At 72.7% G+C, this 50,957-nt stretch carries 56 protein-coding genes, 2 pseudogenes and 1 riboswitch; of the genes and pseudogenes, 22 read left to right on the forward strand and 36 right to left on the reverse strand.

The features are described from left to right. From ACSNOG_RS09440 to ACSNOG_RS09455, 4 genes are all read right to left on the reverse strand, one after another. Positions 1-1,165: RNA polymerase sigma factor (locus ACSNOG_RS09440; protein ID WP_436752120.1), on the reverse strand; the 1,165-nt coding region annotated here is incomplete at its 3' end. Positions 1,166-1,306: 141 nt separating this feature from the next. After that, a complete protein-coding gene (locus ACSNOG_RS09445) occupies positions 1,307-1,843 on the reverse strand; it encodes a hypothetical protein (RefSeq protein ID WP_436752121.1) in 537 nt (178 codons plus the stop codon). A gap of 106 nt (positions 1,844-1,949) precedes the next feature. Continuing rightward, positions 1,950-2,348, reverse strand: coding sequence for a VOC family protein (locus tag ACSNOG_RS09450; RefSeq protein WP_436752122.1), 399 nt, complete (start codon positions 2,346-2,348; stop codon positions 1,950-1,952). 17 nt (positions 2,349-2,365) lie between these two features. Continuing rightward, positions 2,366-3,592, reverse strand: coding sequence for an acyl-CoA dehydrogenase family protein (locus ACSNOG_RS09455; RefSeq protein WP_436752123.1), 1,227 nt, complete (start codon positions 3,590-3,592; stop codon positions 2,366-2,368). A 179-nt stretch (positions 3,593-3,771) separates the two neighbouring features. Between ACSNOG_RS09455 and ACSNOG_RS09460 the strand changes: the two genes are divergently transcribed. Then, positions 3,772-4,425, forward strand: a complete 654-nt coding sequence (locus tag ACSNOG_RS09460; protein WP_179079763.1) for a TetR family transcriptional regulator — start codon at positions 3,772-3,774, stop codon at positions 4,423-4,425. 57 nt (positions 4,426-4,482) lie between these two features. Here the strand turns inward: ACSNOG_RS09460 and def are convergent, their stop codons facing one another. Next, positions 4,483-5,058 (reverse strand): peptide deformylase, encoded by a 576-nt coding sequence (gene def / locus ACSNOG_RS09465; RefSeq protein ID WP_436752124.1) that lies wholly within the window; start codon positions 5,056-5,058, stop codon positions 4,483-4,485. Between the two features lie 165 nt (positions 5,059-5,223). Here def and ACSNOG_RS09470 point away from each other — a divergent pair, with 165 nt between their 5' ends. The 5 genes from ACSNOG_RS09470 (at position 5,224) to ACSNOG_RS09490 (ending at position 9,716) form a co-directional block, all read left to right on the forward strand. Beyond that, complete coding sequence (locus ACSNOG_RS09470) at positions 5,224-6,462, forward strand: MurT ligase domain-containing protein (RefSeq protein ID WP_058041481.1); 1,239 nt, start codon at positions 5,224-5,226, stop codon at positions 6,460-6,462. Between the two features lie 28 nt (positions 6,463-6,490). After that, positions 6,491-7,219: a type 1 glutamine amidotransferase gene (locus tag ACSNOG_RS09475; protein WP_058041480.1), complete on the forward strand. Its 729-nt coding sequence runs from the start codon at positions 6,491-6,493 to the stop codon at positions 7,217-7,219. A gap of 120 nt (positions 7,220-7,339) precedes the next feature. Further along, complete coding sequence (locus ACSNOG_RS09480; RefSeq protein ID WP_436752125.1) at positions 7,340-8,365, forward strand: 6-phosphofructokinase; 1,026 nt, start codon at positions 7,340-7,342, stop codon at positions 8,363-8,365. Between the two features lie 103 nt (positions 8,366-8,468). After that, complete coding sequence (locus ACSNOG_RS09485) at positions 8,469-9,422, forward strand: cytochrome c oxidase assembly protein (RefSeq protein WP_436752126.1); 954 nt, start codon at positions 8,469-8,471, stop codon at positions 9,420-9,422. Positions 9,423-9,557: 135 nt separating this feature from the next. After that, positions 9,558-9,716, forward strand: a complete 159-nt coding sequence (locus ACSNOG_RS09490; protein WP_436752127.1) for a hypothetical protein — start codon at positions 9,558-9,560, stop codon at positions 9,714-9,716. Positions 9,717-9,746: 30 nt separating this feature from the next. Here ACSNOG_RS09490 and ACSNOG_RS09495 read toward each other — a convergent pair whose 3' ends face one another. From ACSNOG_RS09495 to ACSNOG_RS09535, 9 genes are all read right to left on the reverse strand, one after another. Next, entirely contained in the window at positions 9,747-10,166 is a 420-nt protein-coding gene (locus ACSNOG_RS09495; RefSeq protein ID WP_436752128.1) for an SSI family serine proteinase inhibitor, read from the reverse strand. A gap of 338 nt (positions 10,167-10,504) precedes the next feature. After that, positions 10,505-10,687, reverse strand: coding sequence for a hypothetical protein (locus ACSNOG_RS09500; protein ID WP_436752129.1), 183 nt, complete (start codon positions 10,685-10,687; stop codon positions 10,505-10,507). A gap of 186 nt (positions 10,688-10,873) precedes the next feature. Further along, entirely contained in the window at positions 10,874-12,475 is a 1,602-nt protein-coding gene (locus ACSNOG_RS09505; RefSeq protein ID WP_436752130.1) for an alpha/beta hydrolase, read from the reverse strand. Between the two features lie 185 nt (positions 12,476-12,660). Further along, positions 12,661-13,494, reverse strand: a complete 834-nt coding sequence (locus ACSNOG_RS09510; RefSeq protein WP_436752131.1) for an urease accessory protein UreD — start codon at positions 13,492-13,494, stop codon at positions 12,661-12,663. Next, positions 13,452-14,144, reverse strand: a complete 693-nt coding sequence (gene ureG, locus ACSNOG_RS09515; protein WP_436752132.1) for an urease accessory protein UreG — start codon at positions 14,142-14,144, stop codon at positions 13,452-13,454. The genes ACSNOG_RS09510 and ureG overlap by 43 nt, the downstream gene beginning before the upstream one ends. Positions 14,145-14,910: 766 nt before the next feature. Next, complete coding sequence (locus tag ACSNOG_RS09520; protein WP_436752133.1) at positions 14,911-15,642, reverse strand: urease accessory protein UreF; 732 nt, start codon at positions 15,640-15,642, stop codon at positions 14,911-14,913. A gap of 8 nt (positions 15,643-15,650) precedes the next feature. Then, positions 15,651-17,372 (reverse strand): urease subunit alpha, encoded by a 1,722-nt coding sequence (locus ACSNOG_RS09525; protein ID WP_436752134.1) that lies wholly within the window; start codon positions 17,370-17,372, stop codon positions 15,651-15,653. After that, the gene (locus ACSNOG_RS09530; protein ID WP_436752135.1) at positions 17,365-17,676 is read right to left on the reverse strand and encodes an urease subunit beta; all 312 of its coding nucleotides are present in this window, start codon (positions 17,674-17,676) and stop codon (positions 17,365-17,367) included. The genes ACSNOG_RS09525 and ACSNOG_RS09530 overlap by 8 nt, the downstream gene beginning before the upstream one ends. 16 nt (positions 17,677-17,692) lie before the next feature. Next, positions 17,693-17,995 carry an urease subunit gamma gene (locus ACSNOG_RS09535; protein WP_436752136.1) on the reverse strand — a complete coding sequence of 101 codons (303 nt, stop codon included), beginning with the start codon at positions 17,993-17,995 and terminating at the stop codon, positions 17,693-17,695. Between the two features lie 730 nt (positions 17,996-18,725). Further along, positions 18,726-18,909: riboswitch (cyclic di-AMP (ydaO/yuaA leader) on the forward strand. 4 nt (positions 18,910-18,913) lie between these two features. Here ACSNOG_RS09535 and ACSNOG_RS09540 point away from each other — a divergent pair. Continuing rightward, the gene (locus ACSNOG_RS09540; protein WP_436752137.1) at positions 18,914-19,384 is read left to right on the forward strand and encodes a C40 family peptidase; all 471 of its coding nucleotides are present in this window, start codon (positions 18,914-18,916) and stop codon (positions 19,382-19,384) included. A gap of 144 nt (positions 19,385-19,528) precedes the next feature. On the opposite strand, the gene ACSNOG_RS09545 is transcribed toward ACSNOG_RS09540, so the two are convergent. After that, a complete protein-coding gene (locus ACSNOG_RS09545) occupies positions 19,529-19,966 on the reverse strand; it encodes an ATP-binding protein (protein ID WP_336013110.1) in 438 nt (145 codons plus the stop codon). A gap of 283 nt (positions 19,967-20,249) precedes the next feature. Here ACSNOG_RS09545 and ACSNOG_RS09550 point away from each other — a divergent pair, with 283 nt between their 5' ends. Then, complete coding sequence (locus ACSNOG_RS09550) at positions 20,250-21,128, forward strand: helix-turn-helix domain-containing protein (protein ID WP_436752138.1); 879 nt, start codon at positions 20,250-20,252, stop codon at positions 21,126-21,128. A 9-nt stretch (positions 21,129-21,137) separates the two neighbouring features. After that, complete coding sequence (locus ACSNOG_RS09555) at positions 21,138-21,398, forward strand: DUF397 domain-containing protein (protein WP_436752139.1); 261 nt, start codon at positions 21,138-21,140, stop codon at positions 21,396-21,398. 21 nt (positions 21,399-21,419) lie between these two features. Here the strand turns inward: ACSNOG_RS09555 and ACSNOG_RS09560 are convergent, their stop codons facing one another. Beyond that, on the reverse strand, positions 21,420-22,625 hold the full coding sequence (locus tag ACSNOG_RS09560) for an 8-amino-7-oxononanoate synthase (RefSeq protein WP_436752140.1): 1,206 nt from the start codon (positions 22,623-22,625) through the stop codon (positions 21,420-21,422). 181 nt (positions 22,626-22,806) lie between these two features. On the opposite strand from ACSNOG_RS09560, the gene bioB reads away from it, so the two are divergent. From bioB to ACSNOG_RS09595, 7 genes are all read left to right on the forward strand, one after another. Further along, the gene (gene bioB / locus ACSNOG_RS09565) at positions 22,807-24,027 is read left to right on the forward strand and encodes a biotin synthase BioB (RefSeq protein ID WP_436752141.1); all 1,221 of its coding nucleotides are present in this window, start codon (positions 22,807-22,809) and stop codon (positions 24,025-24,027) included. After that, on the forward strand, positions 24,020-25,327 hold the full coding sequence (locus ACSNOG_RS09570; RefSeq protein WP_436752142.1) for an adenosylmethionine--8-amino-7-oxononanoate transaminase: 1,308 nt from the start codon (positions 24,020-24,022) through the stop codon (positions 25,325-25,327). Before bioB ends, ACSNOG_RS09570 begins: the two co-directional genes overlap by 8 nt. 277 nt (positions 25,328-25,604) lie before the next feature. Next, positions 25,605-26,321 (forward strand): dethiobiotin synthase, encoded by a 717-nt coding sequence (gene bioD, locus ACSNOG_RS09575; protein ID WP_436752143.1) that lies wholly within the window; start codon positions 25,605-25,607, stop codon positions 26,319-26,321. A 141-nt stretch (positions 26,322-26,462) separates the two neighbouring features. Further along, positions 26,463-27,164, forward strand: a complete 702-nt coding sequence (locus tag ACSNOG_RS09580; protein WP_436752144.1) for a class I SAM-dependent methyltransferase — start codon at positions 26,463-26,465, stop codon at positions 27,162-27,164. A gap of 273 nt (positions 27,165-27,437) precedes the next feature. Further along, the gene (locus ACSNOG_RS09585; RefSeq protein WP_436752145.1) at positions 27,438-28,790 is read left to right on the forward strand and encodes a hemolysin family protein; all 1,353 of its coding nucleotides are present in this window, start codon (positions 27,438-27,440) and stop codon (positions 28,788-28,790) included. Continuing rightward, the gene (locus ACSNOG_RS09590; RefSeq protein ID WP_436752146.1) at positions 28,787-29,803 is read left to right on the forward strand and encodes a hemolysin family protein; all 1,017 of its coding nucleotides are present in this window, start codon (positions 28,787-28,789) and stop codon (positions 29,801-29,803) included. Before ACSNOG_RS09585 ends, ACSNOG_RS09590 begins: the two co-directional genes overlap by 4 nt. An 82-nt stretch (positions 29,804-29,885) precedes the next feature. Next, positions 29,886-30,725, forward strand: coding sequence for an SGNH/GDSL hydrolase family protein (locus ACSNOG_RS09595; protein ID WP_436752147.1), 840 nt, complete (start codon positions 29,886-29,888; stop codon positions 30,723-30,725). 41 nt (positions 30,726-30,766) lie between these two features. On the opposite strand, the gene ACSNOG_RS09600 is transcribed toward ACSNOG_RS09595, so the two are convergent. Together ACSNOG_RS09600 and ACSNOG_RS09605 are read right to left on the reverse strand one after the other, a co-directional pair. After that, the gene (locus tag ACSNOG_RS09600; protein WP_436752148.1) at positions 30,767-31,594 is read right to left on the reverse strand and encodes a hypothetical protein; all 828 of its coding nucleotides are present in this window, start codon (positions 31,592-31,594) and stop codon (positions 30,767-30,769) included. Positions 31,595-31,721: 127 nt separating this feature from the next. Continuing rightward, positions 31,722-32,552 carry an alpha/beta fold hydrolase gene (locus tag ACSNOG_RS09605; protein ID WP_436752149.1) on the reverse strand — a complete coding sequence of 277 codons (831 nt, stop codon included), beginning with the start codon at positions 32,550-32,552 and terminating at the stop codon, positions 31,722-31,724. Positions 32,553-32,672: 120 nt separating this feature from the next. Here ACSNOG_RS09605 and ACSNOG_RS09610 point away from each other — a divergent pair, with 120 nt between their 5' ends. Continuing rightward, the gene (locus ACSNOG_RS09610) at positions 32,673-33,605 is read left to right on the forward strand and encodes an RNA polymerase sigma-70 factor (protein WP_436752150.1); all 933 of its coding nucleotides are present in this window, start codon (positions 32,673-32,675) and stop codon (positions 33,603-33,605) included. An 8-nt stretch (positions 33,606-33,613) separates the two neighbouring features. Here ACSNOG_RS09610 and ACSNOG_RS09615 read toward each other — a convergent pair whose 3' ends face one another. Next, positions 33,614-34,360, reverse strand: a complete 747-nt coding sequence (locus ACSNOG_RS09615; protein ID WP_436752151.1) for an SDR family oxidoreductase — start codon at positions 34,358-34,360, stop codon at positions 33,614-33,616. A gap of 205 nt (positions 34,361-34,565) precedes the next feature. On the opposite strand from ACSNOG_RS09615, the gene ACSNOG_RS09620 reads away from it, so the two are divergent. Then, the gene (locus tag ACSNOG_RS09620; RefSeq protein WP_436752152.1) at positions 34,566-35,309 is read left to right on the forward strand and encodes a GntR family transcriptional regulator; all 744 of its coding nucleotides are present in this window, start codon (positions 34,566-34,568) and stop codon (positions 35,307-35,309) included. 91 nt (positions 35,310-35,400) lie between these two features. Here ACSNOG_RS09620 and ACSNOG_RS09625 read toward each other — a convergent pair whose 3' ends face one another. The 6 genes and pseudogenes from ACSNOG_RS09625 to ACSNOG_RS09650 all read right to left on the reverse strand — a co-directional run bounded on the left by ACSNOG_RS09625 (position 35,401) and on the right by ACSNOG_RS09650 (position 40,508). Beyond that, on the reverse strand, positions 35,401-36,582 hold the full coding sequence (locus tag ACSNOG_RS09625; protein ID WP_436752153.1) for an ROK family protein: 1,182 nt from the start codon (positions 36,580-36,582) through the stop codon (positions 35,401-35,403). 84 nt (positions 36,583-36,666) lie between these two features. Further along, positions 36,667-37,211: pseudogene (locus ACSNOG_RS09630) on the reverse strand (response regulator transcription factor). A gap of 232 nt (positions 37,212-37,443) precedes the next feature. Further along, complete coding sequence (gene mug, locus ACSNOG_RS09635) at positions 37,444-37,989, reverse strand: G/U mismatch-specific DNA glycosylase (RefSeq protein WP_436752169.1); 546 nt, start codon at positions 37,987-37,989, stop codon at positions 37,444-37,446. Beyond that, positions 37,986-39,419 carry an adenylosuccinate lyase gene (purB, locus tag ACSNOG_RS09640; RefSeq protein WP_436752154.1) on the reverse strand — a complete coding sequence of 478 codons (1,434 nt, stop codon included), beginning with the start codon at positions 39,417-39,419 and terminating at the stop codon, positions 37,986-37,988. Before purB ends, mug begins: the two co-directional genes overlap by 4 nt. Positions 39,420-39,544: 125 nt before the next feature. Further along, positions 39,545-39,763: a hypothetical protein gene (locus ACSNOG_RS09645; protein ID WP_436752170.1), complete on the reverse strand. Its 219-nt coding sequence runs from the start codon at positions 39,761-39,763 to the stop codon at positions 39,545-39,547. A gap of 76 nt (positions 39,764-39,839) precedes the next feature. Further along, entirely contained in the window at positions 39,840-40,508 is a 669-nt protein-coding gene (locus ACSNOG_RS09650; protein WP_436752155.1) for an HNH endonuclease family protein, read from the reverse strand. A 184-nt stretch (positions 40,509-40,692) separates the two neighbouring features. On the opposite strand from ACSNOG_RS09650, the pseudogene ACSNOG_RS09655 reads away from it, so the two are divergent. From ACSNOG_RS09655 to ACSNOG_RS09665, 3 genes and pseudogenes are all read left to right on the forward strand, one after another. After that, positions 40,693-41,403 (forward strand): annotated as a pseudogene (locus ACSNOG_RS09655) (alkaline phosphatase D family protein); the annotation flags it as partial. 292 nt (positions 41,404-41,695) lie between these two features. Beyond that, positions 41,696-42,451 (forward strand): hypothetical protein, encoded by a 756-nt coding sequence (locus ACSNOG_RS09660; RefSeq protein WP_436752156.1) that lies wholly within the window; start codon positions 41,696-41,698, stop codon positions 42,449-42,451. A 45-nt stretch (positions 42,452-42,496) separates the two neighbouring features. Further along, positions 42,497-43,318, forward strand: coding sequence for a hypothetical protein (locus ACSNOG_RS09665; protein WP_436752157.1), 822 nt, complete (start codon positions 42,497-42,499; stop codon positions 43,316-43,318). Positions 43,319-43,982: 664 nt separating this feature from the next. Here the strand turns inward: ACSNOG_RS09665 and ACSNOG_RS09670 are convergent. The 5 genes from ACSNOG_RS09670 to ACSNOG_RS09690 all read right to left on the reverse strand — a co-directional run bounded on the left by ACSNOG_RS09670 (position 43,983) and on the right by ACSNOG_RS09690 (position 47,344). Further along, positions 43,983-44,774, reverse strand: coding sequence for a hypothetical protein (locus ACSNOG_RS09670; RefSeq protein WP_436752158.1), 792 nt, complete (start codon positions 44,772-44,774; stop codon positions 43,983-43,985). Between the two features lie 304 nt (positions 44,775-45,078). Then, the gene (locus tag ACSNOG_RS09675) at positions 45,079-46,284 is read right to left on the reverse strand and encodes a protein-L-isoaspartate(D-aspartate) O-methyltransferase (protein ID WP_436752159.1); all 1,206 of its coding nucleotides are present in this window, start codon (positions 46,282-46,284) and stop codon (positions 45,079-45,081) included. Then, on the reverse strand, positions 46,284-46,439 hold the full coding sequence (locus tag ACSNOG_RS09680; protein WP_436752160.1) for a hypothetical protein: 156 nt from the start codon (positions 46,437-46,439) through the stop codon (positions 46,284-46,286). Before ACSNOG_RS09680 ends, ACSNOG_RS09675 begins: the two co-directional genes overlap by 1 nt. 265 nt (positions 46,440-46,704) lie before the next feature. After that, a complete protein-coding gene (locus tag ACSNOG_RS09685) occupies positions 46,705-46,983 on the reverse strand; it encodes a hypothetical protein (RefSeq protein ID WP_436752161.1) in 279 nt (92 codons plus the stop codon). A 187-nt stretch (positions 46,984-47,170) separates the two neighbouring features. Then, complete coding sequence (locus ACSNOG_RS09690) at positions 47,171-47,344, reverse strand: hypothetical protein (protein WP_436752162.1); 174 nt, start codon at positions 47,342-47,344, stop codon at positions 47,171-47,173. A 270-nt stretch (positions 47,345-47,614) separates the two neighbouring features. Between ACSNOG_RS09690 and ACSNOG_RS09695 the strand changes: the two genes are divergently transcribed. Continuing rightward, complete coding sequence (locus tag ACSNOG_RS09695; protein ID WP_436752163.1) at positions 47,615-48,964, forward strand: tetratricopeptide repeat protein; 1,350 nt, start codon at positions 47,615-47,617, stop codon at positions 48,962-48,964. A 155-nt stretch (positions 48,965-49,119) separates the two neighbouring features. Here the strand turns inward: ACSNOG_RS09695 and ACSNOG_RS09700 are convergent, their stop codons facing one another. From ACSNOG_RS09700 to ACSNOG_RS09725, 6 genes are all read right to left on the reverse strand, one after another. Beyond that, positions 49,120-49,368, reverse strand: a complete 249-nt coding sequence (locus ACSNOG_RS09700; protein ID WP_436752164.1) for a hypothetical protein — start codon at positions 49,366-49,368, stop codon at positions 49,120-49,122. After that, the gene (locus ACSNOG_RS09705) at positions 49,365-49,640 is read right to left on the reverse strand and encodes a hypothetical protein (RefSeq protein ID WP_436752165.1); all 276 of its coding nucleotides are present in this window, start codon (positions 49,638-49,640) and stop codon (positions 49,365-49,367) included. Before ACSNOG_RS09705 ends, ACSNOG_RS09700 begins: the two co-directional genes overlap by 4 nt. Before the next feature lie 145 nt (positions 49,641-49,785). Next, positions 49,786-50,280, reverse strand: coding sequence for a hypothetical protein (locus tag ACSNOG_RS09710; protein ID WP_436752166.1), 495 nt, complete (start codon positions 50,278-50,280; stop codon positions 49,786-49,788). A 2-nt stretch (positions 50,281-50,282) separates the two neighbouring features. Beyond that, positions 50,283-50,522, reverse strand: a complete 240-nt coding sequence (locus ACSNOG_RS09715) for a hypothetical protein (RefSeq protein ID WP_436752167.1) — start codon at positions 50,520-50,522, stop codon at positions 50,283-50,285. 54 nt (positions 50,523-50,576) lie between these two features. Beyond that, positions 50,577-50,708 (reverse strand): hypothetical protein, encoded by a 132-nt coding sequence (locus ACSNOG_RS09720; RefSeq protein WP_436752168.1) that lies wholly within the window; start codon positions 50,706-50,708, stop codon positions 50,577-50,579. Further along, positions 50,690-50,938, reverse strand: a complete 249-nt coding sequence (locus tag ACSNOG_RS09725; RefSeq protein ID WP_436752171.1) for an HNH endonuclease — start codon at positions 50,936-50,938, stop codon at positions 50,690-50,692. The genes ACSNOG_RS09720 and ACSNOG_RS09725 overlap by 19 nt, the downstream gene beginning before the upstream one ends. Positions 50,939-50,957: the final 19 nt, after the last annotated feature.

The following is a 50,957-nucleotide window of genomic DNA, read 5'->3' on the forward strand; positions in this document are numbered from 1 at the left end:
CGGAGGCGCGCACGGGGGTGCGGCCGTTGCTGTCGGACCGGGCGACGGCGGTGGGGGCGGTGCGGCGGTCCGGGCCGGTGGGCGTGGGGTCGCCGGCGGTGGCCGGGACGACCTGGACCGGGCTGCCGGGGGCCTGCGGCCGGGCGCTGCCCGGCCCGGTGCCGAAGAGGTCCGGGCCGCCCAGGGCGCCGCCCACGACGACGGCCACGGTGCCGGCGACGACGGCCCGCCGCGCCAGCTGCCCGAGACCGGAAGGGGCGTTGGGCGCCGGTTCCGCGGGCGGCGCGGAACCGGCCGTCCCCGGGGCCCCGCCGGGGCCGCTGCCGGGGGCAGTGGCGGCACAGGCCGTCATGGGCCCTCCGGCGGGGAACGCTCCGGTCACCCGGGCGAGCAGGGCGGTGCCGACGGGGACGAGTCCGAGGCCGGCCAGCAGCCCTTCCGCGGGCACGAGCGCGGACCAGTGCCCGCCGCACTCCGCGCAGCCGCGTGCGTGCCGGGCGATGCGCTTGCGCCACAGCGGGCTCGGGACGCCGTCCCAGCTGCCGAGGACGCGGGTGAGCTCGTGGCAACGCGGGTCCGTGGCGAGCGCCCGGACGACGACACGGGCCGTCTCCAGCTGGGCCTTGGTCCGCTGGACCCGGACGGCGGTGTACTGCGGTGAGCGGCCCAGGGCCGCGGCGACCTCGGTGCGGCTCAGCTCGCCCGCGGCCTCCTGCCACCACAGGGCCATGACGACCTGGTCGTCGCCGTCGAGCCAGCGCGTGGCCTGCGCCGCCTGTCTTCGCTGTCCCTGCAGTCCGAGGCGGATGATCGACCACTCGACGAAGTCGGGCTCGGGGGCGGCGGCTTCGCCGACCTCCTGCAGATCGCCGGACGGCGCGTCCTTGCGGTCCTTGAGCTCCTTGCGCCAATGGCTGCGGATCTGGTTCATGGTGATCGCGACGAGCCACGAGCGGAACCCTTCGGGGTCCTGCAGCGCGGGCAGGCCCGCGACCATGCGGATCATGGTCTCCTGCACGACGTCGTCGACGTCCGCGTGCCCGTTCAGGGCGCGGCCGACGATGTTGTAGACCAACGGCAGGCAGGCGGCGACCAGCTGGTCCTGCGCGGCGTCGTCCCCGCCGCGCGCCGCCTCGACCACGCCGGCCGTGCTGTCCAAGTTCACGTTCCGCGCACCCTCTTTCCGCTGTTTCCGCTCCGCCGCGTCAACGGCCTTACGCATGGGAGACCAGCGGGCGCGCGGCGGATAACAGAAAAACCTGAAGCTGGGCGGAATCTTTTTTGCGGAAGTGGGTATGACGGGTGCTCACACCCGGGCGAGAGCCCGGCTCCCGGCCCCGTTCCGGCCCGTACGGCGCCGGTAGTAGGCGATGGTCACGGCCGTCAGGAGCGGCGGCCAGGCCAGCAGGGGCAGGTAGCAGCCGGCGAGGAGCGCGTCCTGGGCCGGGCTCCCCTGCCAGATGGCCTGCTGCGGGTTCACGTAGGGGGCGCAGAAGAACCAGACGGCGAGGCCCGTCAGCGCCGTCGCGCCCAGCAGCGCCGGGACCACCGCCGCGAGCGGGCGCACCGTGCGGCCGCCCAGCAGGGGTATCCACCGCGGCACGACGTCGCCCCAGGACCGTACGAGTCCGAGCGTGAGCAGGGCGAGGGCCTCGGAGACCACGGTGAGCGAGAGGACGTACACGGCTCCCCAGACGGACATGTCACCGTCGGGCGGGGCCACCGGCAGCCCCGCGACGAGTGCGATGCGCCACAGTCCCGACGGCAGGGTGACGAGGGGTACGGCGTGGGCCGCGAGGACGGCCCACCGGGGCACGGTGGGCAGGGCGTTCATCTTCAGCATGGGATCCATGCTGGTGGCAGGGCCGGGCTCCCGCGTCCGCCCACAGGAGGGACCTCCTCCGCCGCGCGGCGGAGAACGGGCCGCCGGTCAGGCCCGGTCGGGCCCGTCAGGGGGCGTCCCCGGCCTCGACGGCGACGAGTTCGACCTCGAAGCCGTCCTCGTTCTCCAGGTAGGCGGCGTAATGTCCGGCCCCGCCGGCGAAGGGGTGCCGGTCGGGGAACATCAGCCGCCAGCCGTGGGCGGGAGCCGCCTCCACGAGCCCGTCGACGGCCGCCCGGCTCCCGACGCGGAAGGCGACGTGGTTCATGCCCGGCCTGCACCGCTCGTGGGTGCCGCCCGTGAGCGCGGGCGACTGCTCGACGACGAGGTAGAAGGCGCCGCGCCGCCAGCTGCGGCCGTGCTCCCAGTGCTGGTGGGGCGTGCAGCCCAGGGCGCCGAGCAGCCAGCCGAAGCTCTTCTCGGCCCGCTGCAGGTCGGGCACCCACAGCTCCAGATGGTGCAGCACGCCCACGCCCCCCGGTTTCAGCGGATCGGTACGTCCGAGATCGTACGGGCGATCACCAGCCGCTGGATCTCGCTCGTGCCCTCGAAGACCGTGTAGATGGCGGCGTCGCGGTGCATGCGCTCCACCGGGTACTCGCGCGTGTAGCCGTTCCCGCCGAGGATCTGCATGGCCTGGGCCGTGACGGCCTTCGCCGTCTCGCCCGCGAAGAGCTTGGACATCGAGCCCTCCGCCGCGGTGAAGGGCTTGCCCGCGGTGGCCATCCAGGACGCGCGCCACACCAGCAGCCGGGCCGCGTCGATGCGGGTGCGCATGTCGGCGAGCTGGAAGGCGACGCCCTGGTTGTCGATGACGGGCCGGCCGAACTGCACGCGCGTCTGGGCGTAGTCGAGCGCCACCTCGTACGCGGCGCGGGCGATGCCGACGGCCTGGGCGCCGACCGTGGGGCGGGAGGCCTCGAAGGTGGCCATGGCGGCGTTGTGCGTACGGGCGCCGCCGGTGCGCACGCGTTCGCGGGCGCGGGCCAGGCGCTCGTCCAGCTTGTCCTTGCCGCCGAGGAGGCAGTGGCCGGGCAGGCGGACGCCGTCGAGGACGACTTCGGCGGTGTGCGAGGCGCGGATGCCGTGCTTCTTGAACTTCTGCCCCTGGGAGAGCCCCGGGGTCCCCGGCGGGACGATGAAGGAGGCGTGGCCGCGGGCGCCGAGCTCGGGGTCGACCACGGCGACGACGACGTGGACGTTGGCGATGCCGCCGTTGGTCGCCCAGGTCTTCGTCCCGTTGAGGACCCATTCATCCTTGGCCTCGTCGTAGACGGCGCGGGTACGCATGGCGGAGACGTCCGAGCCCGCGTCCGGCTCGGAGGAGCAGAAGGCGGCGATCTTCACGTCGGTGGCGTCACCGTACATCTGCGGGAGCCAGGTGCCGATCTGCTCCTCGGTGCCGTTGGTGAGGACGCCGATGGCGGCGAGCCCGGTGCCGGTGATGGCGAGACCGAGGCCCGCGTCGCCCCAGAAGAGCTCCTCCATGGCCATGGGGATGCCGAGGCCGGTGGGGTCGAAGAACTGCTGGGCGTAGAAGTCGAGCGAGTACAGCCCTATGCGGGCGGCCTCCTGGACGACCGGCCAGGGGAACTCCTCGCGCTCGTCCCACTCGGCGGCGGCCGGGCGCATCACCTCGGCGGCGAAGCCGTGGATCCAGTCGCGCACCCCCCGCTGGTCCTCGTTGAGCTCCATCGTGAATTCGGCCATGACCTCTCCCACCCCTGTCCCGCATCCGTCCCGCCCCTGCAGCAACCCTTACTCGCGGTAACATGAGTATGTTACCGGCGGGTAGTAGTGTCAACCGTCTCGCCTCCCGGATTCGCCGGGTAGGGCGGGTGTTACGTTGCGCAGGCGTCAGGAATCACAGGGGCGGGGAGGCAGGTCATATGGAAACCAGTCAGCGGGAGGACCAGCAGCACGCGGCGGAGCGCCGCCGCAAGGAGCTGCTCGAAGCGGCGGACCGGGTGGTGCTGCGGGAGGGCCCGGGGGCGTCGATGAACGCCATCGCAGCCGAGGCGGGCATCACCAAGCCCATCCTCTACCGGCACTTCGGCGACAAGGGCGGGCTCTACCGCGCCCTGGCCGCCCGCCACACCGACGCGCTGCTCGTGGGCCTGCGGGCCGCGCTGGACGCCCCGGCCGAGCGCCGCGACCGCGTCGAGCGGACCCTCGACAGCTATCTCGCGGCCATAGAGGCCCGGCCGCAGGTCTACCGCTTCCTGATGCACCCCGCCGACGAGGGCCACCCCTCCGACCAGGGCGAGCAGGGCTTCGACGTCGGCCGGCACTCGGCGCCGCTGCTGCGGCGGATGGGCGAGGAGCTCGCCCAGGTCATATCCGAGCGCGTCGACCTCGGCCCGGACAGCGACGAGCTGTCGCGCGCCTGGGGCCACGGCATCGTCGGCATGATGCACGCCGCGGGCGACTGGTGGCTGCGCGAGCGCCCCTTCCCGCGGGAGCACCTGGTGCGCCACCTCGCGGATCTGCTGTGGGGCCGGCTCGCCTCCTCGGGCGACCTGCCGGGCGGCCCGGGCTTCTGACGCGCGCCGCGGCCGCCCGCCCGTACGTATGCGCGCCGCGGCGCCCGCCCGTACGCCCTACGCCGTACGGGCCGGCTCCGGCTGCGCCTGTGTGCTGCCCGCCCACGGCGCACGGCGGACGGCCCGCAGCGCGCGGCGGCGGCGCAGCCCCGTCACGTGGTCGAGGTAGAGCCCGCCGTCGAGGTGGTCGCACTCGTGCTGCAGGCAGCGGGCGAAGAAGCCGGTGCCGGTCACGCGCGCCGGGGCGCCGTCCAGGGTGAAGCCCTCCACCACGGCGCGGTCGAAGCGCGGCGTGCCCGCCTCGATACCGGGAACGGACAGGCAGCCCTCCGGCCCGCGGACGGTGACGCCGTCGGCCTCGACGAGCCGGGGATTGACCAGGTGGCCCAGGTGGCGGCGGTCCTCGTCGTCCGGGCAGTCGTAGACGAAGACGCGCAGCGGGACGCCGATCTGGTTGGCCGCGAGGCCCACGCCGGCCGCGGCGTACATCGTCGCGAACATGTCCTCGACGAGCTGCGCGAGGGCGTCGTCAAAATCCGTGACGTCCTCGCAGGGGGTGCCGAGCCCGGTGTCGCCGAGCAGCCGCATGGGCCGCACACGTCCGGAAGAGCCGGGGATGGAGCCGTTTCGCATGGGTCAACCCTACGTTCCGTGGGCGGCCGGTTCGGGCCTGCGGCCGGATCTCGATAGGCTGATCCCCGACCGGGCCTCCTGGCTGGCGATTCGGCACGGAGGGGGCGTTCCACCACCGGCGGACCAGGGACGGGCACGGCGCCGGAACAAGGAGGATCTAGGACGATGGCAGGCAACTCGGGGCCACTGTCGCCGCGGGCCAAGCTGGCCGTGACGGCAGGCAAGGCGGCTGCGGCGGTGTCGCGGGCCGCGGGCCGTGGCAGCGGATCGGTGATCGGCGGCAAGGTCGCGCTCAAGCTCGACCCCGACCTGCTGGCCCGGCTGGCGACCCACCTGGACGTGGTCCTGGTGTCGGCCACCAACGGCAAGACGACCACGACCCGGCTGATCGCGGAGGCGCTGCGCGCCAGCGGACCGGTCGTGTCCAACGCGCTGGGCGCGAACATGCCGGCGGGCATCACCTCGGCCCTGGCGGGCGGCTCGGACGCGCGCTACGGCGTGATCGAGGTGGACGAGAAGTACCTGGCGGGTGTCGCCCGGGACGTCTCCCCCAAGGCCATAGCGCTGCTGAACCTCTCGCGCGACCAGCTCGACCGGGCCGCGGAGACGCGCATGCTCGCCGAGAAGTGGCGTGAGGGCCTGGCGGGCAGCAAGGCGGTGATCATCGCCAACGCCGACGACCCGCTGATCGTGTGGGCGGCCTCGTCGTCGCCGAACGTGGTGTGGGTGGCGGCCGGCCAGGAGTGGAAGGACGACGCCTGGTCCTGCCCGTCGTGCGGCGGCGTCATGCAGCGCCCCGGCGACGACTGGTTCTGCGGCGAGTGCGGCTTCCGCCGGCCGACCCCCAGCTGGGCGCTGTCGGGCGACTACGTCCTCGACCCGCACGGTTCGGCCTGGCCGATCCACCTGCAGCTGCCGGGCCGGGCCAACAAGGCGAACGCCACCACCTCCGCGGCCGTCGCGGCCACCTTCGGCGTCCCGCCGCAGGTCGCCCTGGAGCGGATGTACCAGGTGCAGGCGGTCGCGGGCCGGTTCGACGTGGTGCAGTTCCTCGGCCGCGACATCCGGCTGCTGCTGGCCAAGAACCCGGCCGGCTGGCTGGAGACGTTCTCGCTGATCGACGGGCCGCCGGCGCCGGTGATCCTCGCGGTCAACGCCCGCGGCGCGGACGGCACCGACACCTCGTGGCTGTGGGACGTGGACTACCCGCGCCTCGCCGGCCACCCGATCTTCGTCATCGGCGACCGCAAGCTGGACCTGGCCGTCCGGCTGGAGGTCGCGGGCCTGGACTTCCGGGTCTGCGAGACCGTCGACGAGGCGGTGCAGCAGTGCCCGCCCGGCAAGATCGAGCTGATCGCCAACTACACGGCGTTCCAGGACGTCCGCCGCCGCGTCGGCAACTGACCCCGCCGAGACTGACAGGATTGTGAGCATGAGCCAGAACAGCCTGCGTGTGGTGTGGGTCTACCCCGACCTGCTCAGCACCTACGGCGACCAGGGCAACGTCCTGGTCCTGGAGCGGCGGGCGCGGCAGCGCCGGCTGGATGTCCAGCGCGTGGACATCCGGTCCGACCAGCCCATCCCGACCTCCGGGGACATCTACCTGATCGGCGGCGGCGAGGACCGCCCGCAGCGGCTCGCGGCCGAGCGGCTGCGCCGCGACGGCGGCCTGAACCGGGCCGTCGCCAACGGCGCGATCGTCTTCTCGGTCTGCGCCGGGTACCAGATCCTGGGCCACGAGTTCATCAACGACCTGGGCCAGCGCGAGCAGGGCCTCGGCCTGCTCGACGTCATCAGCACCCGTGGCGAGGGCGAGCGCTGCGTCGGCGACGTCCTCGCGGACATCGACGAGCCGCTGGGCCTGCCGCCGCTGACGGGCTTCGAGAACCACCAGGGCATCACCCACCTCGGCCCGACGGCCCGCCCGTTCGCCCGCGTGCGCTACGGCAACGGCAACGGCACGGGCGACGGCTTCGAGGGTGCGTACAACGACACCGTCTTCGGTACGTACATGCACGGCCCGGTGATGGCCCGTAACCCGCACATCTCGGACATGCTGATCAAGCTGGCGCTGGACGTCAACGCCCTGCCGCCGGTGGACGACCGCTGGTACGAGGCGCTGCGCGCCGAGCGGATCGCCGCGGCGACCCAGTCGGCGTAGCCCTGGCGACCGCATGACGGACGGTCGCGTCCCCCGCCGCCTACCGCTAGTAAGGTGGCGGGGACGCAACCGGACGACGGGGTCCGGTCTCCCGCCCTGTTGCGAAGGTTTCCCCCTGTCATGCGCATTGGTGTACTCACCTCCGGTGGCGACTGCCCCGGTCTGAACGCCGTCATCAGGTCCGTCGTGCACCGCGCGGTCGTCGACCACGGCGACGAGGTCATCGGCTTCCACGACGGCTGGAAGGGCCTCCTCGAAGGCGACCACCGCAAGCTCGACCTGGACGCGGTGGCCGGCATCCTGGCCACCGGCGGCACGATCCTCGGCTCCTCGCGGGTGCAGCCCGCTCAGCTGCGCGACGGCGTCGAGCGCGCCAAGGGCCACGTGGCCGACCTCGGCCTCGACGCCGTCATCCCCATCGGCGGCGAGGGGACCCTCAAGGCCGCCCGCCTGCTGTCCGACGCGGGCCTGCCGATCGTCGGCGTGCCCAAGACCATCGACAACGACATCGCCTCGACCGACGTCACGTTCGGCTTCGACACGGCCGTGGGCGTGGCCACCGAGGCGCTGGACCGGCTGAAGACCACCGCCGAGTCGCACCAGCGGGTGCTGATCGTGGAGGTCATGGGCCGCCACACCGGCTGGATCGCCCTGCACTCGGGCATGGCCGCCGGAGCGCACGCCATCGTCGTGCCCGAGCGGCCCTTCGACATCGACGAGCTGACCGAGGTCGTCGGCCGGCGCTTCGAGGCCGGCAAGCGCTTCGCGATCGTCGTCGTCGCCGAGGGCGCCAAGCCCCGCGCGGGCTCCATGGCCTTCGAGACCGGCGCCACGGACGTCTACGGGCACGAGCGGTTCGCCGGGGTGGCCCGGCAGCTCTCCGACGAGCTGGAGCGGCGCCTGGGCAAGGAGGCCCGGCCGGTGATACTCGGCCACGTGCAGCGCGGCGGCACCCCCACCGCGTACGACCGCGTCCTCGCGACCCGCTTCGGCTGGCACGCGGTGGAGGCGGTGCACCACGGGGCGTTCGGCATGATGACGGCCCTGCGCGGCACGGACATCACGCTGGTGCCGCTGGCGGACGCCGTCGAGCGGCTCAAGACCGTGCCGCAGGAGCGCTACACCGAGGTCGAGTGCGTGCTCTGAGCCGTCCTCCCCCGCCCTCCGGGGGGGCGCCCCCGGCCGCGGGCGCGGCCCGGGGCGCCTCTACTCTGGTTCCGGCGCATCGGTGCGAAATGGGAGAGAGCGGATGGATCACAGCGGGCACGGCATGATGCACATGGACATGCCGCCGTTCACGCTGGAGCGGGGTCTGCAGTTCAGTGGCGATCCGTTCTTCATGACCGGCTGTCTGCTGGCGCTGGCCCTCTACGGCTGGGCGGTGGTGCGGCTGCGGCGGCGCGGTGACGCCTGGCCGGTCGGCCGGACCGTCGCGTTCGTCCTCGGTGTGCTGACCGTGTGGCTGGTGATGTGCACCAAGCTCAACGACTACGGCATGGTCATGTTTAGCGTGCACATGGTGCAGCACATGGTCATCAGCATGCTGTCGCCGATCCTGGTCCTGCTCGGCGCCCCGGTGACGCTGACGCTGCGGGCGCTGCCGGCGGCCGGGCGCGGCCGCAAGGGCCCCCGCGAGTGGCTGGTCGCCCTCCTGCACAGCCGCTACATGCGGATCATCACGCACCCGGTCTTCACCATCCCGCTGTTCATCGCGAGCCTGTACGCGCTGTACTTCACCCCGCTCTTCGACTTCCTGATGGAGTCGAAGACCGGGCACATCGCGATGATGGTGCACTTCCTCGCCGTGGGCCTGGTGTTCTTCTGGCCGATCATGGGCGTGGATCCGGGCCCGCACCGGCCGGGCTACGTGATGCGGATGCTGGAGCTGTTCGCCGGCATGCCCTTCCACGCGTTCTTCGGCATCGCGCTGATGATGGCCTCGGAGCCGATGATCGGCACCTACATGCACCCGCCGGCCTCGCTGGGCATCGACGCGCTGGAGGACCAGCAGGCGGGCGGCGGCATCGCCTGGGCGTTCAGCGAGATCCCGTCGGTCGTGGTGCTCCTCGCGCTGGCCTACCAGTGGTACCGCTCCGAGCAGCGGCAGGCCCGCCGCTCGGACCGGGCCGCGGACCGCAACGGCGACAAGGAGCTGGAGGCCTACAACGCCTACCTCGCCTCGCTGCGCTCGCGCGAGACCTGAGACGGGCGCGTGCGTGCGCGGGGAGGCGTGCGCGCGAGCTCTGGCGGCAGGGGCCGCGGCCGGGAGACCATGGACTCCAGGCCGCGGCCCCTTTTGCGCACCGGCGCACTCCGGGCCGCCGTGAGGAGGTGCGGGATGCCCGGATCGGCGAAGGCGATGGCGGGGCTGACGGTGGGGGGCCTCGTCGTGGTGACCGCGTACACGGTGACCATCGGCAGCAACGGCTGGCTGTGGTTCGCGTGGGTGATGCTGTCGCTGCTGACGATAGGAACGCTCGTGGCCCGGGGGACGTGAGCGGGGGCGCCGGCCGGGGCGCGGGCGGTTTCAGAAGCGGAAGACCGGGCCGGTGGCCACGTCGAGCGCGCAGGCGTTGGGGAAGGTCTTGTGCCAGACGACGGGGCGTCCGTTCCAGTTGCCCTCGGCGGTCGCGGTCACCGGGTCGTACTCGCGCGTGCACTGGTGCCCGGCCCCGGCCACCCGGCCGGGGTCGCCCTTCGCGCGGTGCAGCGTCGTGCACGCCTCCGAAGCGTGGGGGTGGTGGCCGCCGCCCTCCGGGCAGCTGAGCTGGACCCCGCGGATCCAGGTGTTCTGCGCGCCGGAAACGGTGAGGAAGAACCGCCCGTCGGTGCCGTCCACGCCGCCGGAGGAGCCCTGCCACTCGTCCGCCGCGGCGGGCGGGGAAGCCAGGGCGAAGAGCGCGGCGGCGGTCGCCGCGGCGGCCACGGTGGTACGGGGTACGGACATCGGTGCCTCCTGGGGCGCGGGGGTGCCCGGGCCAAGGCCATCGCGCGCGGACCGCGCCGGGCAAGCTGCCACACCGTGCCGTCGCCCGGGTGGCGGCGGCAGGTCACCCGGCCGGTCCTCGGGCGCCGCCGGTCCGGGGCGGCAGGGCGCTGACGGCCGTCGGCGCAGGACGATCGGCCGTGGGCAGGGCCACCGTACCGCCCGTAACGCCCTTGCCAGAGCCCGGTGATGCCGGGAGCGCGGGGCAACGCACGACGGACGGGGGCGCGTTGGAGTGCGGGACGGTGCGGGGGCGCATACGGCTTCCGCTTACCGCCTCGGCGAGGGCGGCCCTTCCGTCACCGCTGCCCGGTCAGGCACGGACCGCCCCGCACCGCCGCCAGCCACTCAGCCCGCAGCCGCTCGTAGGCCCTGCGCTCCTCGCCGTCGAGCCTCCGTCCGCGGCGCTCCGCCAGGAACGCACGGATAGCGTCGTTGATCTCCTCGGGCGACCGGGGGGTGAGGTCCGGGTTGGCGGGCATGTGCACAGGCTACGAGGAGCGGGCGGCCAAAACACCGAGAACCGGCGAGGTTCGCAGAATGCTCATCAAATGGTCATCCAGCCTGATACGTCCCCGATACGTCCCTGATGCCCTTCCCCGTTCCCGCGGACGCGGCGGCGCCCCGGTCGGACCGGGGCGCCTGGTGGTGCGGTGGAACGCTTACGGCTACTTCACCGCGGCGGGCTTCGGCGGGACCGGGGTGGCGTGCGGGGCGCACGTCACGTCCTTGGCGTCGACCTTGCCCTCGAGGAGGTAGGCGTCGAGCTTCGCGTTGACGCAGGGGTTGGCCTCACCGGTGACGCCGTGCGAGCCGGCGCCCTTCTCGGTGATCAGGCGGGAGCCCTTGAACCGCTTGTGCAGCTCCACGGCGCCCGCGTACGGGGTGGCCGCGTCGCGCTCGCTCTGGATGATGAGGGTCTGCGGCAGGCCCTTGTGCGTGGTGACCTCGATGGGCGTGCCCTGGGGGCCCTTCCACGTGGCGCACGGCAGGTTCATCCAGGCGTTGGCCCAGGTCATGAAGGGGGCCTGGCGGTGGATGCGGGTGTTGTCGCGGTCCCACTTCTTCCAGCTGGTGGGCCACTTGGCGTCGGCGCACTCGACCGCCGTGTAGACGGCGTTGCTGTTCTCGGCGGTGATGTTGCCGGCCGTGTTGGACAGGTCGGGACCGGCGGCCTCGACCAGCGCCTTCTCGTCACCGGCGACGTACTTGCTCCAGGTCTCGGCGACCGGGACCCACGAGGAGTCGTAGTACGCCGCGCCCTGGAAGTAGCTGATCAGCTCGGCCGGGCCGACGACCCCGCCGACGGGCTTCTTCTTGGCGGTCGCCCGCAGCTTCTCCCAGTTCTTCTGGACCTGGTCCCGGGTGGCGCCGAGGTGGAAGGTGGAGTCGTACTTGGCGACCCACTCCTCCCAGTCCTTGAAGCGGGCCTCGAAGGCGACGTCCTGCTCCAGGTTGGCCTGGTACCAGATGTTGTCCTGGGCCGGGTTGACGACGCTGTCGACGACGAGGCGGCGGACGTGGGTCGGGAACAGGGTGCCGTAGACGGCGCCGAGGTAGGTGCCGTAGGAGACGCCCAGGTAGTTGAGCTTCTTCTCACCGAGGGCGGCGCGGACCACGTCGATGTCGCGCGCGGTGTTCGCCGTGGTGAGGTACGGCAGCAGCTTGCCGCTGCGCTCGGCGCAGCCGTCGGCGTACTGCTTGGCGAGCTTGCGCTGGGCGCGCTTGTCGGCCTCGCTGTCGGGCACCGGGTCGGGCTTGGGCGCGGCCACGAACTTCTGCGGGTCGACGCAGGAGATCGGGGCGGAGTGGCCCACGCCGCGCGGGTCGAAGCCCACGAAGTCGTACGCCTTGGCCGTCTTCGCCCAGAGCGGGGCCTTGGTGGTGATGCGGCGCGGGAACCTCATGCCGGAGCCGCCGGGGCCGCCGGGGTTGTAGAGGAGGGCGCCCTGGCGCTCGTCCGCGGTGCCGGTCGAACGGGCCCGGTCCACTGCGATCTTGATGGTGGGGCCGTCCGGCTTGGCGTAGTCGACGGGGACCGTGACGTAGCCGCACTGGATGGGCTTCTCGAGGCCCCAGGAGGCAGGACAGTCCTGCCACTTGATGCCCGCCTTGGCCGCGCGCTCGGCGGCCGCCTTCACACCGCGGGCCTCTGCGGCCCCGCCCGGCACGCGCTCGCTCGCGCCGGCGGCCGGGGCGGTCAGGAACCCGGCCACCAGCGCGCCGGTCACCAGGGTGCCGGCCGCGCCGAGTATTGACGTGTGTCTCACGTAGGAATCCCCCTGCTGGATACGCCGCTTGAGGCGGCGGAGATGCTGCAGGGGGATCCTTTCGTCTCCCATCCCACAAAGGACAGGTCGTACGAGTGTTCTTTACTAATCCGTAAGAATGATGAAACACACGGTGACACATGTGGTGGCATTCATCCCCGGTGCACCACATGGGCCGTATCGCGCTATCTGCCGATATCCATCCCCAAGAGCCCGGTTTCGAGCACCGTTCGCAGCTGCAGGCCGTCCGGCGCCACGGCACTGACCAGTGCGGCCGGGCCGGCCAGCGGGGCGACGACGGCCGCCGGACCGAGCGTCCGCGGCGCGACCGGGGCCTGCGCGAAGGCCGGGTCCACGACGAGGAGTTGGCCTGCCGCGCGATGGCCCCCCAGGACCGCCCCGCCGTCCCAGCCGGGCACCCCCGGACCGTACGACAGCTCCTGATCGTAGAGCAGCCGCCCGCCGCGCCGCACGGTCAGCCGGGCGGTCAGCCGGCCCGGCCGCTCCCCCGCGCGCCCCAGGACCTGCTCCTCCCGGAAGACCAGCCGGGCGGTCGGGGCGAGTTCCACGCGCGTGGTCATCCGCAGGTCGCCGCCGCGCGCGGAGATCAGCGGTTCCGGGAGCCAGCGCAGCTCGGCGCCCTCGCCGACGCGGATGCGGACGTCGTACGTGGCCGGTGCGCCCGTGCGGCCGGGCAGGGCGATGGTGGCGGCCGTGGTCGAGAAGTGCACCACGGCACCCTCCTCCACGTCGGCGGACAGCGCGAGGGCGTCGCCGCCCAGCGGTGCGCTCATCGCGCCGACCAGGCACACCCGCGCCTCGGGCCCCGCGCAGCGCAGCCGCCGCAGGGCGAACGGGCCGCCGCCGTCGAGCACGGGCAGGGCGGTGCCGCCCCTGCCGTCCGCGACGGCCACGATCCGGGCGGAGGCCAGCAGCCCCGGCCCCTGCGGTGGCGCGGGGGCGGCGGCGAGAGCCGTCACGAGGACGCGGTCCAGGCGGCGAGCTGTGCGCGCACCCACGTCGTGACCGGCTCCACGCCGCCCTCCGTGACGAGGGAGGTGAACACGGCCGGGAGTTCGCCCCGCTGCGCCTTGGCGTCGCGGGCCATCCCCTCCAGATCGACGCCGACGTACGGGGCGAGGTCGGTCTTGTTGACGACGAGCAGGTCGGCGGTGGTGATGCCGGGGCCGCCCTTGCGCGGGATGTCGTCGCCGCCCGCGACGTCGATGACGAAGATCTGCGCGTCCACCAGACCCTTGGAGAACGTGGCGGTCAGGTTGTCGCCCCCGGACTCCACCAGGACGAGGTCGAGCGGGCCGACCGCGTCCTCCAGGTCCTCCACGGCCTCCAGGTTGGCGGAGATGTCGTCGCGGATGGCGGTGTGCGGGCAGGCTCCCGTCTCGACGGCGGTGATCCGCTCCGCGGGCAGAACGGCGTTGCGCAGCAGGAACTCGGCGTCCTCGCGGGTGTAGATGTCATTGGTGACGACGGCGATGGACAACTCCGCGCGCAGCGCCCGGCAGAGCGCGGCGACGGTAGCCGTCTTCCCCGACCCGACGGGCCCGCCGAGCCCGATCCTCAGGGCCCGGCGCGTCCCGTCGGGGCGGACGGGGGAAGCGGCGCTGTAGCTGTGGCGGTGGGGGTAGGTCTCGGGGTGGTCGAGGTGCATGGTCCCTCCGGGGGTTCGGTGTTGGGTACGGCTCCGGTGGCTGCGGCTACCGCCGGACTTCCGGCCGTGGGGCGTGCCGCCGTCGTTGCCGTGGGAAGGTGTGTCCGCCGCGGTGGGGGCCCGGTGGGCCGCGGAGTGTGTCGGCCACGGTCGGCCCCGGCGACCGGACGTTCCGCCGGTGCCTCGCCGCGGGGGTCTCGCCGTGGCGGCGGGACGGATGCTCGCCGCGGGGGCGTGGCCCCGCATCGGGGCCACTTGCCCGGCACGGCAGTGCGACACCACCACGGCCAAGACCCGGCCGACAGCCAGGACATCGCACGTGCCGACTCCCACGACCCCGCATTCCGCCGGACCCTCGCCGCGGGGGTGTCTCGCCATTGCGGCGGGATGGATGCTCGCCGCGGCGGAGAAGGCCCGGCAGACCGTCGGGGCGCGCTCGGCCCGGCCCCGCGCGGGGGGATCTCGTCGCTGCGGCAGGCGCGATTCTTCCGCCGCGACGGAGAAGGCCCGGCAGACCGCCGGGGCGTCGCTCGGCCCGGCCCCGCGCGGGGGGTCTCGCCGTTGCGGCAGGCGCGATTCTTCCGCCGCGACGGAGAAGGCCCGGCAGACCGTCCGGGCGTCGCTCGGCCCGCCCCCCCCCGCGCGGGGGATCTCGTCGTCGCGGCAGGCGTGATTCTTCCGCCGCGACGGCGGGACGGCACGACGGTGGTGACCGGCGGTGCCGGAACCACCGGATCGGCGGTCGAGGGCCACTGGGCGGCGGTCATCAGCTGGCGAAGAGGCGTACGGGCCAGGTCGCATGGTGTTCCGCCGTGATGTCGAGGAGGGGGGCCGCGGCGGCCGGGAGGGCGTCCTCGCCCTCGACGGCCGCTCGCGCCGCCGCCTCGCAGGCGTGCAGGGCGACGGCGTCGAGCTCCGGGGCGAGCCGGGCCAGCACGGACGTGGCGTCGAAGGGGTCGAGGCTCAGCAGGCGTACGGCCGCGGTGGCCGGGCCGCTGACCGACTCGTGGACGGCGGCGTAGGCGGCGTCCAGCGGGCGGAGTCCGGCGGACCGGGCCGCGAGGCCCAGGACGACCGGCTGGTGGGCGCCGCGCGGCCGGGCCGCGGCGAGGGCGTCGAGCGCGTCGGAAGGCCAGGCGGCCCGGGCGGCGCGCATCATCTGCCGACCGAGGCGCCGCGCGGTGGCGCGCAGGGCCGGTACGGGGGTGCGGGCGTCCGCGGCGTCGTCGAGGGCGAGCGGGTCGAGGCCTGCGGCGGCCGCGGCGGCGAGGGCGGCCGCGGTGAGCCCGGCGGTGTGCAGCCGGCCCCGGCAGAACTCCTCCAGCGTCCGGCCGTCGGTGATCCGCCCGGCTTCGACGGCGGCCTCGGCCCCGCCGGAGTGGGCGTGCCCGCCCGCGGGGAAGCGGCCGTCGGCGAGGACGAGGAGGGCGGCGAGGCCGCCGGTCCTCGTCCCGCCCGGCGGTGCGGGGACCGTGAGCGCCTCGGTCGTCGTTCTCATCGGACCCTTCAGAAGAGGAAGTAGCGCTGGGCCATCGGCAGCTCCGCCGCCGGCCTGGGTTCGATCACTTCGCCGTCGACGGTGACGGTGAACGTGTCGGGGTCGACCTCCACCCTCGGCCGTGCGTCGTTGTTGCGCATGTCCGCCTTGGTGACGCCGCGCGTGGACCGTATGGGGACGAACCGCTTGCCCAGCCCCAGCCGTTCCGGGAGTCCGTCGTCCATGGCCCACTGGGTGACGAAGTTCAGGGAGTTGGCGGCGGGCGCACGCCCGTGGGCGCCGAACATGGGGCGCGGCAGGACCGGCTGCGGGGTGGGGATGGAGGCGTTCGCGTCGCCCATTTGCGCGTAGGCGATCTGGCCGCCCTTGATGACGAGTTGCGGCCGTACGCCGAAGAAGGCGGGGTCCCACAGGACGAGGTCGGCGAGCTTGCCCGGCTCCACGGAGCCGATCTCGTGGTCGAGGCCCTGCGCGACGGCCGGGTTGATGGTGTATTTGGCGACGTAGCGGCGGGCGCGCACGTTGTCGGCGGGTCCGTCGCCGGGCAGGGCGCCCCGGCGGGCCTTCATCACGTGTGCGGTCTGCCAGGTGCGCAGCACGATCTCCCCGATGCGGCCCATCGCCTGGGAGTCGGAGGAGATGATCGAGATGGCTCCGAGGTCGTGCAGGACGTCTTCGGCGGCGATGGTGCCGGGCCGGATGCGGGATTCGGCGAAGGCGAGGTCTTCGGGGACGGCCGGGTTGAGGTGGTGACAGACCATCAGCATGTCGAGGTGTTCGTCGACGGTGTTGACGGTGTGCGGCCGGGTGGGGTTGGTGGAGCTGGGCAGGACGTTGGTCTCGGAGACGACGGTGATGATGTCGGGGGCGTGCCCGCCGCCGGCGCCTTCGGTGTGGTAGGCGTGGATGGAGCGGCCGGCGATGGCGGCGAGGGTGTCGCCGACGAAGCCGGCCTCGTTGAGGGTGTCGGTGTGGATGGCGAGCTGGGCGCCGCTCTCCTCGCACACGGACAGGCAGGCGTCGATGACGGCGGGGGTCGCCCCCCAGTCCTCGTGGATCTTGAAGCCGACGGCGCCGGCCCGCAGCTGGGCGCGCATCGAGTCGTACGAGACGGTGTTGCCCTTGCCCAGCAGGCCGAGGTTGACGGGGTAGCCCTCCATCGCCTCGAACATCCGGGCGAGGTGCCAGGCGCCGGGGGTGATGGTGGTGGCCTTGCTGCCCTCGGCCGGTCCGGTGCCGCCGCCGAGCAGGGTGGTGACGCCGGAGGCGAGGGCCTCGTCCGCGGCCTGCGGGCAGATGAAGTGGACGTGGGCGTCGACGGCGCCGGCGGTGAGGATCTTGCCGTTGCCGGCGATGACTTCGGTCTCGGGTCCGATGACGAGGTCGGGGTGGACACCGTCCATGGTGTCGGGGTTGCCGGCCTTGCCGACGCCGGTGATGCGGCCGTCGCGGATGCCGATGTCGGCCTTGACGACGCCCCAGTGGTCGAGGACGAGCGCGCCCGTGATGACGGTGTCGGGCGCTCCGTCGGCCCGGGTCGCGCGGGACTGGCCCATCGACTCGCGGATGACCTTGCCGCCGCCGAAGACGGCTTCGTCGCCCGCGTGGCCGGGTCCGCCGCTGCGGTCCTCCTCGATCTCGACGACCAGGCCGGTGTCGGCGAGGCGCACGCGGTCGCCGGTGGTCGGCCCGTAGAGGCCGGCGTAGGCGACGCGGCTGAGTTCAGTCATCGAGCGGTCCCCCGCACTCGCCGCGCAGTCCCTCGACGATGCGCTTGCCGGCGATGGGGACGAGGTCGACGCGGAGGGGGATGCCCGGCTCGAAGCGGACGGCGGTGCCGGCGGCGATGTCGAGGCGCTTGCCGCGGGCCGCCGCGCGGTCGAATTCCAGGCCCGGGTTGGCCTCGGCGAAGTGGTAGTGCGAGCCGACCTGCACCGGGCGGTCGGCGGCGTTGAGCACGGTGAGCCGGGTGCGGTGCAGTCCCTGGTTGAGGGCCACGGGCTCGGCGGCGTACAGGATTTCTCCGGGGATCATCGCGGGGTCCTCCCCGTCAGCAGATCGGTTCGTGGACGGTGACGAGCTTGGTGCCGTCGGGGAAGGTGGCCTCGACCTGGACGTCGGGGATCATCTCGGGGATGCCCTCCATGACCTCGTCGCGGGTGAGCACCTTGCGCCCGGAGGACATGAGCTCGGCGACGGTGCGGCCGTCCCGGGCGCCTTCGAGGACGTGGACCGTGATCAGGGCCACCGCCTCGGGGTGGTTGAGGAGCAGGCCCCGGGCCTTGCGCTGGGCGGCCACGTCGGCGGCCACGTGCAGGAGCAGTCGTTCCTGCTCGCGCGGGGAGAGTTGCATGCGTCCCACCTCACTGTCGTCCCAGGTGTCCCGGATGGACGCACCGGGACGCTACCCGAGTTCAACACGGTGTTGACCTGGGGTTCTTCGGCCGGAGGCCAGTGATTGCAGATTAGGGCGCAACCTTTTCCAACGCGTTAACTGACTCTTTGCGATGCCATGGCCAGGGGCCCGGGCGCCGCCTGTCGTCTGCATCTACTGGATCTTCTGGGCCGGATCATGGCCGTCCGTCCGCACGACACGTACCGCCGGCTACGGGCGGCGCAGACCATGGTCGTCGCGGCGGTGCGGCGGCACCCCGGCTCGCACACACGCACGAAACGGGTGAACGGAAGGTGCGAGCGGGTCATGCCGACGCGGAGGAGACGGGTCCCCGGCGCAGAGCGCCGGGGGCGAAGGGATCTCCGCGCCATGTGCGCCGGAGGGCCGGGGGTCCGCACCCGAATAAACCCCGGTCCCCTCCATGGAGGATCACGGCGTAGACGGGCCGCGGTGATCGATTTGGCGCGGGCGGCCGGATTGCGCCCGGGCCGGTACGAACCGCCGCAGGCCAGCGCCTCAGCCGGCTTGCGCGCACCCCATCAAATCGCCCCGCGTCCAGCGGAATTGCCCAGGAGTGATCAGGCTCACATACCCCTGGATCCGCTCGGAAACGGCACGACGGCTGCGCCAAGATCCCTGCGACGACAAGACCCCGCCACCCCGGCGGGGCGGTCCGGGCGGACGCCGAACCCTGCCGCCGCCCGGATGCAGGTCGACTTGAGTGCAACGGCAGGGATGGAGGACCCAAGAGTGGTGGGACGACCAAGAGTAGTGCGGTCGGCCCTTGGGGTGAAGCCGTTGACAGCGGCCGGGCAACCTTCGCCTGCCCGAACCCGACAGGTCATCCTTCACAGGCGGCTGACGAAGGGTTAGCGCATGGGCGCGCACAAACGTCCGTCAAAGCTGTCCAGGGCCGGTGCCGCATCGGCCCTCACTCTCGCCGCCGTCGGGGCCACCGTGCTGGCCCCGGGCGGCGCGGCAGAGGCGGAGGCGACCACCGTCTCCACCCAGGCACTGCGGATCGCGGCCTCGAAGCAGGGTTCCCCCTATCAGTGGGGGGCGACCGGACCCCACCGGTTCGACTGCTCGGGCCTGACGCTCTACTCCTTCAAGCGGGCCGGGAAGTCCCTGCCCCGCACCGCCGCCCAGCAGTACAACAGCACCCGTCACATCCCCCGCTCCGCACGCGAAAGCGGCGACCTCGTCTTCTTCGTCTCGGGGCGCGGGATCTACCACGTGGGGATATACGCCGGGGGCGGCCGCATCTGGCACGCCCCCAAGACCGGCGCGGTCGTCCGCCTGGAGCGGATCTGGACCAACAGCGTCCTGTACGGCAGGGTCGGCTGACCCGGCGTCACCGGCCCGGCCGGCGATCCCGGACGGCACGGTGACGCGACTCCTCGCACCCCCCGCACCTCCCCGCACGAGGGCCCGGAGCGGCCCGAGGCCCCCCGCACCCCGTGCGGGGGGCCTGGCCGGCCGGAGGGGAGTTCAGCGCTCCGCGCTGACCGGCGCGGTCCAGGGGAGGGAGATCCACACCGTCTTGCCGCCGTCGGAGGTCGGCGTGCAGAACAGCCGCCCCCCGTGCTCGGCGGTCAGACAGCGGATGATCACCATGCCGCGGCCGTTGTCCTGCTGGACCGCGGCGGGCAGCCGCCGGGGGAAGCGCGGGTGGCTGTCGGTGACGCCGATGCGCAGCTGCTGGTCGCGGTCGAGACGGACGTCCACGGTGAAGGTGGGCGACTGTCCCCGGGTGTGCTGCACGGCGTTGGTCGCGAGCTCGGAGACGATCAGGCGCACGGTCTCGGAGGTGTCGGTCCCGCCCGGGAGGCCCCAGTCCGCCAGCACCTCCGCGACGTAGCGGCGCGCCGTGGAGACCGAGGCGGGGGCGCTCGGCAGCGTGACGGTGGCTTCTTGGTGGTCTGCCATGGCGGTGGCCCTTTCAGCCGAGGTCCCGCCGAGACCGGACTTGCGGTGCACCGCCGCGGAAGGACGGGAAGGGCGCCGTGAGTCATGGGGGTCGTGAGCGGCCTCGGACGGCTCTGCGCGACAGACTGCCACTGATAACGCCTGTGATGGGAGCGATCCCCCAAGATATGCATATATCTGTCGCCCGAAGCAGTGAACTCTACGACGAGCGACCGGATTCACGCGGCACACTGGGCTATTGACACTGACGTATGACAGTGACAGCAGACCCAGGGGAGGGCCCATGCGGTACGGACCGGCGGTACGCCGCCGCAAGCTGGGGGCGGAGCTGCGCCGCCAGCGCGAGCTGGCCGGGCTGACGAGCCTGGAGGCCGCGCGCGCGGTGGGCTGGCACCAGTCGAAGGTCAGCCGGATCGAGACGGGCAGCAGTGGCGTGAAACCGGCGGACGTGGCCCGCCTGCTGGACGCCTACGGGGTCACCGACACCGAACTGCGCGCACTGCTGGGGGCGCTGTGCGGCGCGGGGTCCACCGAACCGGGCGAGGGCGCGGGGGCCCGGCGCGGCTGGTGGTACGCCTACCGCGACCGGCTGCCACCGGCCTATCTCGACTTCATCAGCCTGGAGTCGGAGGCCTCGCGGTTAAGCACCCTGGAGACCACCGTGGTCCCCGGCCTGCTGCAGACGCCCGCCTACGCCCGCGCCGTGACCCGCGCGGCCCTCGGCGATCCGGCGCCGGAGCAGGTCGAGGAGCTGGTGCGGGTGCGCCTGGCGCGCCAGGCGGTGCTCCGGGGCGAGCAGCCGCTGGAGGTGTGCGCCGTGCTGGACGAGGCGGTACTGCGCCATGAGGTCGGCGGGCCGGAGGTCATGGCCGGGCAGTTGCGGCACCTGGTGGAGACGGGATCGCTGCGGCACGTGCGGCTGCACGTCCTGCCGTTCTCCAGTGGCGGCCATATCGGCATCACCGGGCCTTTTGTTATTTTCTCATTTCCGCGCATTGCTGATCTGGATGTGGTTGTTCTCGACCACTTGACGAGTAGCCTCTACCTGGAGCGGAAAGAAGACCTCCGGGCGTACGGCGCGGCCTTCACGACGCTGCGCGAGAACGCCCTCTCGCACGAGAAATCGCTGGAATTCATCGCCGGGATCAACGACGGCGCGTAAGGAGGCACCATGTCCGCAATGCCTCGGTACGTACCCCACCGTTCCACCCCTCCAGCTCTTTCCCTTCCCCTGCTCCGCGACGCCCCGTGGCGCCGCAGCAGTTACAGCACCGGATACAACAACTGCGTCGAGACGGCCGGACCGCTCCCCGGCCGCCTCCTCGCCGTGCGCGACTCCAAGCGGGCCGGCGGTCCCGCGCTCGTCTTCCGCTCCGCCGCGTGGTCCCGCTTCGTCGAGGGGCTGCGCGACGGCGGGACCGACCGGCCCTGACCCAGGTCCCTCCCGGCACGCTCAGGCGGCCGGCGCGGTCCTGATGATCGCGTCGGCCGCTGCCGTCACCTGCTCGTCCGACAGGTCGGCCCGCGCCGTCAGCCGCAGCCGGGAGACGCCGTCCGGCACGGACGGCGGCCGGAAGCAGCCCACCGCGATCCCCGCCTCCCGGCAGTCCGCGGCCCACCGCACCGCCGCCTCCGGCGAGGGGGCCCGTACGGACACCACCGCCGCGTCGGGCCGTACCGCCGCGAAGCCCGCCGCCACCAGCCTGCGGTGCAGCTCGGCCGCGATGTCCCGGACGCGCCGCGCGCGCTGCGGCTCGCGCCGCAGCACCGCGAGGGCCGCCAGCGCGGCACCGGCGGCGGCCGGGGCGAGGCCGGTGTCGAAGATGAACGTGCGGGCGTTGCTCACCAGGTGCCTGATCACCCGCTGCGGGCCGAGCACCGCGCCGCCCTGGCTGCCCAGCGCCTTCGACAGCGTCACCGTGGCGACGACGTCCGGGTCCCCCGCCAGTCCCGCCGCGTGCACCGCGCCCCGGCCGCCCTCGCCGAGGACGCCGAGCCCGTGTGCGTCGTCCACGAGCAGGGCCGCGCCGTGCGCGCGGCACGCCCCGGCGAGCGCGGGCAGCGGGGCGGCGTCGCCGTCGACGGAGAAGACGGAGTCGGTGACGGCGAGCGCGCGGCCGTCGTGGGCGGCCAGGGCCTTGCGGACGGCGTCCGGATCGGCGTGCGGCACGACCGCCTTCTCGGCGCGGGCCAGCCGGCAGCCGTCGATCAGGGAGGCGTGGTTGCCCTCGTCGCAGACGAGCAGGGCCGGGCCGCCGTCGCCGGCGGGCCCGGCGAGCGCGGTGACGGCGGCGAGGTTGGCCGCGTAGCCCGAGGAGAAGACGAGGGCGGCCTCGAAGCCGCAGAAGGCGGCGAGCTCCTCCTCCAGCCGGGCGTGCAGGGCGGTGCTGCCGGTGACCAGGCGGGAGCCCGTCGCGCCGGCGCCCCACCGGACGGCGGCCGCGGCCGCGGCCTCGGTGACCTCCGCGTGGCGGGTCAGGCCCAGGTAGTCGTTGCCCGCGAGATCGGTCAGCGGCGAGTCGGCCGGGCGGGGCCGCAGGGTCCGTACGAGCCCGGCCGCCAGGCGCCGCTCGTGGTGCGCGTCGATCCAGGCGAAGGGGTCCCGGAGGCGGGCCCGGGGCGTGTCCCCCGGGGCGTCCCGGGGCGAGTCCTGAGGCATGCGGCCGTCCTTCGGCGTTCCAAGGGGCTGGGGCCGGTTCTGTGGAGCCCGGATAGAACCTCCGTAGAAGGTAGCGGGCGTCACACCTGGTCAGGGTGTGGCAATACACACACATCAATCGGCGGGTGTTGTGCGATCCCTACCTTGGCCAGGGGTGTGGCCGTGAGCGAGGATCACCGCCATGGACCTGCTGAACACGCTGGTGGACAAGGGGCTGCGGCGCGAGCTGCCGACCCGCGAAGAGGCGCTCGCCGTGCTGGCGACCTCCGACGACGACCTGCTCGACGTGGTGGCTGCGGCCGGCAAGGTGCGCCGCAGGTGGTTCGGGCGCCGGGTGAAGCTGAACTACCTCGTCAACCTCAAGTCCGGGCTCTGCCCGGAGGACTGCTCGTACTGCTCGCAGCGCCTCGGTTCCAAGGCCGGGATCCTGAAGTACACCTGGCTCAAGCCGGAGGAGGCCTCCAAGGCCGCGGCCGCCGGTGTCGCCGGCGGCGCCAAGCGGGTGTGCCTGGTCGCCAGCGGTCGCGGGCCCACGGACCGGGACGTCGACCGCGTCTCCAAGACCATCGAGGCGATCAAGGAGCAGAACGAGGACGTCGAGGTGTGCGCCTGCCTCGGACTGCTCTCCGCGGGCCAGGCCGAGCGGCTGCGCGCCGCCGGCGCCGACGCCTACAACCACAACCTCAACACCTCCGAAGCCACCTACGGCGACATCACCACGACCCACACCTACGCCGACCGCGTCGACACCGTGCAGCAGGCGCAGGCCGCGGGCATGTCCGCGTGCTCCGGGCTGATCGCGGGCATGGGCGAGAGCGACGAGGACCTCGTCGACGTCGTCTTCTCGCTGCGCGCCCTGGACCCGGACTCGGTGCCGGTCAACTTCCTCATCCCCTTCGAGGGCACTCCGCTGGCCAAGGAGTGGAACCTCACGCCGCAGCGGGCGCTGCGCATCCTCGCGATGGTGCGGTTCGTCTGCCCCGACGTCGAGGTGCGGCTGGCCGGCGGGCGCGAGGTGCACCTGCGCTCGATGCAGCCGCTCGCGCTGCACCTGGCCAACTCGATCTTCCTCGGCGACTACCTCACCAGCGAGGGCCAGGAGGGCAAGGCCGACCTGGACATGATCGCGGACGCCGGCTTCGAGGTGGAGGGCGCGGACACGACGACGCTGCCGGCCCACCGCGCGGACGTCGCCGCCGCCGAAGCCTCCGGCTGCGGCGGGGGCTCGTGCGGGCCCTGCGGGGACGGCGGTGCGGCCCCGGCCGCGGAGCCCGAGGCCGGTGCCGTGTCCGAGGCCGCGGCGGACTCCGAGGCCGGCGCCGGCGCCGGACGGGAGGCCCGTACGGACCTCGTCGCCGTGCGGCGCCGCGGCGCGGGGACGGACCTGCCCCCCAATGCCTGAGCCGCTCACCCCCGGCGAGCTCCTCGCCCTCGACCGGCAGCACGTGTGGCACCCCTACGGTCCGATGCCGGGCCGCCAGGAGCCGCTGCTCGTGGAGTCCGCGTCGGGGGTGCGGCTGCGGCTCGCCGAACCGGTCGACGGCGTGGGCGAGTTGATCGACGGGATGTCGTCGTGGTGGTCCGCCGTCCACGGCTACAACCACCCCGTCCTCAACGAGGCCGCGCGCGAGCAGCTCGGGCGGATGAGCCACGTGATGTTCGGCGGGCTCACCCACGAGCCCGCCGTGCGGCTGGCCGCCCGGCTGGTGGAGATCACCCCCGAGGGGCTGGAACACGTCTTCCTCTGCGACTCCGGTTCGGTGTCCGTCGAGGTCGCCGTCAAGATGTGCCTGCAGTACTGGCGCTCGGCCGGACGGCCCGAGAAGCGCCGGCTGATGACCTGGCGCGGCGGCTACCACGGGGACACCTGGCAGCCGATGGCCGTGTGCGACCCGGACGGCGGGATGCACGAACTGTGGTCCGGGGCGCTCCCCGAGCACGTCTTCGCGGACGCGCCGCCGGCCCTGTCCGCCGGTGCCGGGGCCGTGGAGGCGTACGCGGCGCACCTGCGCGAGACGCTCGCCGCCCACGCCCACGAGCTCGCGGCGGTCATCGTCGAACCGGTGGTGCAGGGAGCGGGCGGGATGCGCTTCCACGACCCCGCCCTCCTGCGGGTGCTGCGGGAAGCGTGCGACGAGCACGACGTGCTCCTCGTCTTCGACGAGATCGCCACCGGGTTCGGCCGCACGGGCCGGCTGTTCGCCGCGGAGCACGCCGGGGTCACCCCCGACGTGATGTGCCTGGGCAAGGCGCTCACCGGCGGATACCTGACCATGGCGGCGACGCTGTGCACGGCGCGGGTCGCCGACGGCATCTCGCAGGGCGAGGTGCCGGTGCTCGCGCACGGGCCGACGTTCATGGGCAATCCGCTCGCCGCGGCCGTGGCGAACGCCTCGATCGACCTGCTGCTGGAACAGGACTGGCAGACGGAGGTCAAGCGCATCGAAACCGGCCTGCGGGACGGCCTCGCCGAGGCGGCCGCGCTGCCGGGCGTGCGGGACGTCCGCGTCTTCGGCGCGATCGGCGTCGTCCAGCTCGACCACGAGGTCGACGTCGCGGCGGCGACGCGCGCGGTGGTCCGCGAGGGCGTGTGGCTGCGCCCGTTCCGGGACCTGCTGTACGTGATGCCGCCGTACATCACGGGCGACGAGGACCTGGCCCGGGTGTGCACGGCGGTCCGCGCGGCGGTCCGGGTCGCGTGACGCGGGACCGCGCGGTCGCCTGACGGCGGGGCCCTGCCCCACGGGGTGGCCCGGCACCGCCGGAATGCGCCGCGGGGGCTGATCGCCGCCGCGGCGGAAGGAAGCCCGGAGGGGCGCTGGTCGCACATACGCGCAAGGGCGTCCGGGCCGCGGGCCGGCACCTGGTCACCGGCCGCATCTTCTTCCGCCGCCGCGGCGCGCAGCCACCCCCCGGGGAGCCCGGCGGTGCCGTGCTCGATCAAGTTGTCAGTGACCACGAAACGGAGAACCGAACACCATGACCGTACTGGTCGTCACAGGGACCGGGACCGAGATCGGGAAGACCGTGGTCACCGCCGCCGTCGCGGCGGCGGCGCGAGCCGCGAGCCGCTCGGTGGCCGTGCTCAAGCCGGCGCAGACGGGTGTCGCACCCGGTGAGCCGGGGGACGTCGCCGAGGTGCGGCGGCTCGTGGGGGGCGGGGTGACCGGGGAGGAGCTCGGGCGGTTCCCGGAGCCGCTCGCGCCGGGCACGGCCGCGGCCCGGGCCGGGCTGCCGCCCGTGCGCCCGCCGCAGATCGCGGAGGCGGCCTCGCGGCTCGCCGGAACCCACGACCTGGTCCTGGTGGAGGGCGCCGGCGGTCTCCTGGTCCACCTGGACGAGGAGGGCACGACCCTCGCGGACGCGGCCCGCCTGCTGGACGCCCCGGTGCTGGTCGTCGTGCAGGCCGGTCTGGGCACGCTCAACACGACCCAGCTCACCGCGGAGGCCCTGCGCGCCCGCGGCCTGCGCTGCCGGGGCGTGGTGATCGGCAGCTGGCCGGCCGCCCCGGACCTGGCGATGCGCTGCAACCTCGCCGACCTGCCGAAGGCGGCCGGCGCCCCGCTGCTGGGCGCCGTCCCGGAGCGCGCGGGCGCCCTCGCGCCGGAGGCGTTCCGCGCGGCGGCCCCCGGCTGGCTGGCGCCGGAGCTGTCCGGCACGTGGGACGCGGAGGGCTTCGCAGCGGCACACCGCTGACCCCGCTCTCCCCGGCCGCCCCACCCACCTCTCCCGCCCCAACTACCGCGGCCGCAGCGGACATTGCGGCGCGCCGACGGTGCGGGCCGGTCCGACGGGGGAACAATCGCGGTAGCCGTCGTCCCCGGAAAGGGGTGTGCCATGCCGCCGCTTCGGAGCACCAGGTTGCCGCACGACGCCGTGCACCATCCGCTCTTCGCCCGGTTCTACGCCAGGGTGAGCCCGGTCCTCGACGAGCGGGCGGGCATCGGGGAGCACCGGCGCGAGCTGCTGGCCGGCCTGTCGGGGCGGGTGATCGAGATCGGTGCGGGCAACGGCCTGAACTTCCCGTACTACCCGCCGACGGTCTCGGAGGTCGTGGCGATCGAGCCCGAGCGCGGGCTGCGCAGGATCGCGGTGGAGGCGGCGGTCCGTTCGGGTGTGCCGGTGGACGTGGTGCCGGGTGCGGCCGAGGCGCTGCCGGTGAAGAGCGAGGCGTTCGACGCGGCGGTGACCTCGCTGGTGCTGTGTTCCGTACGGGATGTGCGGCGCGCGCTGGCGGAGCTGCGGCGGGTGCTGCGGCCGGGCGGTGAGCTGCGGTTCTTCGAGCACGGGCGGGCGCAGGGCCGGGCGCTTGCGGTGACGCAGCGGGCGCTGGACCGCACGGTCTGGCCGGTGCTGTTCGGCGGGTGCCACACGGCGCGGGATCCGCTGGGGGCGATCGAGGCGGCGGGGTTCGAGCTGGGGGCGTTCACCCGGCTGCAGGTGCCGCAGAGCCGGGTGCCGACCCCGGCGTCCCCGTGCGTGCTGGGGGTGGCCAGACGGCCGGCGGTCCCGCCGGAGGCGTCCGGCGGTCGCGGGTGACCGCGCGGCGCCCTCGGGGATGACGCTGCCGGCCGGACCCGGACGGCGCTCGTGCGGGTGATCGGGGAACTGCGGTACGGCGTACACTCCCCCGATCACCCGGAGCTCCGTCCGGATCTTTGCTTTGCCCGTCCTTTACCATGGATGGGCAAAGACCCCGTTGCCACGTGAAAGGTGTGAGCGTCCGCCCATGGGCGAGCCTCCCAGTAGTCCCCGCAGTCGACATCGCGCGATCCCCGTCCCTTCGTCCGACCATGGGACGGAGGTGAACCGATGACCGAGGTAGTCCTGCTGGTGGTCGCCCTGCTGCTGACGCTGGCCTGCGCCGTCTTCGTCGCGGCGGAGTTCTCGCTGACCACCGTCGAGCGCGCCGACCTCGAGCGCGCCGCGGAGAAGGGCGAGCGCGGCGCGGCCGGCGCCATCGAGGCCGTGCGCAGCCTCACCTTCCAGCTCTCCGGCGCCCAGCTCGGCATCACCGTGACCGGCCTGATCATCGGCATGATCTCCAAGCCGTCCATCGCGGCGCTGCTCACGGGCCCGATGGAGGCCGTGGGCCTCGGCTCCGCGGCCGCCTCCTCGACCGCCCTGATCCTGGCCACGGTGCTGTCCACCGTCGTGCTGATGGTGGTCGGCGAGCTGGTCCCGAAGAACTGGGCGATCTCGCGCCCGCTGCCGGTGGCGAAGCGGGTCGCGGGGCCGCAGCGCGCGTTCTCCGCCGCCTTCCGCCCGCTGATCCGGCACCTGAACAACACCGCCAACCGCACCCTGCACCGCATGGGCCTGGAGCCCGCCGAGGAGCTGGCCTCCGCGCGCGGCCCGCAGGAGCTCGCCGCGCTGGCCCGGCACTCCGCCAAGGAGGGCGCCCTGGAGGCGGACACCGCCGAGCTGTTCGTGCGGACCCTGAACCTCGCCGAACTGACGGCGGAGAACGTGATGACGCCGCGCGTCCAGGTCACCGCCCTCGACGCCCAGGCCAACGCCGAGGACGTCGCGAACGCGACGCGCGCGACGGGCCTGTCCCGCTTCCCCGTCTACCGCGGCAGCCTGGACACCGTCATCGGCGTCGCGCACATCAAGGACGTCCTGGCCATACCCGCCGACCGCCGCCACCGCCACCCGGTCACCTCGATCCTGCGCGAGCCGCTGCTCGTGCCGGAGTCGCTGACCGTGGACCGGCTCCTGGACCGGCTGTCGGGCAAGCGCACCATGGCCGTCGTCATCGACGAGTACGGCGGCACCGCCGGCGTCGTCACCCTGGAGGACATCGTGGAGGAGGTCGTCGGCGAGGTCCGCGACGAGCACGACCCCCACGAGGTGCCCGACATCGCGCCCGCGGGCACGGACGCGGCCGGCCGGCCGCTGTACGACGCGGACGGCGCGGCCCGCACCGACCAGCTGATGATCATCGGGCTGCGGGCTCCGGACGGCCCCTACGAGACGCTGGCCGGTCTCGTGGCCACCGAGCTCGGCCGCATCCCCCTGCGGGGCGACACCGTGGAGGTCGCGGGCTGGCGCGTCGACGTCGTCGACGCGGCCGGTCACCGCGCCGCCCGCGTGCGCCTGACCGGCCCCCCGGCGGACGCCGCCGGCAGCGGCGCCGGGCTGACCGAGGAGGCCGGCCGATGACCTTCGTGCAGTTGCTCATCGGCCTGGCGACGCTCGTCGTCAACGCCTTCTTCGTGGGTGCGGAGTTCGCCCTGATCTCGGTGCGCCGCAGCCAGATCGAGCCGTACGCCGACCGCGGCGACCGGCGTGCCCGCAGCGTCATGTGGGGCCTGCGGCACATCTCGGCGCTGATGGCCGCGGCCCAGCTCGGCATCACGCTGTGCACGCTGGTCCTGGGTGTGGTCGCCGAGCCCGCGATCGCCCACCTGCTGGAGCCGGTGTTCAACGCGCTCGGCGTGCCGCACGGCCTGATCCACCCCGTGTCGTTCGTCATCGCGCTGGCCGTGGCGACGTACCTGCACATGCTCTTCGGCGAGATGGTGCCCAAGAACATCGCGCTGGCCGAGCCGGTGCGCACCGCCCTGCTGCTCGGCCCGCCGCTGGTCACGCTGGCGCGGGCGCTGCGCCCGTTCGTCTTCGCCATCAACGCCTTCGCCAACGGCCTGCTGAAGCTGCTGCGGGTGGAGCCGAAGGACGAGGTCACGGCGACGTACTCGGACGACCAGCTCGCGCGGATCGTCGCCGATTCCAGCGCGGCCGGCCTGCTCGACTCCCGGGCCACCGAACGGCTGCGGGACGCCCTGGTGCTGGGGAAGCGCCCGGTGAAGGACGTGGTCACTCCCGTCGAGCGGGTGGTCTCGGCGCCGCTCGGCGTCACCCCCGAGGGGCTGGAGCGGCTGTCGGCCGAGTCCGGCTTCTCCCGGTTCCCCGTGGTGGACGCCGCGGGCCGGATCCTGGGCTACCTGCACGTGAAGGACGCCCTGGACGCCCGGCCGCGGGACTTCCCGTTCCCGCTGCAGCGGATGCGCCGCATCGCCACGGTGCGCGCGGTCACGCCGCTGGACGACGTCATCACGACGATGCGCGGCACCGGCACCCACCTCGCGGCCGTGATCGGCGAGGACGGCCGGCTGGCCGGCCTGGTGACGCTGGAGGACCTGTTGCGCGAGCTGGTGGGCCGCCCCGCGCAGTGACGCCGCTGACGGCCCTCGCCCCCGCCGCATCCGCGACCGGGGCGAGGGCCGTCTGCCGTACAGGAGTAGGATCGCCCGCGCCATGCAGATGAATGTCACGTACACCAGCTTTGTCGCGGTCGGGGACTCCTTCACCGAGGGCATGTCCGACGGACTCCCGGACGGCTCCTACCGCGGCTGGGCCGATCTGCTCGCCGCCCGGCTGGCCTCCCGCACCCCCGGCTTCCGCTACGCGAACCTCGCGGTGCGCGGCAAGCTCATCGGCCAGATCGCCGACGAGCAGTCCGCGCCGGCCGCGGCGCTCGGCGCGGACCTGGTCACGCTGGTCGGCGGCCTCAACGACGTGCTGCGGCCCAAGTGCGACGTGGACGTGGTGTGCGCGCGGCTGGCGGAGGCCGCGGACCGGCTCGCGCCGAGCTGCAAGCAGCTGGTGCTGATGCGCAGCCCCGGCCGGCGCGGCCCGGTCCTGGAGCGGTTCCGCCCCCGCATGGAGCAGCTGTTCTCCTTCATCGACGAGCTGGCGGAGCGGCACGGCGCGGTCGTCGTGGACCTCTTCGGCGCCGACGTGCTGGGCGACGCGCGGCTGTGGGCCGACGACCGCCTGCACCTGAACGCCGAGGGCCACCGGCGGGTGGCCGAGGCCGTGTGGCAGGCGCTCGGCCACGAGGCCGACTCCGACTGGCGCGCGGCGCTGCCGCCGTCGGTGCGCGCGGGCTGGGCGGCCCGGCGCGCCGCCGACGCGCGCTTCACCCGCGAGCACCTGGTGCCGTGGATCGGGCGGCGGCTGACGGGCCGCTCGTCCGGGGACGGGCGGGCGGGTGCGCACTTCAGCGCCGAGCTGGGCAGGGCGTTCTGGGTGACGCCGCCGGCGGGCGGTGCGGAGCCCGGCCCGGTGACGGGCTGGGTGCGGGCGGAGGGCTAGTCCGCGGGCCCCGGTTGCGGGGCCCGGGCCCGCCCGTCGTCTCAGTTGCCGATCAGCCGGTGCAGCGAGGCCTTGAACGCGTCGACGAAGGCGTCGCGCACCGGCGGGCCGACGAGGTCGAGCGAGAGGTACGGGTTGAGGTCCTCCAGCTCGACCAGCAGGAGCTCGCCCTCCGGGGTGCGGCAGGCGTCCACGCGCTGGATGCCGTGCTCGATGCCGTTCCAGTCGATGAAGCGCCGGGCGAAGGCCAGGTCCTCGGCGGTGGGCTCGTACGGTTCGAGGACCCAGCGCCGGGCGGGGTCGGGGGCGTGGAGGGCGTACTGGAAGGCGTCGTCGACGAAGTAGAACGAGATCTCGTAGCGGAAGTGGATGCGGGGCTGGACGAGGACGCCGTCGTAGTCGACGCCGGCGAGCTCCTCGCGCGGGACGAAGCGCAGGCCTATGGAGTCGGCGCCGAGCTTCGGCTTGACCACGTACTCGGCGACGTCGGGCAGGCGGCCGGCGTCCTCGGGGCGGTCGGCGGTGGGGATGACGGGGTAGCCCGCCGCGCTGAGGTCGGGCAGGTACTGCTTGCCGGCCATGTCGGCCCTGCCCGTGAGCTGGTTGTAGACGAGCACGCCGTCCTTCTCCGCCCGGCGGGCGAAGTCGTCGTAGGCCTCCTGGTAGTGCAGCACCGGCCCGCTGTTGCGGATGACGACGGCGTCGTGGCCGTCCATGAGCGCGGCGGCGTCGAGCGGGTGGCACAGCGCGACGTCGAAGTCCTCGCGCAGCCGGGAGGAGAGGTAGATGTCCTCGTCGCAGTACCGGCGTCCCTTCGCCGGGTAGGCGAGGTCGGTGACGTAGAGGAGGCGGGACCGGACGGACGACATGGGACTCTCCTGGTGCATTGACGGCCCACGGGCGGTCCGTCCGATGATATCCGTGCAGGTCAGACGGATATCTCCCACCCGGGCCCGGCCGTCCCGGGGGCCGGGTGGCCCCCGGGACGGGGCGACTTCACCGGGTGGCGTCCAGGATGACTCTGGCGACCAGCGCCGGGTCGTCGTTCATGGGGACGTGCCCGCAGCCGGGCAGCCGTATCAGGCGGGCTTCGGGGATGACCTTCTTGGCCCGGATCCCCTGGCGCCGCAGCAGCAGCCGGTCGTGCGCGCCCCAGGCGACGGTGACAGGGACGTCCACGATGTCGTGCGTGAACAGGATGCTGCGGCCGGCCTCCAGCGTGGGTTCGAAGGCGGTGCACTCGCGCAGGGCGCGCGTCTCGGCCATGACCGCGTCCGGCGAACGGCGGCCCGGGCGGGCGTAGATGGTGCCGGTCAGTGCCGCGCGGCCGGCGGCCGTGCGGGCCAGGCGGGCGACGGCCCGCGGGGGCAGCGACTCGGCGCCGCGCCGCATCGCGCGCAGCACGCCGAAGGCGTAGCGGCGCTCGCCCTCGGTCCAGAAGCCCGCGGGCGAGAGCACCGTCGTGGACCGCACGAGCTTCTCGTGGGCGAGCTGCAGGGCCAGCAGGCCGCCGAGCGAGTTGCCCACCACGTGCGGCCGGTCGAGGTCCAGCGCCTCGAAGAGCGCCGCGAGGACGGGGACCACGCCGCGCAGGTCGTAGGTCACGCCGTCCGGCAGGGCCGGGGAGTTGCCGAAGCCCGGCAGGTCGACGGCGATGACGTCGCGCTCGGCGGCGAGGATGCCGGCGACCGGGTCCCACGCCTGCAGGTGGTGGCCGATGCCGTGCAGGAGCACCAGTGGCTCTCCGCTGCCGAGCCGTTCGTAGGACACCTGTGCATTCCGTCGTCCGGCGGGGGTGTCGATGGGGAAGACGACCGTGTCGGCCATGGGTGGCTCCTCGTCATCCTGGGGTGACCGGTGAGGTATTGAGACAGGATGTCAGTAAGGGTTACCGCAGGGTAGACCCTGTGCGAGTCCCGTACGGCCGCGCTCCGAGAGCGAGTTCACATGGACAAGCCCCACCGCGTCCGCTGGGATGGACCGGTGACCGCACCCGACTCCGCGTCCGACGCCGCCCTCGGCTCCTTCGAGGAGCACCGTTCCGTGCTGACCGGCGTGGCCTACCGGATGCTCGGCCGCGTCGCCGACGCCGAGGACGTCGTCCAGGAGGCCTGGCTGCGCTGGTCGGGAGCCGCCCGCGAGGACGTGCGCGACGCCCGCGGGTACCTCGTGCGGATCACCACGCGGCTGGCGATCGACCGGCTGCGCCAGGTGCAGGCGCGGCGCGAGGCGTACGTGGGGCCCTGGCTGCCCGAGCCGATCGCCACCGACTACGGCCCCGCCGTCCCCGACACCGCCGAGCGGGCGGTCCTGGCGGACTCCGTCTCGCTGGCCGTGCTCGTGGTCCTGGAGTCGCTCTCCCCGCTGGAGCGCGCGGTCTTCGTGCTGCGGGAGGCGTTCGGCTTCCCCTTCGGCGAGATCGCCGTGACGCTCGACCGCTCGGAGGCGTCGGTGCGCCAGCTGGCGACCCGCGCGCGCCGTCACGTCGACGAGCGCAGGCCGCGCTTCACCGTGGACCCCGCCGAGCAGCGCGAGCTCACCGAGAAGTTCCTCGCGGCGGCCACCGGCGGCAGCCTCGGGAGCCTGCTGGAGCTGCTCGCGCCCGACGTGCGGCTCGTCGGCGACAGCGGCGGCAAGTCCAAGGCGCCGCTGCGCGTCATCGAGACCGCGGACAAGGTCGGCCGCTTCCTCTACGCGGTGGCGCACCAGCCCCTGCCGGAGGGCGAGGCCCGCTTCATAGAGATCAACGGCCGCCCCGGCCTCCTCGTCCTGTCCCGGGGACGCCCGGACACCGCCCTCAGCCTGGAGGTGGCGGACGGCCGGATCACGACGGTCTACCTGGTGCGCAACCCCGACAAGCTCGCCGCCCTGGCGGGATAGCCGCCCGGCTACAGGCCGCCGGCCACCCGCAGCACCGCTCCGGTGGTGTACGAGGCCTCCGGCGAGAGCAGCCACGCCACCGCCGCCGCCACCTCGTCGGGCTGTCCGGGGCGGCCCATCGGCACGCGGCCGGGGTTGCGCCAGGGCCGCTCCGGGTCGCCCATCGCGGCGTGGATGTCCGTGACGATCATTCCGGGCTGTACGGAGTTGACGCGGATGCCCTCCTCGGCGAGCTCCTTGGACAGGCCGACGGTCATCGCGTCGACGGCGGCCTTGCTCGCCGCGTAGTGCACGTACTCCCCCGGGCTGCCGAGGGTGGCCGCGCCGGAGGAGATGTTCACGATCGCGCCGCCGCGGCCGCCGTGGCGGGTGGACATCTCCAGGGCGGCCCGCCGGGCGCAGATCAGAGCGCCCGTCACGTTGACGTCGACGACCCGTCGCATCCGCTCCACCGGCGTCTCGGTGAACCGGCCGAGCAGGCCCGTGACGCCCGCGTTGTTCACCAGGCCGGTGACCGGGCCCAGTTCCGCGCGCACGGTCTCGAAGAGGGTGTCCACGGCACTCTCCACGCTGGTGTCGACCTGGACGGCCACGCACCGGGCGCCCTCGGCGCGCACCGCGCGGGCCGTCTCCTCGGCGGCGCCGGCCGCCCGTTCGTAGCCGATGCCGACGCTGTGGCCGGCGCGCGCCAGCCGCACCGCGACGGCCGCGCCGATCCCCCGGCTGCCTCCCGTGACCACCGTGACCTGGTCCATCGCCCCTCCGTTCGCTCGCCCGGGCCCGTACGAACGTTCGCCGGGGCCCGCGAAGGCCGACCGTAGTCGAAGGGCTCGAAGCGATCGCGTACCGGGCCGTTAATCGGGGCATTGGTCTTGACCAAGTCCGGGCACCGTCCTATGGTCGCCATACTGCAACAACCTTTAATAAAGAAGCGCGCAAAATGCTTTGCGGAGGATCAGGGTGGGGACCACGCAGCTCGAAACGGTGCCGGAGCCGAAGTACTGGCACCTGAAGACCGTGCTCAGCGAGGCGCTCGACTCCGAGTTCGCGGTGGGTGAGATCCTGCCGAACGAGCGGGAGCTCGCCGCCCGGTTCGGCGTCGCACGCGCCACGCTCCGGCAGGCACTCGAACAACTGGAGCTCGAAGGGCGGCTGCAGCGCCGCCGCGGCGTCGGCACCACCGTCGCCCCGCCCCGCGTGGGCGTGGCCGTCGGTGACGCGGACGACGCCTGGCCCGGGGCCGCCACGGATTCCTGGCAGGCCGTCGACTGCCAGGAGACGGCCCCGCCCGCGGCCGTCGCCCGGCTGCTGGGCACGGCCGCCGGCCAGAGCGTGCACACCGTGCGCCGGATCCGCCGCACGCACGGCCAGCCCGTGGCCGCCGAGCTGCTGTACGTGCCGGGGTCGTCCGTCCCCGGCCTCGCCGCGATCGACACCGCGTCGGGCGCCGCGCGTGCCCGCACCGTCCTGCGCGAGCTGCAGCGTCTGGGCCTGGAGGGCCAGGACCGCGCCGTCGAGCTGGGGTCGGCCCGCGCCGAGGACGCCAAGCAGCTCGACCGGCTGCCCGGTGCTCCCGTCCTCCTCGTCACCACGCGCTACTTCGCCGAGGGCGCCACGGCGGCCGTGGCCGTCGCCACCTACCGCGCGGACACCTGCCGGCTCACGTTCGGCGAGAGCGGAGTGCAGCTCCTGGCCGCGGGCTGAGCGCGTGCGCCCGGCGGTCCCGGTGGGACCGCGCGGCGGCTCGGCCCGGGGCCCGGGCGGGGCGTCCCCACCTCCCCGCTCACGGACCCGCTCACCGCCGCGCGGTGACCGTGCTCTCCACCGCGAACAGCTGCTTCTCCACGTGGTCCAGGGCCAGGCGCAGCGCGCCCGTGGCCACCGCGGCCTCGCCCAGCATCGACTGCACCACCTGCGGCGGCCGCAGGCAGTAGCGGGCGAGCTCCTTGCGCAGCGGCTCCAGCACGCCGCTGAGCCCCGCCGCCCAGCCGCCGACGACGACCAGCTCGGGATCCAGGGCCAGCACCAGCGCGGCCACGTCGTGCACGAGCCTGCGCATGAAGCGCTCGACGGCCGCCGCGGCCTGCTCGTCGCCCTCGCGCGCCAGCGCGAAAACGCGGGCCACCTGGGCCTCGTCCAGCGGGTGCAGCGGCTCCCCCGTCGTGGACAGCACCTCTTCGGGGGTGGCCTCGCGGCCGAGGAGGTGCAGGGCCCCGATCTCGCCGGCCGCGCCGCCGAAGCCCCGGTGCAGCCGCCCGCCGATCAGCGAACCGGCCCCGGGGCTGAGCCCGGCCAGGACGAAGACGACGTCGTCCGAGCCGGTGGCGGCGCCCTTCCAGTGCTCGGCGACCGCGGCGGCGTTGGCGTCGTTCTCCACGAGGACCGGGCAGCGGAACGAGCGGCGCAGCCGCTCGCCGAGCGGCAGGCCGGTCCAGCCCGGCAGCGCCGTGCCCAGCCGGACGGTGCCGTCGGCCTCCACGATGCCCGGGCTGGCCACGCCGACGGCCCGCAGCCCGCTGCGCGGGACGCCCGAGCGCGCGAGGAGATCGGCGACGGCGTCCTTCACCCGGTCCAGCCGTTCGTCCGCCGGGGCGGTCTCGGGCACGTCCATGGACGCCGAGCCCATGACGCGGCCGCTCAGGTCGGACATCAGGGCGGCGATCCGGTGCGGGCCGATCTCGATGCCCAGCAGGTGGCCCGCCTCCACCCGGAAGCGGAAACGGCGCGCGGGGCGGCCCTGGCGGCGCGCCTCGCCCTCGCCGGCGGGCGCCTCGACGACCAGGCCGGACTCCATCAGGCCCTCGACCACGCCCTCCACGGTCGGCCGGGACAGGCCGGTGACCTTGACCAGGTCGGTGAGGGTGGGCGCGGTGGACAGCGGGGACGCGGAGGAGACGGCCGTGCGGAGCGCGTGCAGGACCACGGCCGAATTGATCCGCCGGAGCAGGGACGGGTCCCCGCCGGTGAGCCGCCCCAACGTTGCCGCCTCCTCGCTTTTGCGCAGCCTTTGCTTACTGGCCGGATCGTATCGGGTGCGGTGACCGGCGGCGAGCCTCGGGACTCACCCGGGTGTGACGAACCCCGACTCGTAGGGGGCGATCACCGCCTGGGTGCGGTCGTGTGCTCCCAGCTTCGCCAGCACCGCGCTGACGTGCGTCTTCACCGTCTCGGAGCCGAGCAGCAAGGTGGCCGCGATCTCGGCGTCGGACAGGCCGCGGGCCATCTGGCGCAGCACTTCGGCCTCGCGCGCGGTCAGGGCCGCCTTCTCCACTCGGCGGGCGCGGCGCGCTTGAGGAGGAAGCCGTCGGCTCCGGCGCGCAGCGCGTCGCCGACGTACTCGTCGTTCTCGAAGGTGGTCACGACCAGGACCTTGGGCGGCGGCTGCACCGTGCGCAGGACGGCCCGGGTGGCCTCGATGCCGGCCGGCAGCGGCATCCGTACGTCCATCGCAACGACGTCCGGCCGCAACTGACGCCCCATCGGCACCACGGCGGCACCGTCCGCGGCCTCGCCCGTCACCTCGATGTCGGACTGTGCTTCGAGGATGGCGCGCAGGCCGGCGCGGACCAGGGGTTCGTCGTCGACGAGCAGAACAGATAGGGGCACCGGGTCACCCCAGGCGCTCAGCGGGAGCAGGGCCCGCACCCGCCACGTGCCCTCGTGCACCCCTGTCCGGGCCTGGCCGCCGAGCAGGGCGGCGCGCTCGCGAATGCCCCGCAGGCCGCTACCCGTGCCGCTGACGGTGCTGCCCGCGGACTCGGGAAGGGGGTTGCGGATGTCCAGCTCCAGGGCGTCCGCACGGTGGTCCCTGCACCGCCGCGACGCGTGACCCCTCCGGTCAGACCGGCTCGCCGTCGGCCGCTGCCCGCAGCCGGGCGAACTCCTCGGCCATCTTCGGCAGCGGCCAGTGGGCGTTGAGTCCACTGGGGTTGGGCAGGGCCCAGATGCGGGTGGCGCCTATCGTCCGCTCCTGCGGGCCGATCTTCGCGTGCTTGTCGCCGAACGCGACGCGGTAGGCGGTGACCCCCACGACCGCGAGCCAGCGCGGCCGGAGCAGCTCGACCTTCTCGGTCAGGATGCGGCCGCCTTCGACGTACTCGGCGGTGCTCAGCTCGTCCGCGCGGGCCGAGGCCCGGGCGACGACGTTGGTGATGCCGAGCCCGTAGGAGAGCAGTTCCTCCTGCTCGGCGGGGCGCAGCTGCCGCGGGGTGAAGCCGGAGGCGTGCAGGACGGGCCAGAAGCGGTTGCCCGGGCGGGCGAAGTGGTGCCCGGTGGCGGCCGACATCAGGCCGGGGTTGATCCCGCAGAAGAGGACGCGGAGGCCGTCCGCGACCACGTCGGGGACGAGGCGGTCGCGGGCGGCCTCCAGCTGCTCGGGTGTCAGAGGATCGCCCCCGGCGCGTACGCCGCGGCCTCCGGGTGGCGCTTGGCGATCTCCTCGATGCGGGAGACCACGAGGGCGGCCTGGTCGGCCGCGGCGCCGGTGAAGGACAGCTTGTCGGCCATCAGGGCGTCGAGGCCGGCCCGGTCCAGGGGGATGCGCTCGTCGGCGGCGAGCTTGTCGAGAAGCTCGTTGCGCTCGGCGCCCTGCTCGCGCATGGCGAGCGCGGAGGCGACCGCGTGCTCCTTGATCGCCTCGTGCGCGACCTCGCGGCCGACGCCGGCGCGCACGGCGGCCATGAGCACCTTGGTGGTGGCGAGGAAGGGCAGGTAGCGGTCCAGCTCGCGGGCGACGACGGCGGGGAAGGCGCCGAACTCGTCGAGCACCGTCAGGAAGGTCTCCATCAGGCCGTCGAGCGCGAAGAACGCGTCGGGCAGGGCCACGCGGCGCACCACGGAGCAGGAGACGTCGCCCTCGTTCCACTGGTCGCCCGCGAGCTCGCCGGCCATGGAGGCGTAGCCGCGCAGGATGACCATGAGGCCGTTGACGCGCTCGCAGGAGCGGGTGTTCATCTTGTGCGGCATCGCGGAGGAGCCGACCTGGCCGGGCTTGAAGCCCTCGGTGACCAGCTCGTGGCCGGCCATCAGGCGGATGGTCTTGGCGAGCGAGGACGGCGCGGCGGCCAGCTGCACCAGGGAGGTGACGACCTCGTAGTCCAGCGAGCGCGGGTAGACCTGGCCGACGGAGGTGAAGGCCTGGGCGAAGCCGAGGTGGTGGGCGATGCGCCGCTCCAGCTCGTCCAGCTTGACGGCGTCGCCGCCGAGGAGGTCGAGCATGTCCTGTGCGGTGCCGACGGGGCCCTTGATGCCGCGCAGCGGGTAGCGGCCGAGGAGCTCTTCCAGGCGGGCGAAGGCGACGAGCAGCTCGTCGGCGCCGGTGGCGAAGCGCTTGCCGAGGGTGGTGGCCTGGGCGGCGACGTTGTGCGAACGGCCGGCCATGACCAGCTCGGCGTTCTCCGCGGCGAGCTTGCCGAGGCGGGCGAGGACGGCCACGGACCGGTCCCGGACGAGCTCCAGGGACAGCCGGATCTGCAGCTGCTCGACGTTCTCGGTGAGGTCCCGGGACGTCATGCCCTTGTGGATGTGCTCGTGGCCGGCGAGGGCGTTGAACTCCTCGATGCGGGCCTTGACGTCGTGGCGGGTGACCTTCTCGCGCTCGGCGATGGAGGCGAGGTCGACCTGGTCGAGCACCCGCTCGTAGTCGGCGAGGGCGGCGTCGGGCACCTCGATCCCCAGGTCCTTCTGCGCGCGCAGGACGGCGAGCCACAGCCGCCGCTCCAGCGTCACCTTGTACTCGGGGGACCACAGGACGGCCAGCTCGGCGGAGGCGTAGCGGCCGGCCAGGACATTGGGGATGCGGGGCTTCACAGACACGCTGCCGAGTCTACTGTCGGTTGCTGCAGACTCCGGCACGGGGCTCGTTCGTAGCTTGCTACGAGAGGGGCTCCGGGCCGTGCCCGCCGCCACCTGGGGCGGGCGTTCCCGATCCTACGGGGGTCTCAGCGGGGGGCCTCGGCCGCGCCGCCCTCGCGGATGCGGGCGAGCACCTGCTCGTGGAGGGCGGCCAGGCCCGCCGCGGGGAGCGGCACCGGGCTGCCGGTGAGCGTGTACCACTCCTCGGCGCCGGTGTACTGGACGTCGATCCGGGCCCGCTCGCCGGGCAGGGCGGTGGTGGCGACGGTCAGGTCGCCCGTAATGACGCCGACGTCGTCGGTCATCGCTCCGCCCGGCCCGGCGGTCACCTGGTCCACGAGGGGGCCGCCCGGCCCACCGCCGCCGGTCACCGGCTGCTGCTCATCGGTCGCATGTGTCCAGCATGGCAGCAAGGGTGTCCTGCTCGCTCTGCGTCACGCTGAGTCCGTACAGACGCTTGATGTGGGTCCAGGACCGGGAGTACGAGCACCAGTACGAGTTCAGCGGCGGCCGCCACTGGTCCGGGCTCTGGTCGCCCTTGGAGCGGTTGGAGGCGGCGGACACGGCGATGAGCTGGGGGTTGACCAGGTCGTTGGCGAACTGCTTGCGGCGGTCGGTGCTCCAGGAGTCGGCGCCGGAACGCCAGGCGTTGGCGAGGGGCACCATGTGGTCGATGTCGAGCTGCTTCGCGGCCGTGAAGTCCTTGCCGTCGTAGGCGCTGTGCCACTGGCCGGAGGCCGCGCGGCACTGGTCGTCGGTCGTGACGTCCCGGCCGTCGCGGGAGAGGACGACCTCGCGGGTGTCACAGGTGCCCATCTGCTTGATCCAGTGCGGAAACTTCGCGCGGCTGTACCCGGCCATGGAGTGCGGCGCCTCGACGGTCAGGTCGGCCAGCTCCACCCGGGCGGTGGAGGCCGGCGGCGGCTCCGGCAGGTCGTGCGGCGCCGGCGGCGGTGCGGCCGCGGCGGGCAGGACGGCGGGGGCAAAAACGGCGGACAGGCACAGGGCTGCGGCAGTGGCGGCGCGGCGCCACCGGTTTCGTGGGATCACAGATCAAGGGATACCGGCTGCTAACCCTCTATACGGGACATATAGCCCGGACGGTGTCGTGCCGACGTGGCCCGTTGACGCCGTTGTTCACGGCACGTTCCCCCGTCCGGCACCTCGCCCCGGTAGGAACGTCGCAAGCGATCACCGAGCACGGCGCGCAGCCGCCGGCACAGGAGGAGTTCCCATGGCGCAGGGGTCCGGTCACGCAGTCGGCAGACGCGCGGTGCTGCGGGGGGCGGCGGGCGCCGCCGCCGCGGCCGCGGTGACCCCGGCCGTGGGCGCGGCTCCGGCGCTGGCCCTGGCGGGACGGCCGCAGGCGCGGTGGGGCGTGCAGACCGGCGACGTGACGGCCTCCTCGGGCCTGGTGTGGGTGCGGTCCGACCGCCGCGCCCGGATGATCGTGGAGACCTCGGCCACGGAGTCCTTCCGCTCCGTGCACCGCCGGATCGGCCCGCTGATCGGGCCCGGCACGGACTTCACCGGCAGGACGGCGCTGCACGGCCTGCCGCCCGGCGAGCAGATCCACTACCGCGTCCTGCTGGCCGACCCCGACGACCCCCGCCGCACCGGCCGCCCGGTGCACGGCACCTTCCGCACCGCGCCCGCCCGCCGCTCGGACGTGCGCTTCCTGTGGTCGGGCGACCTGGCCGGGCAGGGATGGGGCATCAATCCCGACCGCGGCGGCTACCGCATCTACGAGCACATGCGCCGCCTGGAACCGGACTTCTTCCTGTGCAGCGGCGACACCATCTACGCCGACGGGCCCATCGCACCGTCCGTGACGCTCGCGGACGGCAGCACCTGGCGGAACGTCACGACCGAGGAGAAGTCGAAGGTCGCCGAGACGCTGGCCGAGTTCCGCGGCGCGTTCCGCTACAACCTGCTCGACAGGAGTACGTTCAACCACGGTTCTTCGAACCGCAGGTCAGAACGGATGACCCCGGCGGCGCTACCAACGCCCCGGGGCCCGACACCAGGAGCTGACACTCCCAGTGCACATTCATCGTACGCCTCACACCCGGGACTTCGTCATAGTCCCGAACTCTGCCGCACGTAACCGCTCGCTCTCCTTCACGGCTCGCGGCATCCTTCAGCACCTCCTCAGCCTCCCCGATGGGGCCAAGGAAGACGTTCGTACCCTGGCCGACCGAAACCCGGTTGTGGGCCGCAAAGGCGTCAAAGACGCCGTGGACGAACTGATCTCCGCCGGGTACTACGTGCGCCGGACCTACCGTGACGACGCCGGCCGGGTCCGCACCGAAACGCACGTCTACGACATCCCGCAGACGGACACCTCCCCGGTTCCCGCCCCGCCGGGAACCGGCACCCCGGCCCCTGGCAGCGCGGGAACGCTCCCTACGGGAGTAAAGGATCATGTCTCTAAGGACCTGAAAAAAGATCCCTCCCTCCCCTCCGTCCCCAAGGTGACAACCCCAGCAACTTCCGTCGCCGGGGAGGGGAATCCGCGACAAGATCCCCATCGGGAACCTTCGACGTTTGGCGAAGCCGCCCGCGTCCTGGCCCGCCTGAAGGCCGTAGACGCCCGCCTCCAGCTCTCCCAGCGACAGATCCAGACCTTGGTCCCGCTCGCCTCCCAGTGGCTCCAGAACGGCGCCTCCGCCATGGAGATCACGGACGCCGTGGTCCAGCAGCTCCCCGGCAAGATCTACGCCCCGGCCAAGCTGGTGGCTGACCGGCTGACCCGGAAGCTTCCCGCCCCACGCCGGGCCTGGAAGCACTTCGATGCCGCGTGCCGCGACTGCAGGCGTCCTTTTGGGGGCGCCGCTCCTGAGTCCGGCCAGTGCGCGGAATGCCGTGGTGACGTGCTCCCTGCGGATCTCCAGACCCTGGTCCCGGCTCAGCCGGATCCCTTCGTCACCGGTATGGCCGCCTCGATTCGGTCCGCGCTGAGCGCCGCCCGGTCCGCCGTCGCCACTGCCTGACGGCACCCTCCCCAGACGTCGCGCCGCCCGCTTCAGGAGATCCCTGTGTCTGCCATTGCTCAGCCCCTGCCCTGGTACGCCCGCCCCGCCGCCTTCACGGTCCTGGGTTCCGCCTTGGTCATGTCCGCTCCCGGCGAATACGGCCTGGCCACCTTGGCCGGGTGGTCCCCGTGGGTCGCGTGGCTGATGCCGGTGTGCGTCAGCGTGTACGCCGCTGTGGCTGCCCTGTTCGTGGACTCGGCTCCCAAGGGTGCCCGGGGGCGCGGAACCGCCATCCTGGGGGCCGCCGGCGCCTTGGCCATGGCCCTGGCTGCCCAGGTGACCGCCCACTGGATTGCCGCCGGGTACCTGGGGTCCTCCATGGCCCTGGTGGGGGCCGTTTCGGCCGTCCCGCCGGTCGTGGTGGCTCACGTGCTGCACATGGTCACCCGGGCAACGCCGGAGACCAGGGCAATGGCCGGGGAGCTGGCCAAGTGGGCCGTGGGCCTTCCCGCCCAGGAGGCCGCCATGGAGGAGCCGGAGGCCGCCGCGGATTCCACCCCGGACGTCCAGAAGCCGGAGGCCGCGCCGCTCCCGCCAGCCAAGCTGAAGCTGGTCCCCGGCGCTCCCCGTCAGACGGATGCGGACCCCCTCCCCGGCCTGGACGAACTGGACCAGGACCAGGACCAGGACCAGGACCAGGAGGAGAACGACGACGAGGAGCAGGACGTGACTCCGGCCAAGTCGGCCCGCTCCGTGGAGGAGATCCGGGAGGCCGTGGCCAAGCTGATGGCGGACGGTAAGCCGGTCACCGGAACGACGTACGGCCGCCTGGTGGGCGTGTCCGCCCGGACTGGCCGCCGGGACTTGAAGCTCCTGGCGGCCTAGCACAGCCTCTGCCCCTCCTCAGACGACGGGGAGGGACGGAGGCCATACCGGCCAGGTTGCCGAGCCAAAGGCATTCGCAAGCCGATGCGATGCTTAAACCATTAGAACGAAAAGCAAGACAAGACCCCTACTTGCCCACAGAACCGGGTGATTCTGCTGTAACAGGGCAGCACCGGCGAAAGGGTGAAGAGTGGTCTTCAGGCGACTTGGCGCGATCTTGGGCGCAATTACACTCACGCTGCTGACAACCCCAGGCGACGCCCACGCTGCGGGCATCGCCTGTGGGGGGAACGCGACGACAGGCCCGGTGGTCATCAACGGCTGCATCAGCGCCCAGCGACAGTGGATTGAGCTCGCCCCCTATCGAGACGTAAGCGCTCACATCAACATCCGCAATACGGGCACGCGAGGAGTTACCGTCTCCTACGAGGCGTACCACCGTCTCCCTGAGATGCCGGCCAACACCCCGCAGGGGAAGTGGACCAAGATCGGAAACAGCCAAACATACGTAGCGGCCGGAACGAGCGCCGGGCCCATTGAAGTGGGCAGCAGGTCCAGCGTATGCGCAGGCAGCAAGATTCAGATCCGAGTGCATGCCAAGGCTGAAGGCTCCGCGTGGAGCGGCTGGTCGTACGCCGTTACCGGCCAGTGCCAGACCTGATAACTAGGCTGCACCAGAACTGGCAGGGTGGTCGCCCTCCTGCGTGGCCGCGTCCTCCACGGCCGTGGCCACGGTGTCCGCCGCCACGGTGTCCACGGTGGCCGGGGCGGTCACCTCCGCTGTGACCGTGACCGGCTCGGCCGTTGGCTCTTCGGTATCCACGGCCGTGACCGTGACCGTGGCCGGGTCCTCCGGGGTGGCCGTGGCCGGGTCCTCCACGGTCATCACCATGTCCACGGTGCGGGTGGCCGCCTTGTCCGGGGTGGCCACAAGGCTGGCCGCGCGGACCAGGCCGGGCGGGAGCTTGACCGTGGCGGAGACGACCAGGGTGTCCCCGGCCATGACCGCCTCGGCGGTCGTTCCGGGAGCTGTCCGCTTCTCCACGTCGGCCACGATCGGGATGGCCCAGTCCGGGAGCACTCTGTCCACCCCGGGGACCTTCTCCACCAGATCGTGGAGTGGCCGCTTCTTCTTGCTCTTCGCCTTCTCCGTGGCCGTGGCCGTTGGGCTGGGCGTGGCCGGTGTCGGGGAGACGTCCGGCCGCTCGGTCGCGGCCAGGCCGCCCTTCTCCGTGGCCGGGCCGCTGGGCCTGGCCGACTGGTCGCCTTGTCCCGTGGCCATGGGCATGGGCTTGTCCGCTCCTGGCACCCGGCCGCCGGCCGCGCCGTGCTGGCCGGGCCGCGTGTCCGCTGTCGTGGCCGGGCGGACGCTGGACGCGGGCTCGCGCTGCGTGGAGCACCCGGCCAGGGCTATGCATGCGGCCAGTGCGGACATGACGGGTATGGCCCGGGACATGGCGGTGTCCCCTTCGCGTCGAAGCGGAATCAACGCGTCCGACCCTCTCATGCACGCCACATCGATTACTAGGGGGGTCGACCCGCGCGGGTTCAACAGGCACGGAAGGCCCCGCCCGCACGCCTCTGGAGGAGACATTCGAGCGGGGCCGTCTCCCCTCACCGCTTGCGCGGCACCCCGGTGGGGCGGACGGACGGGGCGGCGACTCGTCAGCCGTCGCGGGCGCTACCCGTCGGGGGGCTCGGAGCCCCGCCCATGCGCCACGGGGGGGGGTGCACACGGACGGGGCCGCTTGCGGGGACCGTCAGACGGTCCAGGCGTTCGCCGGGTCGTCCAGCCAGGCCGCTTGTCCTTCCGGTCCGACAGTGAGACCGAACCGGTGCTGCTGCGGTTTGCCCTGACGGACCCACCACCCGTAGGCGCTCTCCACCTCTTCCCACAGTCGACGGGGGCCGCCCTGCCACACCTTGGCCGGGGCGCCGTCACGGAACATCACGCACGCCCAGGAGGACGTGGGTTCTCCGGAGCCGTAGAACCACACGGGGCGCTGGCCGTCTCGCTTGTCCGCGACGGCCTGGACGCAGTTGCGGACTCGCAGGCCCAGGGCGAAGTTCAGGGCGGTGTACCGGCCAGTGATGAACTCCGACTCCGGTACGTCCGTCGTAGATACCTGCGCGCTCTCCATCGCGTCCTTGGGGACGTAATCGTCGTGACGCACGGGTGAGCGCTGTGCGCGCAGCTTCATGAACTCCACGGGACGGGTGAAGTGGCCGGAGGCCCGGCCGTTCTTCGCCACCAGGCGGACCACGGCGTCCGCGTTGCTGAACGGCGTGCCCCAGGGTGCCACGATGATGCCGCCCGGCCGGGTCTGGCGGACCAGGGCGCCGGGGCTTTGCCGGAGTCCCGCTGTGACCAGGATGCGGTCATAGGGGGCGTTGGGAGGGTAGCCCTGGGCACCGTCGCCCACGTACACGTCTGGATAGAGCCCTGCCGCGCACAGCCGTTCGCGGGCCTGGCGGGAGATCGTGCCGTCCACGTCGATGGTGGTGACTCGCCCGCGCCCGCGCCACGCGCCGTGTCCTCGGTTTCGGGCACAGCGGTGATAGAGGGCGCCGGCGGTCTCGCCGGTACCGGTCCCCACGTCCAGCACCTCCATGCCCTCCTCCACCGCCAGGTCCTGGAACAAGCGGTAATTCACGGAGGGGCCGGACGAAGAACTGGTGGGCGTACGTCCGGGGCGGGTACCGATGTGCTCGCCGTCGTCCCATTGGGTAACGATGGGCTCGTCGCGGTCCACGGCGGCGTACCAGGCATCCGGGTCGGCGGCCTGGTCGACGGCGTGGCTCTCCCGGGTTTCCATCGTCCACGGCCAGATGACGGGCGGGAGGAACGCGGCGCGGTCGACCGCTTCGAAGGTGGGCGCCCAGTCGGGGGACATGTGCTTGTTGTCGATGAGGAACCGCCCCAGCTCCTTTCGGCCGGGGCGGTCCACACGTGCGGAGTTGAGCATCACTTGCGGTGGTCCCCGTCTCCTTCAGGGGTGGATCCGTCGGGCGACGGCGGGTCGGACGGGGGCGTCCAGGGCGTCCCGGGGTGGCCGTCGCCCTCGTCTTCTGACTTGCCGCGCCCGCCATCCATGGCGGTCACGAACCGGATACTGGTCACGATGAACTCCTCTCGCGTTGGCGTCGGGTTCTTGCGCCTGTCCCGTCCAGGCTGTCCGGTCTACCGGACGGGACAGGGGTCTGTGGGGTGGTTGTGGAAGCCGGGGAGGCGTCTTCCAGCCACGTGGGGCATGGGGGGTAGTGCGGTCCGGGGAGGTAGACCACACCGGATTTCACGTCCAGCGCTCCGCCGTACGCCGTCCACCATCCTTGGGGGCTCCCTTCGTATGGGGTGCCGGCAAAGGAGTCTGCGATGGGCTCTGGAATCACCCGAGTCCTCGTCGGCGGGCCTCGTGCAACTTGGCCAGGGCGTCGAGCTGACGGGCTTCTCCGGACGTCGCGCGGCGGATCTTGCGGAAATAGCGACGCCACGGTGTCATCCCGGTGGGCCGTTCCAATTCGACCTGGAACCCGTCCACGGCCTTGACCCGGCACACCATGTCGTACACCGGGTCGAACACCACTAGGCCCGGCGTGATCTCGTCCGGGGAGTCGAAGTCCCGGTCACCCTTTCTGCGGATGGATCTGTGGGGCTTCGCTCTCACTCGTGTACCTCTCTATGGGGATGTCTGGCGATCTCCCCGTTGCACGCCGTGATAGTGAGGAGCCGTCCCATGGCTCGCGCGGTCTCCCGCATGCGGGCCTTGGCCAGGCAAATGCGGCAGCCGTCCACGGGTACGGGTTCAAGTCGCGGAACGGCTGGCGCGGGTGCTGCCGTGGTCTTGGTAGTGGTCACAGGTGCCGCCTCAATCCCTCTTCGACTTCGCGGAGGATGGCCGGGGTGGGCCGCATGTACGGGCCGCGCGGGACCCAGCGCGGCAGGGGCACCCGGTTGGAGAAGGACACCGTGGGCGACGGCAGGCGGAGGAAGTCGCGGCGGGAGACCGCCGCGTCCAGTTCCGTCATGTCGTTGGGCCTGGTGCGCTTCGGTAAGCGGCCGGCCAGGGCGTCAACCCGGCGCCCCACCGTGGTCCCGCGTCGAGAGAGCGACGCGGCGGCGTCTACCGCCGGACGCCGTCCCGCTGTGTTGCCCATCTGTACCGCCCCCATCACGAGTTCCCGTGGGTTGTTCGGCCTGTGCACTACGCAACCGCTCGAACACGCCCGGCGGTACCGTGTGCGCAACGCGAGGATTTGAAACCGTTGAAAGTTCTTGGCGCTACGGGGAGTTGTCCAATGGCCAAACGTGAACCGAACGTCTGCCTGGGCCGCCTTCTGGATGAAACAGGCTGGTCACAGAGCCAGTTCGCCACGGCCGTGAATCGGACGGGAACCGAACAGGGCACGCCTCTGAAGTACGACGCCTCCGCCGTGAATCACTGGCTTGGCGGCACCATCCCCAGGGGGAAGGTCCGCCCTCTCATCCTGGAAGCGCTGTCCCGCAAGCTGGGACGCCCTATCAGTCATGCGGACGCTGGACTTCCGGCAACCGGTGAGCTGTTGCAGGGGCCCGCAAGTACCGTTGAGGAGTTGCTGGAGCTAGGGAGGGAAGACATGGACCCAAGCCACCCGTCCCGCCGTGGCGTCCTTGGTGCTGGCCTCTTCTCCGTCGCGGTCACCATCCCAGACTGGCCCGAAGTTGTTGGGCGGATGGAAGCTGTGCAGACCGGCCAGTCCCGCCGCATCGGTCATGCGGAGGTTGCCACCGTGATTGCTATGACGGAACGCGTCAGCGAACTGGATGATCAGTTCGGTGGACGCACCGCTCGCCCCATGGCTGCCGCCTTTTTGGTCAACACCGTGGCCGCTCACCTCCGTGCGGACGCCTCGGAGGAGGTGCGCAAGGCCCTGTGGTCGGCAACCTCCGACCTCCTGTACCTCACGGGCTATATGGCGGTGGACGAAGGTCTGCATGGTCTCGCCCAGCGGTATTACCTCAAGGCGTTGGAGCTGGCAGGCGCCGCAGAAGACCATCTGACGTACTGCACCACCTTGCGCGGAATGAGCGTTCAGGCCGTCGACCTGGGGCACACACGCCGGGCCATCCGTTTGGCGAACGCTGCCTCTGCGGCCTCCCCGGCCGCCGGCCCCCGGATGCGGGCCTTTCTTGCTGGGCAGCAGGCCCATGCCTACGCCGCCGACGGCGCCCGGTCTCAAGCTCTCCAGCACATCCGGGAGGCAGAGGTGGCCATGGAGAAGGCGGAATCTCGGGCCAAGGCGTTTGGGAGCTACGACCCGTCTTCGCTCGCCTACCACGTGGCCCAGGTGGAATATGGCCTCGGCGACCTGGCCGGTTCCGTCAGGAACATGACGCTGTCCTCTGATTTGCGTCACGTCGTGTACCGCCGGACGCGCGTCCGGTATGACGCCATGCTGGCGGAACGCCAACTCGAACTTGGCCACCTGGAGGCCGCTTGCGCCACCTGGGAACGCGTGCTGGACGACTACCCTCTGGTGCAGTCTGGGCGCGCTGACGACCGTGTGGCCACCATGAAGTCCCTCCTGCGTCCCCACCTCCGCAACCGGACAGCCAAGGCACTGTACGAGCGAGCCCAGAGCGTGAGCCTTCCGCCGGTAGCCGCTTAATAGGCACTGGTCCGCCGCACGCGGTCAGGGCTTACGCGCACTGGCCCATGATCGTAAGGTGCCGATCACGACAGTGAACAACAGCATCGGCCCCGACCGGTGCCCGCTATGCGAAAGGCCCCGCCAGCGTGATGCCGGCGGGGCCTTGGTGTAGCTCAGTAGGGGAATCGCTCCCGGAGGATGCGGAGTTCGCGCTGGCGGTAATGGGCCGCCACGGCCTTGCCGTGGTCCGTCAGGTATAGGCGGGGGCCCATGCCAGGGCCCGGCTTCTCTACCTTCAGCACCAGGCCCTTGCGGATGAGAGCTCGCTCGGTGGCCGGACCGCAAAGGACTGTGGCCACTCCGCGGATTTCATGGGCCAGGGCTTCCACCAGGACGTCTTCCTGGACTGGCGTGATCCTCACTGGCCTGCCTCCTCGGCACCCAGGGGGAGGTAGATGCGGACTGGCCTCTCCGAGTAGTAGCGGGGGCCGTCCTCCGTGGCGACGTGCCAGAACCCGGACGACTCTCCGAATGCGTGCCAGGTGGGGTCAGCCGTGATGGTCACTGCGTAGAGGCTGTGGTCCGGGCCGCCGGTGATCTCGTCGAAGCCGGGGCATTCCACCAGCTCCATGCCCGCCTGGACGTCGGTGAGCGGCATTTGCTCTACGTCCCGGTAGTTGATTGCTCCGCGCATGGCCGCTCCTCCCCGTTGCGGGTCCGTCCCGCTTGGTGTGCCCTCACACTACGAACATGAACCCGCGCGAGTCAACAGTCGGAACATGAATGAGGCCCCGGTCTGGCGGGCATGCCAGGCCGGGGCCGGATGTGTTCCGTCTCTCCTACTCCGCCAGGTAACGCGCCAGCTTCAGGACGTCGTCCAGGCTGGCCGCTGGGCCCGCCAGCTCCCGCGCGTCCAGGAAACGCTCCTCCGGCGACAGCTCCACGTTGTCCGTGAAGTCGACCACGGCAGGCGGGCGGAACAGGTCCGCCAAGGCCGCCTTGCCGCACTCCGCGCGGGACGCGCACAGCGGGTCGCACCCCTCGTCGGTCTCGGGGCACGGCTCCGACGGGGCCCCGGTGTCCATCGTCTCTCTCATGGCCTCCGCCTCCCCTTCGAGCGCGTCCGACACGTCGTCTCCTTCCACGGTGAGGCTGGCCAGGGTGATGGCCCGTGCCAGGACGCGGGCCGCTTCCGGTCTGAGGTAGGCGGCCGTGCACATCCCCGGAACCAGGGGCGTCTCACCCTCCTCAGTGGCTATCTCCACGTAGCCGTCCGGGTCGGCGCGGACCGTCAGCTCCGTGTCCGGGTCGTAGTCGCAAGCGAACTTCTCCACTATCAGTTCCACACCTTCCGCGCGTATGTCGTCCGTGCCCCGAGCGTCTTTCTCTCTTCGGCTCTGGCCTGGTCCTCCAGCCACCCGGCCAGGGCCCGCGCGTCCTCCGGCCGCATGGTGACCCGGTCACCCGGTACTGCCAGGCTGATGACGCCCAGCTCCCGCTCCGTCGTCCACGCCCTGGCCCTGCCCGTCACCCCGTCCACTTCCGCCCGGACCTCGCGCGTCTGCTTGAACCCCATGTCCTGCTCCTCCAGTTGATTGGTCGTGCTACCGCCGGCATGGCCACCGCGGATTCAGTCGGCCATGTCCCACGGGTCCAGCTCCGCGTCCTCCCCGTCCGCGTCCGCCTCCAGGTCGCGGCCCAGGTCGAGCATGGAAGCGCCGGCCAGGGTGGCGTCCTCCAGGGTCATGAAGCGCATACGCATGGGGGCTCTCCTCCGGATAGGGCCCAACAGGCCAAGGTGTGGGTGTACTTGCTGGCGTTGCAGGAGCGGCAGGCCGCCACGAGATTGGCGGCGACGTCGCGGCCCCCGCGTGCGAGCGGGAGCACGTGGTCCAGCTCCTCCGCCGGGCCGTCGCAGTACGCGCACCCGCCCCAGCGGGCCAGGATTTCGGCGCGGTCGTACGGCTCCGGGCGGGGTGGTCGTGCGGCCACCCGGGGGGCCGGGCGGGAT

The organism is Streptomyces sp. URMC 124, assembly GCF_051386455.1.
Lineage (GTDB): Bacteria > Actinomycetota > Actinomycetes > Streptomycetales > Streptomycetaceae > Streptomyces.

Excerpts from the sequence above, each read along its gene's own strand:
- ACSNOG_RS09495 (WP_436752128.1), bottom strand. The coding sequence starts at position 10,166 with ATGTCCGTACCCCGTACCACCGTGGCCGCCGCGGCGACCGCCGCCGCG.
- ACSNOG_RS09485 (WP_436752126.1), top strand. The coding sequence starts at position 8,469 with ATGGATCACAGCGGGCACGGCATGATGCACATGGACATGCCGCCGTTC.
- ACSNOG_RS09595 (WP_436752147.1), top strand. The coding sequence starts at position 29,886 with ATGCAGATGAATGTCACGTACACCAGCTTTGTCGCGGTCGGGGACTCC.
- ACSNOG_RS09520 (WP_436752133.1), bottom strand. The coding sequence starts at position 15,642 with ATGAGAACGACGACCGAGGCGCTCACGGTCCCCGCACCGCCGGGCGGG.
- ACSNOG_RS09560 (WP_436752140.1), bottom strand. The coding sequence starts at position 22,625 with ATGCCTCAGGACTCGCCCCGGGACGCCCCGGGGGACACGCCCCGGGCC.
- ACSNOG_RS09605 (WP_436752149.1), bottom strand. The coding sequence starts at position 32,552 with ATGGCCGACACGGTCGTCTTCCCCATCGACACCCCCGCCGGACGACGG.
- bioB (WP_436752141.1), top strand. The coding sequence starts at position 22,807 with ATGGACCTGCTGAACACGCTGGTGGACAAGGGGCTGCGGCGCGAGCTG.
- ACSNOG_RS09535 (WP_436752136.1), bottom strand. The coding sequence starts at position 17,995 with ATGCAACTCTCCCCGCGCGAGCAGGAACGACTGCTCCTGCACGTGGCC.
- ACSNOG_RS09525 (WP_436752134.1), bottom strand. The coding sequence starts at position 17,372 with ATGACTGAACTCAGCCGCGTCGCCTACGCCGGCCTCTACGGGCCGACC.
- ACSNOG_RS09670 (WP_436752158.1), bottom strand. The coding sequence starts at position 44,774 with ATGTCCCGGGCCATACCCGTCATGTCCGCACTGGCCGCATGCATAGCC.
- ACSNOG_RS09530 (WP_436752135.1), bottom strand. The coding sequence starts at position 17,676 with ATGATCCCCGGAGAAATCCTGTACGCCGCCGAGCCCGTGGCCCTCAAC.
- ACSNOG_RS09470 (WP_058041481.1), top strand. The coding sequence starts at position 5,224 with ATGGCAGGCAACTCGGGGCCACTGTCGCCGCGGGCCAAGCTGGCCGTG.
- ACSNOG_RS09455 (WP_436752123.1), bottom strand. The coding sequence starts at position 3,592 with ATGGCCGAATTCACGATGGAGCTCAACGAGGACCAGCGGGGGGTGCGC.
- ACSNOG_RS09705 (WP_436752165.1), bottom strand. The coding sequence starts at position 49,640 with ATGCGCGGAGCAATCAACTACCGGGACGTAGAGCAAATGCCGCTCACC.
- ACSNOG_RS09545 (WP_336013110.1), bottom strand. The coding sequence starts at position 19,966 with ATGGCAGACCACCAAGAAGCCACCGTCACGCTGCCGAGCGCCCCCGCC.
- ACSNOG_RS09540 (WP_436752137.1), top strand. The coding sequence starts at position 18,914 with ATGGGCGCGCACAAACGTCCGTCAAAGCTGTCCAGGGCCGGTGCCGCA.
- ACSNOG_RS09590 (WP_436752146.1), top strand. The coding sequence starts at position 28,787 with ATGACCTTCGTGCAGTTGCTCATCGGCCTGGCGACGCTCGTCGTCAAC.
- ACSNOG_RS09720 (WP_436752168.1), bottom strand. The coding sequence starts at position 50,708 with ATGCGTATGCGCTTCATGACCCTGGAGGACGCCACCCTGGCCGGCGCT.
- ACSNOG_RS09695 (WP_436752163.1), top strand. The coding sequence starts at position 47,615 with ATGGCCAAACGTGAACCGAACGTCTGCCTGGGCCGCCTTCTGGATGAA.
- ureG (WP_436752132.1), bottom strand. The coding sequence starts at position 14,144 with ATGCACCTCGACCACCCCGAGACCTACCCCCACCGCCACAGCTACAGC.
- ACSNOG_RS09615 (WP_436752151.1), bottom strand. The coding sequence starts at position 34,360 with ATGGACCAGGTCACGGTGGTCACGGGAGGCAGCCGGGGGATCGGCGCG.
- ACSNOG_RS09645 (WP_436752170.1), bottom strand. The coding sequence starts at position 39,763 with ATGACCGACGACGTCGGCGTCATTACGGGCGACCTGACCGTCGCCACC.
- ACSNOG_RS09600 (WP_436752148.1), bottom strand. The coding sequence starts at position 31,594 with ATGTCGTCCGTCCGGTCCCGCCTCCTCTACGTCACCGACCTCGCCTAC.
- bioD (WP_436752143.1), top strand. The coding sequence starts at position 25,605 with ATGACCGTACTGGTCGTCACAGGGACCGGGACCGAGATCGGGAAGACC.
- ACSNOG_RS09500 (WP_436752129.1), bottom strand. The coding sequence starts at position 10,687 with ATGCCCGCCAACCCGGACCTCACCCCCCGGTCGCCCGAGGAGATCAAC.
- ACSNOG_RS09610 (WP_436752150.1), top strand. The coding sequence starts at position 32,673 with ATGGACAAGCCCCACCGCGTCCGCTGGGATGGACCGGTGACCGCACCC.
- ACSNOG_RS09585 (WP_436752145.1), top strand. The coding sequence starts at position 27,438 with ATGACCGAGGTAGTCCTGCTGGTGGTCGCCCTGCTGCTGACGCTGGCC.
- ACSNOG_RS09675 (WP_436752159.1), bottom strand. The coding sequence starts at position 46,284 with ATGCTCAACTCCGCACGTGTGGACCGCCCCGGCCGAAAGGAGCTGGGG.
- ACSNOG_RS09570 (WP_436752142.1), top strand. The coding sequence starts at position 24,020 with ATGCCTGAGCCGCTCACCCCCGGCGAGCTCCTCGCCCTCGACCGGCAG.
- ACSNOG_RS09445 (WP_436752121.1), bottom strand. The coding sequence starts at position 1,843 with ATGCTGAAGATGAACGCCCTGCCCACCGTGCCCCGGTGGGCCGTCCTC.
- ACSNOG_RS09475 (WP_058041480.1), top strand. The coding sequence starts at position 6,491 with ATGAGCCAGAACAGCCTGCGTGTGGTGTGGGTCTACCCCGACCTGCTC.
- ACSNOG_RS09715 (WP_436752167.1), bottom strand. The coding sequence starts at position 50,522 with ATGGGGTTCAAGCAGACGCGCGAGGTCCGGGCGGAAGTGGACGGGGTG.
- ACSNOG_RS09480 (WP_436752125.1), top strand. The coding sequence starts at position 7,340 with ATGCGCATTGGTGTACTCACCTCCGGTGGCGACTGCCCCGGTCTGAAC.
- ACSNOG_RS09555 (WP_436752139.1), top strand. The coding sequence starts at position 21,138 with ATGTCCGCAATGCCTCGGTACGTACCCCACCGTTCCACCCCTCCAGCT.
- ACSNOG_RS09690 (WP_436752162.1), bottom strand. The coding sequence starts at position 47,344 with ATGACGGAACTGGACGCGGCGGTCTCCCGCCGCGACTTCCTCCGCCTG.
- ACSNOG_RS09550 (WP_436752138.1), top strand. The coding sequence starts at position 20,250 with ATGCGGTACGGACCGGCGGTACGCCGCCGCAAGCTGGGGGCGGAGCTG.
- ACSNOG_RS09460 (WP_179079763.1), top strand. The coding sequence starts at position 3,772 with ATGGAAACCAGTCAGCGGGAGGACCAGCAGCACGCGGCGGAGCGCCGC.
- ACSNOG_RS09580 (WP_436752144.1), top strand. The coding sequence starts at position 26,463 with ATGCCGCCGCTTCGGAGCACCAGGTTGCCGCACGACGCCGTGCACCAT.
- ACSNOG_RS09490 (WP_436752127.1), top strand. The coding sequence starts at position 9,558 with ATGCCCGGATCGGCGAAGGCGATGGCGGGGCTGACGGTGGGGGGCCTC.
- def (WP_436752124.1), bottom strand. The coding sequence starts at position 5,058 with ATGCGAAACGGCTCCATCCCCGGCTCTTCCGGACGTGTGCGGCCCATG.